We start from the raw sequence: 56,139 nt of genomic DNA, 5'->3' as shown, positions 1-56,139 counted from the left end.
GATTAAGTTCGATGATTTCGATATCGGGGGCGCGGTCAGCAAAAAACTGCCGCACGGACTGCAGACTCATTGGAATCTCCTGATTAAGGCTTGTTAAAAATCTGTCACAAGCTTCGCAAAGTGTAAATATCCTTGATAGATAATCAAGAATCTTTCCAATTTCTGGATCTCCTCCACATTCGCCGCAACCGGTTACTGTAACCGGTTGCGGTTATTCATTTAGATATGAATACTGACAAGGTAACTTCCCTGCTTCACCTATAACAAAAGAGCCGTGGATGAATCGAAAAGTCTTGAGCTGTAGAGGCGGTAGCTTATCCAAACGGATGGGTACTTCGAAGAAGCGCATTCATCACAACGGCAAAATAATCGTTGTTGGGCCTGTTCATCTAGCCTGTCAGGAGGGCTGCCATGTCTGCTAACCATGCTGCATTTAATCTGATATTTCGCTTTGTAGAGAATTACATCAGCCCTGTCGCCGGACGCATCTCGTCCCAGCGTCACGTGATGGCTATTCGTGATGGTTTCATCTCCGCGATGCCGTTTATGATTGTTGGTTCATTTCTTCTGGTATTTGCTTACCCGCCGTTTTCGCCGGATACCACCTGGGGATTTGCTCGCGCCTGGCTGGATCTGGCAAAAGAGTTTGAAGGGCGTATTCTGACGCCGTTCGATATGACGATGGGCATCATGTCTATCTACATCTGCGCCGCGATCGCCTATAACCTCGGAAAGCATTACGAAAAAAGCAATCAGCTCGATCCCTTCATGTGCGCCATGCTGTCGATTATGGCCTTTCTGCTGGTGGCGGCGCCAAAAACGAACGGTAACCTGCCGGTAGATAGCCTGGGCGGAACGGGGATTTTTACCGCGATTCTGGTTGCCGTTTACTGCGTTGAGATGATGCGCTTTCTTAAAGCACATAATATTGGTATTCGCCTGCCGGATCAGGTGCCGCCGATGATCAAAAACTCTTTTGATCTGTTGATCCCGGTACTGGTGGTCGTCCTGACGCTTTATCCTTTGAGTCTGCTTATCCAGCATCATTTCGATATGCTGATCCCCCAGGCCATTATGGCTATTTTTAAACCGCTGGTTTCCGCAGCGGATTCGCTGCCGGCGATTTTATTGGCGGTACTGGTGGGGCACCTGCTATGGTTTGCGGGGATCCACGGTGCCGCTATTGTTTCCGGTATGCTGCAGATGTTCTGGCTGACTAACCTTGGAATGAACCAGCAGGCTCTGGCTCAGGGGGCTCCGCTGCCGCATATTTTTATGGAGGCGTTCTGGACATTCTTCATTGTAATTGGCGGTTCCGGGGCGACGATGGGGTTAGTATTCTGCTATTTGCGTAGCCGCTCGGCGCATCTGCGTTCAATTGGTCGTCTTAGCGTGGTGCCAAGCCTTTTCAATATCAACGAACCGGTTATCTTTGGCACCCCTATCGTGATGAACCCGGTGTTCTTTATTCCCTTTCTGCTGGCGCCGATGGTTAACGCCGTACTGGCGTGGGCGGCAATGAAGCTGGATCTTATCGGCCGGGTGATTTCGGTTGTTCCGTGGACGGCTCCGGCGCCGATCGGCGGCGCGTGGGCGCTGGGATGGGATTTCCGGGCGGCGATTCTGGTCGTCGTTCTCGCCTGCGTTTCCGCGATTATCTACTTCCCGTTCTTCAAGGTGTATGAGAAACAGCTGCTGGCGCAGGAGGCCGAAGAGGCACAGCGCATGGCGGAAGAGAGTCAACAAACGGCATAAAAAAACGGGCGGCTAAAATAGCCGCCCGTTTTTAACAATTGTTTATTTCAACGTGCAGTCCCCGCACTGCTGAACATCCGGCAGGCGATAGCGCTGGCAGCAGGTTCGACGGACGAGCTGCCCTTCCCGCAAAACGACCGTACGCCAGAGCGGATTATCCTGGCCATCAGAAAACTGTTTTTCGAAGAAGCAGTGCTGACGCAGAGCGGCAATTTTTTCATCTCCGAGCAGGGTTTTCATTTCACCCAGATACCAGTTGATCAGGTAACCCGTATTGCTCCAGATAAGTTTGCCATTGATATCACCCGTGGCTTCAAGCGCCTGAACGACAGGTTGGAGAGCCGTAGCGATCAGCTTTTCCATCCTTGATTGCGCAGATTGTTCCGGCGAGGCGCCCGCCGAATGTACCTCAATCCAGAAACGGGCCGCACGGCCGGTTTCGTGAAACTCGACGCGAAAATGCTCCGGCGCCAGGCTAAGGGCGCGCTCTTCACTCAACAGCGCCAGCATTAATGGCGGAACCAGCAAACCGATGTACCACTGTGCCCACAGGGAAAGCAGCGGTTTCTGCTCACGGGGTTTCCCCGGCTGGTTACGATAAATATGGTCGGACCAGGTCGCCAACAGGGAACTTAGCATTGCGGGCTGCGACCACTCTGTAAGCGTCAGCGCATGATGGGGGGCTTCTTCATTTAGTCTCAGAAAATCAAGCAGATGGGGACGTAGCGCAGCGATCTTGTCATGTAATGCATTCGCCAGTTCGCGCTCAGCCGAAGGCAGCGGGGCCCGCCAGATGAGGTCATTATTGAATGCAAGTGAACGGTAAGCCATTGCGCGCCAGATACAAATCTAAATGATAATGATTTCCGATGTTAATGCCGGGGCGCCAGCTTGGCAAGCGATTTGTCCGCCTGATGACACCCTGCTGCGCGATACAGGGGTTAGCTGGCGAGAATAATGTTTCGCCCCATATTTTTGGCTTCATAGAGCGCGTTATCCGCTCGTTTCAGGGCGCTATCGATATCGGCATCTACGAGCGGCGTCATGCCGATACTAATGGTGACATTGGTCGCGACGCTTTCATTGAACATATGCGGGATTTTCAGATCGTAGACCCGCTGCCTGATTCGCTCCGCGGCCTGAAGGGCGTTTTCCGCACTACTGCTGGTCAAGAGCACCATAAACTCTTCGCCGCCAAAGCGGGCCACAATATCGCGCGAGCGCACGGCGTTACGAATGGCTGCGGAGACCTGAATTAAGGCCTGGTCGCCCATCATATGCCCATAGTGGTCGTTATAGGCTTTGAAATGATCAATATCCAGCAGCAGGACGTAATGCTCGCTACTATCCAAAGAAAGAATGGTGTCCAGACGATTTTGTAAGCCCCGACGGTTATACAAGCCGGTGAGAGGATCCAACATGCTGAGATCGTTAAGGGTATTACGTTCTTTCAACAGTTTATCCATGAGGCCCTGGGTGAAAACATCGCTGCGTTTTTGCATCAGGCTTTGCAGGGCGATCCCTGCAATCGGCAACACAAAGCACCAGGACATGCGCAACCACTGTTCGCCTCCGCCGAGAAACAGGCAGGTCACGTAGGTGGGTAACGAGTGCAACGTAAAGGCAATGATATTGCTGGAAAAAGCAATGGTGCCGATAAATAGCACGCTTAATAACGCGATGACCAGGTAGTTAAAATGTGGGGGGCCCATCACCATTGCTTTTAGGGCTACATGCCATGCCCACAGCAGACCAAATATCAGTGAAATAAGCGGAATATTTATTTTGTGCTGGGCGAATTTCCAGTGCCATAGCAGCAGAACCGCGCTGCAGGCCACGATCAAAAAGCAAGGTGGGGTAAATGTAATGACGGTAAAGAGCGGGCTGACCAGAGATAAAAAGGATGAAACCAAATTAAGCAGTAAAAATAGCCGTAAGGAATACTGATATTTCTGTTCGTAATGGGATCGCCAGGATTGTGCAGTCATGTCGGAGTTGTCATTATTAATCGTTAAAATTCAAAGTGATGTGAGGTTGGAATGAATAATAAAAAACAGTGTGTAAAATAAGGTTTTTACGAAATAATCAGACAATTTAATATATAAATTATTTTGTTTAATTTATCACCTTCATGAATGTATGTCATTACCGCAAACGTAAAGAATAAGGATGCGCTATTTTCCCTGGATGACAAATGATAAAAATTATCATATGGTATTGGTTATCATTATCGTTGTGAGAGGCGAAATCATGTTGCAGCGAACTTTAGGGAGTGGATGGGGCGTGTTGATCCCTGGCGTAGTGCTTGCCGCCCTCGGGTTTGCCGATTTGTCGGTAGATGCCTGGCGTGGATTGGTCACTTTGGGAATGCTGATGTCAGCGATGATGATTTGGCACCGGCAGCTACGGCATTTTGTTTTGCTGCCATCATGCGTGGCGCTGATCGGTGGAATAATGCTGATATTGCTGAATTTGAGGCTGATGGGATAAAGCAGAAGGGTAAGAATATTGGTGCGAGGGGGGGGACTTGAACCCCCACGTCCGTAAGGACACTAACACCTGAAGCTAGCGCGTCTACCAATTCCGCCACCTTCGCACAGTATTCTTAATTTTTGATATCGCCTCGTTGGTGCGAGGGGGGGGACTTGAACCCCCACGTCCGTAAGGACACTAACACCTGAAGCTAGCGCGTCTACCAATTCCGCCACCTTCGCCCAGTGCGAGCAATATCAACGTGGATTATGGTGCGAGGGGGGGGACTTGAACCCCCACGTCCGTAAGGACACTAACACCTGAAGCTAGCGCGTCTACCAATTCCGCCACCTTCGCATACCATCGACACTATAAAAGTATCGTTACCACGGAGGCGCATTCTAGTGGTTTTCAGCTATTCGTCAATAGTTAATTGTATCAGTTGGATTGATTGTTGCAAAAATGGGCGACTTAGAGGGTAAAGTTCGGCGACGAGCGTCTGCTGTCGCCGAAAAAACGCGGGACTATTTCCTGGCCTGACGCGTCATCACCGTCCGGTAAACCTTAAAGCGGCCCGTCTGGGCAATCACTTCATGGAAGCCGAAGATCTCATCCAGCACATTCGGATAGGGCAAGAAGGCGTTGGCGACGATGCGTAGCTCTCCGCCGCTGTTCAAATGCCGAACGGCGCCGCGAATCAGGGTCTGAGCGGCTTCCAGGCTGGTCTGCAGACCATCGTGGAAAGGCGGATTGGAGATAATCATATCGAAGCGGCCGTTCACTTCAGAAAATACATTGCTGGCGAATACTTCCCCTTCGATACCGTTAGCGGCGAGCGTGGCGCGGCTGGCTTCAACTGCCGGGGCGCTGACGTCGCATAAGGATAAGCGGACTTTAGGCGAGTGGCTGGCCAGCACGGTTGCCAGCACGCCGGCGCCGCAGCCGACGTCCAATATTTTACCTTTGGTGTGCGGCGTCAGGGTTGAAAGCAGCAGCTGGCTACCAATATCCAGGCCATCGCGGCTGAAGACGCCCGGCAGCGTTTTAATCGTCAGATTTTCCAGCGGATACTCGCCCCAGAACTGCTCGGGATCGAAGGCCGGCTGTTTTTCCAGACGACCGTGATAGAGACCACAGCGGCGCGCGCTGTCGACTTTAGTCAGCGGCGCATATTCCGCCAGCATCTGCTCGGCGCTGCGCACGCCGCTGCGGTTTTCGCCAACCACGAAAATATCAATACCGACCGGCATCAGGGAAAGCAGATTCATCAGCTGAAACTGAGCTTCGGGTTTGTTTTTTGGCCAGTAGTAGATCAGCGTATCGCAATCGGCAACATCGCTGGCTTCCGCGACCAGGCTAAAACGGGCGTTTTCAGCCATCTGGCGGCTCAGTACCTGCCAGTGGTGAAACTGCTGGGTATGGGCGCGGCTGGCAGCCGTATCCAGACGAGCGGGCAGGTCATCCTGCAGGTCACCGGCAAACAGAACGCGGGCGGACTCGAAATCATCACTGTGGCGCAGCAAGACTTCACTTGCCGGGGTAAAAGCGGACATGAAACACTCCTTCATTAAGACTGGCGCCGATTATACACGTTATCTTTCAGCCTGCCTCTTTGTTGGCGGCGGGATGCGCGCCGGCCGCCGCGTAGTTTGTTGGCGCAAATACGACGTATTTGCTATATTGCGCGCTTAATTAACAGGAGTGTTTCGCTATGACATCCCGACGAGACTGGCAATTACAGCAGCTGGGTATTACCCAGTGGTCGCTGCGTCGTCCTGGGGCGTTACAGGGTGAAATCGCTATCTCGCTTCCTGGACACATTCGTCTGGTGATGGTGGCGGAAGAACCGCCATCGCTGACCGAACCGCTTATCCGCGATATTCTGCGCACGCTGTCCCTGACGCCGGAGCAGGTAATGCAGTTGACGCCTGAGCGCGTGGCGATGTTGCCTCAGGACGCACGCTGTAATAGCTGGCGGCTGGGTACGGACACGCCGCTGATGCTGGCGGGCGCGCAGCTATCCACGCCCGCTTTCGATGAACTTCAGACCAGTACGCCTGCTCGCATGGCGCTCTGGCAACAGATCTGCTCACATGAACACGATTTCTACCCTCAACGCGGCTGATTTGCCACGGGCCTGGCAAATTGAAACGCGCGCCCACGCTTTCCCCTGGAGCGAGCAGACGTTTGCCAGCAATCAGGGCGATCGCTATCTGAATCTTCAGCTGTCCGTAGACGGGGAGATGGCGGCCTTTGCTATTACGCAAATCGTGCTCGACGAGGCGACGCTGTTTAATATCGCCGTCGATCCCGCTTTTCAGCGTCGTGGTCTGGGCAGAGCGCTGCTGGAGCAGGTGATTGATGAAGTAGAAAAACGCGGCGTCGTCACGCTGTGGCTGGAGGTGCGCGCGTCTAACGTCGCCGCCATCGCGCTCTATGAAAGCTTAGGCTTTAACGAGGCGACGATTCGCCGCAACTATTACCCCACGGTCGACGGACGTGAGGACGCCATTATTATGGCACTGCCAATCAGTATGTAAGACAAGGTGATACGATGAAGTGGGACTGGATTTTCTTTGATGCCGATGAAACGTTATTTACGTTTGACTCGTTTAGCGGCCTACAGCGGATGTTTCTCGACTATAGCGTGACCTTCTCCGCAGAGGATTTTCAGGACTACCAGGCCGTGAATAAGCCGCTGTGGGTGGATTATCAGAACGGCGCTATCACTTCTCTTCAACTGCAGCATCAGCGCTTTGACGGTTGGGCGGAGCGCCTGAACGTCCCTCCTGGTGAGCTGAACGCCGCGTTTATGAACGCGATGGCGGAGATCTGCTCGCCGCTGCCGGGCGCGGTGTCGCTGCTGGATTCGCTGCAGGGTAAGGTGAAAATGGGCATCATCACCAACGGTTTTACCTCGCTACAGCAGACGCGTCTTGAACGTACCGGGTTACGCGATCATTTTGATTTACTGATTATTTCCGAAGAGGTTGGGGTCGCTAAACCGGATACGCGCATCTTTGATTATGCCCTGGCGCAGGCGGGTAACCCCGATCGTTCACGGGTGCTGATGGTGGGTGATACGGCGGAATCTGATATTCGCGGCGGCGTGAATGCCGGCCTGGCCACCTGCTGGTTTAACCCTCATCAACGCGAGCTGCCTGCCGACCTCCGCGCGGACTGGACGGTCACCTCTTTAAGCGAACTGGAGCAACTCCTGTGTAAACACTGATTGCCTCCCCCCCATTGATGGGTAAAATAGCCGCAATTTTTTCGTATTCAACATGCGCGGCGCATTGCCGCGTTTACTAAGAAGATTGAATTATGACGTTGTCTCCTTATTTGCAGGAGGTGGCCAAGCGCCGCACTTTTGCCATTATTTCTCACCCGGATGCCGGTAAAACGACCATTACTGAAAAGGTGCTGTTATTCGGACAGGCTATCCAGACCGCCGGTACGGTAAAAGGCCGCGGCTCCAGTCAGCATGCGAAGTCTGACTGGATGGAAATGGAAAAGCAGCGCGGTATCTCCATTACCACTTCCGTAATGCAGTTCCCGTATCACGACTGTCTGGTCAATCTGCTGGATACTCCGGGGCACGAAGACTTCTCCGAAGATACCTATCGTACGCTGACGGCGGTGGACTGCTGTCTGATGGTTATCGATGCCGCGAAAGGCGTCGAGGATCGTACCCGTAAGCTGATGGAAGTCACCCGTCTGCGCGATACGCCGATCCTGACGTTTATGAACAAACTTGACCGTGACATCCGCGACCCGATGGAGCTGCTGGATGAAGTGGAAAACGAGCTGAAAATCGGCTGCGCGCCGATCACCTGGCCCATTGGCTGCGGCAAGCTGTTCAAGGGCGTTTACCACCTCTATAAAGATGAAACCTATCTCTACCAGACCGGTAAAGGTCACACTATCCAGGAAGTGCGCATCGTTAAAGGGTTAAATAACCCGGATCTGGACGCGGCGGTGGGCGAAGACCTGGCGCAGCAGCTGCGCGACGAGCTGGAGCTGGTGCAGGGCGCGTCTAACGAATTTGATAAAGATCTGTTCCTGGCGGGCGAAATTACGCCGGTATTCTTCGGAACCGCGCTGGGTAACTTCGGCGTTGACCATATGCTGGACGGTTTAGTGGAGTGGGCGCCTGCGCCGATGCCGCGTAAAACCGATACCCGCACCGTGGAAGCCTCGGAAGAGAAGTTCACCGGCTTTGTCTTTAAAATTCAGGCCAACATGGACCCGAAACACCGCGACCGCGTGGCCTTTATGCGCGTGGTTTCCGGTAAGTACGAGAAGGGCATGAAGATGCGCCAGGTGCGTATCGGCAAGGATGTGGTGATCTCCGACGCGCTGACCTTCATGGCCGGCGACCGTTCGCATGTGGAAGAAGCGTATCCGGGCGATATCCTGGGTCTGCATAACCACGGCACCATCCAGATTGGCGATACCTTCACCCAGGGTGAAATGATGAAGTTCACCGGTATCCCGAACTTCGCCCCGGAACTGTTCCGCCGCATTCGCCTGAAAGATCCGCTCAAGCAGAAACAGCTGCTGAAGGGTCTGGTTCAGCTTTCTGAAGAAGGCGCGGTGCAGGTGTTCCGTCCGATCGCCAATAACGATCTGATCGTCGGCGCGGTGGGGGTACTGCAGTTTGACGTCGTCGTCGCTCGCCTGAAGAGCGAATACAACGTTGAGGCGATCTACGAGTCGGTCAACGTCGCCACCGCCCGCTGGGTGGAATGCAGCGACGCGAAGAAATTCGAAGAGTTTAAGCGTAAGAACGAAATTCAGCTGGCGCTCGATGGCGGCGATAATCTGACCTACATCGCCCCGACCATGGTTAACCTGAACCTGACGCAGGAGCGTTATCCTGACGTCCAGTTCCGCAAAACTCGCGAGCATTAATCCTCTCCGGAGCGCGGTTTTCGCCGCGCTCCACGTCGTTTTTCTTTCAGAAGCCCCTATCTGGAAAGTTCTTAATTCTTACCGTTTTGCCTGCTTTTTTACCCGTTCATGCCGCACTCTTCCGTGTATCTACTACATTTAATAAGTAATTTTTGGAATCCTGGCTTAATAGACTACTTATTTTGCTTTACCTGCTTAGATATAACGAGGAACGACGATGACAAGACTTAAGAGCGGCAAGACACTCCTGGCCCTCTTCCTGGGCTCAGCAATAATCAGCGCTTCGGCGTATGCAGAAAACTCGACCGTAGACAGCGCAAAATCTGCAGCCAGCAATGCCGGTCAAGCCGTTGATAATTCGATGAACAAAGTCGGAAACTTTATGGACGACAGCACCATCACCGCCAGGGTGAAAGCGGCGCTGATCGATCATAAGGATATTCGCAGCACCGATATCTCGGTGAAAACGGAAAATAAAGTCGTCACGTTAAGCGGTACAGTTGATAGTTCAGAGCAGCATAAACAAGCGCTTAGCGTAGCTAAAGCCGTTGAAGGCGTGAGCTCGGTAAACGACAAGCTTAGCGTGCAGAACGAAAAATCAGCGTCGCTGAAGGGCTACGCGGGCGATACCGCGGTGACCAGCGAGATCAAAGCTAAATTACTGGCTGACGATATCGTCCCGTCGCGTAACGTGAAAGTTGAGACCACCGATGGCGTCGTACATTTATCCGGCACGGTCGAGTCCAGCAAGCAGTCGGAACGTGCGGAAGGCATTGCTAAAGCCGTTTCCGGCGTCAAAAGCGTGAAGAACGATCTTAGCGTTAAATAAATCCATTCATTAAAAGAATTTATTCTGCGGTCTTTCCGCAGGATGTGTAGCACCACAGGGTTGTGTATGCGCGGCCTGAGTGCGCAGAAAATCGACCGTCATTAACTATGGTAAGGAGAGACGTATGTTTAGATGGGGCATTATTTTTCTGGTGATCGCTTTAATTGCCGCCGCTCTGGGTTTTGGTGGCCTGGCAGGTACCGCTGCCTGGGCTGCTAAAATTGTCTTTGTTGTCGGTATTATTCTGTTCCTGGTCAGCCTGTTCACCGGCCGTCGACGTCCCTAGACGTTAATCAGTGAAATACCGTCTTACATAAAGCCAGTCAATGAGACTGGCTTTCTCTGTTTCAGGGCGTTAAAAATTGCGTTACCTTTGTTTTTATAATAAGCCAGACAGGAAAGCAGGGTGGGGCAGCGAATTCCCGTGACGTTGGGCAACATTACGCCGTTATCTGTTAAACCCTTCCAGCCGGGCAGGCTTGCGCTGGTGTGCGAAGGTGGGGGACAGAGGGGCATTTTTACCGCCGGGGTGCTGGACGAATTTATGCGCGCGGGATTTAACCCGTTCGATATGCTGTTTGGCACCTCTGCCGGGGCGCAAAATCTCTCGGCCTATCTGTGCAACCAGCCCGGCTATGCCCGCAAGGTGATCACCCGCTACACCACCGCCCGCGAGTTTTTCGACCCGATGCGTTTTGTCCGCGGAGGCAACCTCATCGATCTCGACTGGCTGGTCGACAGCACCGCCAAAAAAATGCCGCTGGCGATGGCTTATGCTGAAGACCGTTTTGCTCAGGGTAAAGAGTTCTGGATGTGCGCCTGCCGCGGCGATGATTATACGCCCAACTACTTTTCCCCTACCCAGCAAACCTGGCTCGATCTGATTCGCGCCTCCAGCGCGATTCCCGGTTTTTACCGCAGCGGCGTTATGCTGGATGGGGTGAGCTATCTGGACGGCGGCGTCAGCGATGCGATCCCGGTGCAGGAGGCCGCCCGTCGGGGCGCGCAAACAATTGTAGTGATCCGCACCGTGCCTTCGCAGATGTACTACACCCCGCAGTGGTTTAAACGGATGGAGCGCTGGCTTGGCGAAAGTAGCCTGCAGCCGTTTGTGAATCTGGTACAGCACCACGAAACCACCTATCGCTCCACGCAAGAGTTCATTGAGAAGCCGCCGGGTAAGCTGAGAATTCTGGAAATATATCCACAGAAGCCATTGAAAAGTATGGCGTTAGGCAGCCGTCTTCCTGCTTTACTGGAAGACTACAAAACCGGGCGCCAGTGCGGGCGCTATTTCCTCGCTACGGTCGGTAAACTGCTGGCCGACAGGCCTCCTTTGCTGCGTCATGCGCCACGCATTGCGGTACCGAAAACGGTGGTTATCCCGCCGGCGCCCGTGGCCAACGAGATCCCTCAGGTTCCGGTCATCGCGGCTGAGCAGGCCAATGATGCCAGCTTTGATAATGAGGACCTCGCGTGACCTTGCGATTTATTGATACCCACTGTCACTTCGATTTCCCTCCTTTCACCGGCGACGAAACTGCCAGTATTGCCCGAGCGGCTCAGGCTGGCGTGAGGCAAATCATCGTACCGGCGACGGAAGCGGATAACTTTGCCCGCGTATTAGGGCTTGCGGCGCAGTATGCTCCGCTCTACGCGGCCCTGGGGCTTCATCCGATAGTAATTGAGCGGCATGAAGAAGAGAGTCTGGCGCGGCTTGAAGCCTGCCTGGCGAAACGCGATGCTAAGCTGATCGCGGTTGGGGAAATTGGCCTCGATCTCTATCGCGAAGATCCGCAGTTCGAGCGCCAGATTTCTCTCCTGGAGGCGCAGTTGCGTCTGGCGAAACGCTACGACTTGCCGGTCATCCTCCACTCCAGACGCACTCATGACAAGCTGGCGATGCTGCTAAAAAAGCACGCTTTACCGCGTACCGGCGTGGTGCACGGTTTTGCCGGTAGTCTTCAGCAAGCCGAACGTTTTGTCCAGCTGGGCTATAAAATCGGCGTTGGCGGTACCATTACCTACCCGCGCGCCAGCAAGACCCGCGATGTGATGGCGCAGCTACCACTTTCTGCGCTGTTACTGGAGACCGATGCGCCGGATATGCCGTTAAACGGTTTCCAGGGGCAGCCGAACAGGCCTGAGCAAGCGGCTCGCGTCTTCACCGCCTTATGTGAGCTACGCTCTGAGCCTGCTGAAGAGATAGCTAATACCATGTTTTGTAATACAAAAGAGGTTTTTGCTATTTTATAACCTTTTATTGAGTGACTTGTGTCTCATTCCTGCCTTTTTATCTCATTGTTTTGCCTAAAATGTGTGAGCTGTGATGAGCGTGATGGTTCCATGCCGTTATAATCGCGGGGTTTTACGCTGAACTATCAATACACAGGGATTCTGTATGCAAATTATCATGGGACTTATCGGCATGGTGGTGCTGTTAGCCATCGCAGTGCTCCTCTCCAGTAATCGAAAAGCCATCAACCTGCGCACCGTCCTCGGCGCCTGGATTATCCAGGTGGGGATCGGCGCGTTAATTCTCTACGTGCCGGCCGGGCGCACGGCGCTGCTGGCCATGTCTAACGGCGTTGCCAACGTGATTGCTTACGGCAATGAAGGGATCGGCTTTATTTTCGGCGGTCTGGTTTCCGACAAGATGTTTGAGGTCTTCGGCGGCGGCGGGTTTGTTTTTGCCCTGCGCGTCCTGCCGGTCATTGTCTTCTTCTCATCGCTGATCGCCGTGCTTTATTACCTGGGCATTATGCAGTTTGTGATCCGCATACTCGGCGGGGCGCTGCGCGCGGTACTGAAAACCTCGCGCACGGAATCGCTCTCTGCCACGGCGAATATTTTTGTTGGCCAGACCGAAGCGCCGCTGGTCGTGCGTCCTTACATCGCCACCATGACGCGCTCTGAGCTATTTGCGGTGATGTGCGGGGGCCTGGCTTCGGTCGCAGGCTCCGTTCTGGCCGGTTATGCCCAGATGGGCGTACCGTTAGAATATCTGATTGCCGCTTCATTTATGGCGGCACCGGGCGGCCTGCTGTTTGCGAAAATTATCGTGCCGGAAACCGAGCAGCCGCAAGATAGCCCGGCGCTGGAAAAAAATGACGCCGATCCGGAAGCGCCGGCAAACGTACTGGATGCTGCCGCATCCGGGGCAGCTTCGGGGATGCAGCTGGCGCTTAACGTTGGCGCGATGCTGCTGGCGTTTATCGCGCTGATTGCGCTGGTTAACGGGATCCTCTCCGGCGTGGGCGGCTGGTTTAACTACCCGGATCTGTCGCTGCAAATGATTCTCGGCTGGGTCTTCTCGCCGCTGGCGTGGGTGATTGGCGTTCCATGGAGTGAAGCCACCGTGGCCGGCTCATTTATCGGCCAGAAGCTGATCATCAATGAGTTTGTAGCCTATATGAATTTCGGCGAATATCTGAAAGCCGACGCCGAGGTGGCTGCCGCAGGTTTGCAGGTCATTTCAACCCACACTAAGGCCATTATCTCCTTTGCCCTTTGCGGTTTTGCCAACCTGTCATCCATTGCCATTCTGATTGGCGGTTTAGGCGGTATGGCGCCCAATCGCCGCCAGGAAATCGCACAGCTGGGCATGCGGGCGGTGGCGGCGGGTACGCTCTCAAATCTGATGAGCGCCACCATCGCAGGCGTCTTCCTCGCGCTATAACGCGTCCTTCAGCGAGAAAATACCGGTGGCGGCGCTGCCGCCGGTATTTTTATCACAATTGTTAAAATTCCATCATCCTGCAACGCTCTGTTTTTCCATCGTTAGTGCTCTTTTTCGCCGTTGTTCGCACAAAATGACCCTGCTGATATCGAGTTGTCGCGTTCGGATATGTTATAATAATAACATTCCGTCGGGCCGGAGCTTGCTGTTTATGCTTATAAAGTGCTGTACGCTCATGAAGCCCGGGCTTGGCTATTTAGTGTGATTTAAATCACGTCACAGCAATGCAAATTGGCAATTAGTTTTCATTAACTGTGATGTATATCGAAGTGTGGCGGCGAGGCAATGTTACAATAGTAACAGACTCGCAAGGTGAACAAACTTTTAACCGGCAATACGCCGTCGGAGTATGAAATGACTGATTTAACTGCCAGCAGCCTGCGCGCGTTGAAACTGATGGACCTGACCACCCTGAATGATGACGACACTAATGAGAAAGTGATCGCGTTGTGTCATCAGGCCAAAACACCGGTAGGGAATACCGCCGCAGTGTGTATCTACCCGCGCTTTATCCCGATCGCGCGCAAAACGCTGAACGAACAGGGAACCCCGGATATCCGCATTGCGACGGTGACCAACTTCCCGCACGGTAACGATGATATCGATATTGCGCTGGCGGAAACCCGCGCGGCGATTGCCTACGGCGCGGATGAAGTCGACGTCGTCTTCCCTTATCGCGCGCTGATTGCGGGCAACGAACAGGTGGGTTTTGACCTGGTCAAAGCCTGTAAAGAAGCCTGCGCGGCAGCAAACGTGCTGCTGAAAGTCATTATCGAAACCGGCGAGCTGAAAGAAGAAGCGCTGATTCGTAAAGCGTCTGAAATTTCCATCAAAGCCGGCGCTGATTTTATCAAAACGTCGACCGGTAAAGTTCCGGTGAATGCGACCCCGGAAAGCGCGCGCATTATGCTGGAAGTCATCCGCGATATGGGTGTTCAGCAGAGCGTTGGCTTCAAACCGGCAGGCGGCGTGCGCAGCGCGGAAGACGCGCAAAAGTTCCTCGCCATTGCTGATGAGCTGTTCGGGGCCGACTGGGCCGATTCTCGCCACTATCGCTTCGGCGCTTCCAGCCTGCTGGCAAGCCTGCTGAAAGCGTTGGGTCACGGCGATGGTAAGAGCGCCAGCAGCTACTAATACGTAATTTGTCTGACCTTAAGGCCGGATGTCGTCCGGCCTGAGGTTAGTCTTTGACTCTTTCCTCGGGAGGTAATCTTGTTTCTCGCACAAGAAATTATTCGTAAAAAACGTGATGGTCATGCGCTGAGCGATGAAGAAATTCGTTTTTTCATTAACGGTATCCGCGATAACACCATCTCTGAAGGGCAGATCGCCGCGCTGGCGATGACCATTTTTTTCCACGATATGTCTATGCCGGAACGCGTTTCGCTGACCATGGCGATGCGGGATTCAGGAACCGTCCTCGACTGGAAGAGCCTTAATCTTAACGGCCCAATTGTCGATAAACACTCTACCGGCGGCGTAGGCGATGTGACTTCCCTGATGCTGGGGCCGATGGTCGCTGCCTGCGGCGGCTATGTACCGATGATCTCCGGGCGCGGACTCGGTCATACCGGCGGTACGCTGGACAAGCTGGAAGCGATCCCCGGTTTCGATATCTTCCCGGACGATAGCCGCTTCCGTGAAATCATTAAAGATGTCGGCGTCGCGATTATCGGGCAGACCAGCTCTCTGGCACCGGCGGACAAACGTTTTTACGCCACGCGTGATATCACCGCGACGGTGGACTCTATCCCGCTGATCACCGCCTCGATTCTCGCCAAGAAGCTGGCGGAAGGGCTGGACGCGCTGGTGATGGATGTCAAAGTCGGCAGCGGCGCCTTTATGCCCACTTATGAGCTTTCCGCCGCGCTGGCCGAAGCGATCGTCGGCGTTGCTAATGGCGCCGGCGTGCGGACGACAGCCCTGTTGACCGATATGAACCAGGTGCTGGCTTCCAGCGCCGGTAATGCGGTGGAAGTGCGGGAAGCCGTGCAGTTCCTCACCGGCGAGTACCGCAATCCGCGGCTGCTTGAGGTGACGATGGCGCTCTGCGTTGAGATGCTGATTTCCGGCAAGCTGGCGGAGAACGATGCCGATGCGCGGGCTAAGCTTCAGGCGGTGCTTGATAACGGTAAAGCCGCAGAAGTCTTTGGCCGGATGGTGGCGGCGCAAAAAGGCCCTGGCGATTTCGTGGAAAACTACGATAAATACCTGCCGGGCGCGATGCTAAGCAAAGCGGTCTACGCCGAAGGCGAAGGATTTGTTGCCGAAATGGACACTCGCGCGCTGGGCATGGCGGTGGTCTCTATGGGCGGCGGTCGCCGTCAGGCTGCAGATCTAATTGATTACAGCGTCGGCTTCACCGACATGGTTCCCCTCGGCGCGCGCATTGATACGCAGCAGCCGCTGGCGGTTATCCATGCGAAAGATGAGAACAGCTGGCAGGAAGCGGCCAAAGCAGTGAAAGCGGCCATAAAACTTGACGATAAAGCGCCTGAAATTACGCCGACAGTCTATCGTCGTATCACCGAATAGTTATATACTGATCTGATCGCTTTTTTGCAGCGCAAAAGGTACGGAGAATAATATGAAACGTGCATTTATTATGGTGCTGGACTCATTCGGCATCGGTGCGACTGAAGACGCTGAACGCTTTGGCGACGTCGGTTCAGACACCATGGGCCATATTGCAGAAGCTTGTGCCAAAGGCGAGGCTGACAACGGCCGTAAAGGTCCGCTCAATTTGCCTAATCTGACCCGCCTGGGGCTGGTTAAGGCCCATGAAGGTTCTACCGGTAAAGTTGCAGCCGGTATGGACGGCAACGCGGAAGTTATCGGCGCTTACGCATGGGCGCATGAGCTCTCTTCCGGCAAAGACACCCCGTCAGGCCACTGGGAAATCGCCGGCGTGCCGGTTCTGTTTGACTGGGGCTACTTTCCTGAGCATGAAAACAGCTTCCCGCAGGAGCTGCTTGATAAACTGGTTAAGCGCGCAAATCTGCCGGGCTACCTCGGCAACTGCCACTCTTCCGGTACCGTTATCCTCGATCAACTGGGCGAAGAGCATATGAAAACCGGCAAGCCGATTTTCTATACCTCTGCTGACTCGGTGTTCCAGATTGCCTGCCATGAAGAGACCTTTGGTCTCGATAAGCTGTACGAACTGTGCGAAATCGCGCGTGAAGAGCTGACCGAAGGCGGCTACAACATCGGCCGCGTTATTGCGCGTCCGTTTATCGGCGACAAAGCCGGTCACTTCCAGCGCACCGGTAACCGCCACGATCTGGCCGTTGAGCCGCCGGCACCGACGGTGCTACAGAAGCTGGTTGACGAGAAAAAAGGGCAGGTGGTTTCGGTCGGTAAAATCGCCGACATCTATGCCAACTGCGGCATTACTAAAAAAGTGAAGGCGACCGGTCTGGATGCGCTGTTTGACGCCACCATTAAAGAGATGAAAGAAGCGGGGGACGAAACCATCGTCTTCACCAACTTCGTGGACTTCGACTCTTCCTGGGGCCACCGCCGAGATGTTGCTGGCTATGCTGCGGGTCTGGAGCTGTTCGATCGCCGTCTGCCGGAGCTGATGGAACTGGTAGGGGAAGATGACATTCTGATCCTGACCGCTGACCACGGCTGCGACCCGACCTGGACCGGTACTGACCATACCCGCGAACATATTCCGGTACTGATTTATGGCCCGAAAGTGAAGCCGGGTTCGCTGGGTCACCGCGAAACCTTCGCCGATATCGGCCAGACTCTGGCAACGTACTTCGGTACGTCTCCGATGGAATACGGCAAAAACATGCTGTGATTTTTTGCCCGGTGAGTCACGCTCACCGGGCCTTTTTTGTCAGCCTGATTAGGCGTAGCCGCCATCAGGTATAACATTCAGAAGGATTTAACGATGGCTACTCCACACATTAACGCAGAAATGGGCGATTTCGCTGACGTTGTGCTGATGCCTGGCGACCCGCTGCGCGCGAAGCACATTGCCGAAACTTTCCTTGAAGATATCCGTGAAGTAAACAACGTCCGCGGTATGCTGGGCTTCACCGGTACCTATAAAGGCCGCAAAATTTCCGTTATGGGTCACGGTATGGGTATCCCCTCCTGCTCCATTTATGCGAAAGAGCTGATCACCGACTTCGGCGTCAAAAAAATCATTCGCGTAGGCTCCTGCGGCGCGGTGCGTATGGACGTTAAACTGCGCGACGTGGTTATCGGCATGGGCGCCTGCACCGACTCTAAAGTTAACCGTATGCGTTTCAAAGACCACGACTTTGCGGCGATTGCCGACTTTGGCATGGTGCGTAACGCGGTTGACGCGGCAAAAGCGCTGGGCGTTGACGCTCGCGTGGGCAACATCTTCTCTGCTGATCTGTTTTATGCGCCGGACGGCGGTGAGATGTTCGACGTAATGGAAAAATACGGCATTCTGGGCGTGGAAATGGAAGCGGCCGGGATCTACGGCGTCGCGGCGGAATTCGGCGCGAAAGCGCTGACCATCTGCACCGTATCTGACCACATCCGTACCCACGAGCAGACCACGGCTGCTGAACGCCAGACGACCTTCAACGATATGATCAAAATCGCGCTGGAATCCGTTCTGCTGGGCGATAAAGAGTAATCATCTCTTCCTCCCTCTCCCTATGGGAGAGGGGCGACGTGATCTGACCGCACGTTAGCGTACCGCGCCGGCAATCCACGCCGACAGCTCACGCAGCTCTTTCTCCTGCTCCGGGAAATCAACGAATAAAGCCTCGCACTCCTGCTGCAGCATATCCGCGCGGTACGGGCAGCCCTGCAGTCGGGCGGCAAGCGCTTCCAGCGGTGCCGGGTTAAGGCTGTCGGTAAAGACCTGAGTGCGCGTGATATGGCCTTTTTCGACGTCGAAATGGAGCTCTACGCCGCCCCAGGTAAAACGTTTGTCCAGCAGATGGCTGAAAGCCGGTGCCTGGCCAAAGTTCCACTCCCAGCTGCTCTGGCGAGCAAAGGTCGCGGCAAAATTCGGCAGGTCCGGCATTTTCTCCGGGGAGATCACTTCTGCAGTGACGCGTTCGCCGTAATGGGCGAAAAACGCCTCCTGGATCGCCTCGCAGACCTGCTGATGGGTAATGCCCGGTAGCAGCTCGACCAGATTGGCTACGCGCCCGCGTACGGAGGTAATGCCTTTAGCCTGCAGCTTTTTCTTATCGGGATTGAGGTAGTTGGCCAGACGGTTTAAATCGGCGTTCAGCAGCAGCGTTCCGTGGTGAAAGCCGCGATCCATCGTTTCGCGATAGGCGGAGCCGGAGACTTTTCGGTCGCCTTCAGCGGTTTTTACGACCAGATCGTTACGGCCTGAGGCTTCCGCCGTGACGCCCAGCGAATTCAGCGCCGTCAGGACGATATTCGTGGAAACGGTTTTATCGTACTCTGGCTTTCCGGCCATAAAGGTAAAGCAGGTATTGCCCAGATCGTGGAATACCGCGCCGCCGCCGCTGCTGCGACGCGCCAGGCGCACGTTGTCTTCTTCCATACGTCGGGTGTTGCACTCTTTCCACGGGTTTTGTGCGCGGCCAATGACCACCGTATCGGCGTTGCGCCACAGAAACAGCACCCGTTGAGTTGCGGGCATCTGGCGAAAAATGGACTCCTCAACCGCCAGATTGAACCAGGGGTCGTAAGAGTCAGAGAGCAGCAGGCGCAGCGTGGGCATAGCGATTTCCTTATTCTGATTCATCTTTATCTTCATCCTGCACCGGCTTATTGGCGGTAAGCAGGAAAGGCGATTGCTGCCAGCGGGTACGTTTTCCCTGCAGCAGGGTGCGCGTCAGGACGACGCCGATAGCCAGAGATAGCAGCAGCATCAGACGCAGGATATTGGTGGTATTATCGACCTGCTGCGCTTCGGTGGCTAACGTGTGGGTATCCAGCGTCAGGCGCAGGTAGCCGAGCGGCCCGTTTTTACCCTGAACAGGCTCAACGATTTGCTGGTTGAAGTAGCCGCCCGCTTTTTTCCCGTCCAGCGCCAGCCGATCGCGTACCTCGACGCTTTCGCCGGAACGCGCCACCAGGTCACCCTGTTCGTCATACACGCCGGCGTCGAGGATCCGGCTTTTATGGGTAAGCTGGTCCAGCAGCTGGCTAATTCGCTTTTCGTCGGGCGTTTCGCTGTGCATCAGCGGCGCCAGGTTCAGCGTGACCTGCTGGGCGAGCGTGCGGGCCAGTTCTTCCAGCTGCGGATTGCGCTGCTTCTGACTGTTCTGGCTAAACCACGAAGCGCCCTGCATAAGGGCGACGAGGAGTGCGAGACAGATCAGAACTATCACCGCGCGATGCAGCCGGAATTTAAGTTTTGCGCGTACCATATTCCACCTTTGAAAATTTGCAGCTTAATGTTGCCAGAAGCGCTGGTTACAAGGTAGCCTCATGCGTTATTTTCCTCGCCTGAATGAAGTTATGTGGAGCCGTGATGCCAAACAGTTTGACCTGGTGCGACCTGCCTGAAGATGTTTCCCAGTGGCCTGGATTGCCGCTTTCCCTGAGCGGTGATGAGGTTATGCCGTTGGATTATCATGCCGGACGTAGCGGCTGGCTGCTGTATGGTCGCGGTCTCAACAAGCGTCGTCTGACCGAGTGGCAGCGGGAGCTGGGGGCGGCCCTGGTGATTGTTGCCTCCTGGGCGGTTGACGACTATCAGGTGATTCGTCTGGCTGGTTCGTTAACGCTACGAGCGACCCGTCTGGCCCATGAGGCCGGGTTTGACGTCGCGCCGCTGGGGAAAATCCCGCATTTACGCACGCCGGGCCTGCTGGTTATGGATATGGACTCGACGGCGATTCAGATCGAGTGCATTGATGAAATCGCCAAACTGGCCGGTACCGGCGAGCTGGTCTCTGAAGTGACCGAGCGCGCGATGCGCGGCGAACTTGATTTCACCGCCAGCCTGCGTCAGCGGGTAGCGACGCTGAAAGATGCCGATGCCAATATTCTTCTGCAGGTGCGTGAAACGCTGCCGCTGATGCCGGGGCTGACCCAGCTGGTGCTGAAGCTGGAAACGCTCGGCTGGAAGGTGGCGATCGCCTCCGGCGGCTTCACCTTCTTTGCCGAGTATTTGCGCGACAAGCTGCATCTCGACGCGGTGTTCGCCAACGAACTGGAGATCATGGACGGTAAGCTGACCGGCAACGTCATCGGCGATATCGTCGATGCGAAATATAAAGCCAGTACGCTGCGTAAACTGGCGGAAAAGTATGAAATCCCGCCGGCGCAAACCGTCGCTATTGGCGATGGCGCAAACGATCTGCCGATGATTAAAGCGGCAGGACTCGGCATCGCCTATCATGCTAAGCCCAAAGTGAATGAACTGGCGGAAGTGACAATCCGCCACGCTGACCTGATGGGGGTATTCTGTATTCTCTCCGGCAGCATGAATCAAAAGTAAGAGGTTAACGTGGCGAAAGCTCCAAAACGCGCATTTGTCTGTAATGAATGCGGTGCGGATTATCCGCGCTGGCAGGGGCAGTGCAGCGCCTGTCATGCCTGGAATACCATAACCGAGATGCGCATTGCCGCTTCGCCGCAGGTGGCAAGAAACGAACGCCTGTCAGGTTACGCCGGTAATGCCGGCGTATCGAAGGTGCAAAAGCTCTCTGATATCAGCCTCGAAGCGCTGCCGCGCTTTTCGACCGGATTTAAAGAATTTGACCGCGTGCTCGGCGGCGGCGTGGTGCCGGGAAGCGCGATTCTGATCGGCGGTAACCCCGGCGCGGGCAAGTCGACGCTGCTGCTGCAAACCCTGTGTAAGCTCTCCGAAGGCATGAAAACGCTCTACGTCACCGGGGAAGAGTCGCTTCAGCAGGTGGCGATGCGCGCTCACCGCTTAAGTCTGCCCACCGCCAACCTGAATATGCTGTCAGAAACCAGCATTGAGCAGATTTGCCAGATTGCCGACGAAGAAAAGCCGCAGCTGATGGTTATCGACTCCATCCAGGTGATGCATATGGCCGACGTGCAGTCGTCGCCGGGCAGCGTGGCTCAGGTGCGCGAAACGGCGGCCTATTTAACGCGCTTTGCCAAGACGCGCGGCGTGGCGATCGTCATGGTCGGCCACGTGACCAAAGACGGCTCGCTGGCCGGGCCGAAAGTGCTGGAGCACTGTATTGACTGCTCCGTGCTGCTCGACGGCGACGCCGATTCTCGTTTTCGCACCTTGCGCAGCCATAAAAACCGCTTCGGCGCGGTCAACGAGCTGGGCGTATTCGCTATGACCGAGCAGGGGCTACGTGAAGTGAGCAACCCCTCGGCTATCTTCCTGAGCCGCGGTGACGAAGTGACTTCGGGCAGTTCGGTAATGGTGGTCTGGGAAGGTACCCGACCGCTGCTGGTGGAGATCCAGGCGCTGGTCGATCACTCGATGATGTCCAACCCGCGCCGCGTGGCGGTGGGGCTGGAGCAGAACCGTCTGGCGATCCTGCTGGCGGTACTGCATCGTCACGGTGGTCTGCAGATGGCTGACCAGGACGTGTTCGTCAACGTTGTTGGCGGTGTGAAGGTCACAGAAACCAGCGCCGACCTGGCGCTGCTGCTGGCGATGGTTTCCAGCCTGCGCGACCGTCCTCTGCCGCAGGACCTGGTGGTTTTCGGCGAAGTGGGTCTGGCGGGCGAAATTCGCCCGGTGCCGAGCGGCCAGGAGCGTATTTCCGAAGCGGCTAAGCATGGTTTTCGTCGGGCGATTGTTCCGGCCGCGAATGTGCCGAAAAAAGTGCCGGAAGGGATGCAAATCTTTGGCGTGAAAAAGCTTGCGGACGCGCTAAGCGTCTTTGACGACTTATAATAAGTTAAAAGGAGACTCGCCATGTCGTCATTTGACTATTTAAAAAGCGCCATAAAGCAGAAGGGCTGTACGCTACAGCAGGTGGCGGACGCCAGCGGAATGACAAAAGGCTACCTGAGCCAACTGCTGAACGCCAAAATTAAAAGCCCCAGCGCGCAAAAGCTCGAAGCGTTGCACCGGTTTCTCGGGCTGGAGTTTCCACGTCGGCAAAAAAGCGTTGGCGTGGTATTTGGTAAGTTTTACCCGCTGCACACCGGGCACATCTACTTGATTCAGCGCGCCTGTAGCCAGGTCGATGAGCTGCATATCATTATGGGCTACGACGATCCCCGCGATCGCGAGCTGTTTGAAAAGAGCGCGATGTCGCAGCAGCCAACCGTGCCTGACCGCCTGCGCTGGCTGCTGCAAACGTTCAAATATCAAAAAAATATCCGCATCCACGCCTTCAATGAAGAGGGAATGGAGCCTTATCCGCACGGCTGGGACGTCTGGAGCCGCGGGATCCGCGCCTTTATGAGCGAGAAGGGCATTGAGCCTAACTGGATCTACACCTCGGAAGAGGGCGACGCGCCGCAGTATCTGGATCATCTGGGGATTGAAACCGTTCTTATCGATCCTAAACGCACCTTTATGAACATCAGCGGCGGGCAGATTCGTGAGAATCCGTTCCGTTACTGGGAATATATTCCTACCGAAGTGAAGCCCTTTTTCGTACGCACGGTGGCGATCCTCGGCGGTGAGTCGAGCGGGAAGTCGACGCTGGTGAATAAGCTTTCCAATATCTTTAATACCACCAGCGCCTGGGAGTATGGCCGCGACTACGTCTTTTCGCACCTCGGCGGCGATGAGATGGCGCTGCAATATTCCGACTATGACAAAATCGCTCTTGGTCATGCGCAGTATATTGATTTTGCAGTAAAATATGCCAATAAAGTGGCATTTATCGATACTGACTTTGTCAGTACTCAGGCGTTTTGTTTGAAGTATGAAGGGCGGGAACATCCCTTTGTTCAGGCGCTGATCGATGAGTATCGCTTCGACCTGGTCATTCTGCTGGAAAACAACACGCCGTGGGTAGCCGATGGCTTGCGAAGCCTTGGCAGCTCCGTAGACCGCAAAGAGTTCCAGTCGCTGCTGGTGTCGCTGCTCAGGGAGAACGAGATAGATTTTGTGCATGTGAAAGAGGCTGATTACGACGCCCGCTTCCTGCGCTGCGTTGAGCTGGTGAAAGAGATGATGGGCGAGCAGGGATAGGCCTTCTGCGGCCTGATGCCGCATGAATCCCTGGCCCGTCTAAGCGCAGCGTGAGCCGGGGAAATGGCTGAAGCGGTATTGCAGTTGGTTTCCCGGCTGGCGGCATGAATGCCTGAGCCGGGCTACAACACTCTCCCGGCGGGAGAGTGACAAATATTAAAAAGGGCAACCTGCGTTGCCCTTATGCTCTTATTTCGCAATACGTTTGTACTTGATACGCTTCGGCTCCAGCGCATCGGTGCCGAGGGTGCGTTTCTTATACTCTTCGTATTCGGTAAAGTTACCTTCGAAGAACTCCACCTTACCTTCATCCTGGTAGTCCAGAATGTGGGTCGCGATGCGGTCGAGGAACCAGCGGTCGTGCGAGATAACCATCGCGCAGCCCGGGAACTCCAGCAGGGCGTTTTCCAGCGCGCGCAGGGTTTCGATATCCAGGTCGTTGGTCGGTTCATCGAGCAGCAGGACGTTACCGCCAACCTGCAGCAGCTTCGCCAGGTGCAGACGACCGCGCTCACCGCCGGACAGTTCGCCAACGCGCTTGCCCTGGTCAACGCCTTTGAAGTTAAAGCGGCCCACGTAGGCGCGGCTCGGCATCTCGGTGTTGCCGATCTTCATGATATCCAGCCCGCCGGAAACTTCTTCCCACACGGTTTTGCTGTTGTCCATAGCGTCGCGGAACTGATCGACGGAGGCCAGCTTGACGGTTTCACCCAAGGTGATAGAACCGGCGTCAGGCTGTTCCTGACCGGACATCATGCGGAACAGGGTCGATTTACCCGCGCCGTTAGGACCGATGATGCCGACGATAGCGCCCTTCGGTACTGAGAAGCTCAGATCGTCAATCAGCACGCGGTCGCCGTAGGACTTACGCAGATTGCTGACTTCCACGACTTTATCCCCCAGACGCGGGCCTGGCGGAATAAACAGTTCGTTGGTTTCGTTACGTTTCTGATACTCGACGTTGTTAAGCTCTTCAAAGCGCGCCAGACGGGCCTTACCCTTAGACTGACGGCCCTTCGCGCCCTGACGGACCCACTCCAGCTCTTTCTCGATTGACTTACGACGCGCCGCTTCCTGAGAAGCTTCCTGCGCCAGACGCTGGTCTTTCTGCTCCAGCCAGGAGGAGTAGTTACCTTCCCACGGAATACCTTCGCCGCGGTCAAGCTCAAGGATCCAGCCGGCCACGTTGTCGAGGAAGTAACGGTCGTGGGTAATCGCCACCACGGTACCTTCGAAGTCGTGAAGGAAACGTTCCAGCCACGCTACGGATTCCGCATCCAGGTGGTTAGTCGGTTCGTCGAGCAGCAGCATGTCTGGCTTTTCGAGCAGCAGACGGCACAGCGCGACGCGGCGGCGTTCACCCCCGGAGAGATTGGCGATTTTCGCGTCCCAGTCCGGCAGACGCAGGGCATCTGCGGCGCGCTCCAGCTGCACGTTCAGGTTATGGCCGTCGTGCGCCTGGATAATCTCTTCAAACTTGCCCTGCTGAGCGGCGAGCTTGTCGAAGTCGGCATCCGGCTCAGCGTACTTCGCGTACACCTCGTCCAGACCTTTCAGCGCATTGACCACTTCGGCCACCGCCTCTTCAACCGACTCACGTACGGTCTGCTCTGGATTGAGCTGCGGCTCCTGCGGCAGATAGCCGATTTTCAGGCCCGGCTGCGGACGAGCTTCGCCTTCGATATCGGTATCAATGCCGGCCATGATGCGTAGCAGGGTAGACTTACCGGCGCCGTTCAGACCGAGAACACCGATTTTTGCGCCAGGGAAGAAGCTCAGGGAGATATTTTTCAGAATATGACGTTTCGGCGGAACCACTTTGCCGACACGATGCATGGTATAAACGAATTGAGCCACGTTGGACTTCGCCTCTCATTTATAATGATAGATAGTTTTCAAAGGCGAAGTGTAGCCTTTTTCGCGCTTTAATCCCAGCGAGGCGATGGGTTTCACAAAAGAGTAAAAAAATGTCCGGGACGTGGCGCGATTCGCGTTGTCTGATTAGCATATCTACGTAATACCTGAAATTTTTGCCCGCGGCATGATGCTGCTGTGATGTACCTGAATAGAGGAAGAGCTTGTGGAAAAAGCCAAAACTGTGACGTGGCGTCTTCTGGCCGCCGGCGTAAGTCTGCTGACGTTAAGCCAACTGGCGCATGCGGATTCACTGGATGAACAGCGCAGCCGCTATGCTCAAACTAAACAGGCATGGGACAACCGACAGATGGATGTCGTCAATCAGCTGATGCCCACCCTGACGACCTATCCGCTTTATCCTTATCTCCAGTATCGTCAGATAACCGACGATCTGATGAACCAACCGGCGCTGGTGGTCACCAATTTTATCGCCGCTAACCCTACGCTGCCTCCCGCACGATCGCTGAAATCCCGCTTTGTTAACGAACTGGCGCGTCGCGACGACTGGCGAGGCCTGCTGGCGTTTAGCCCGGAGAAACCGACCGGTACCGAAGCGCAGTGTAATTACTACTATGCGAAATGGAACGTCGGCCAGACTCAGGAAGCCTGGGATGGGGCGAAAGCGCTGTGGCTGAGCGGCAAAAGCCAGCCAAACGCCTGCGATCGGCTATTTGGCGCCTGGCGGGCCTCAGGTCAGCAGGATCCGTTGGCCTATCTTGAACGGATCCGTCTGGCGATGAAGGCGGGAAATACCAGCCTGGTAAGGGTTCTGGCCCAGCAGATGCCGTCCGATTATCAAACGATTGCGACGGCGGTTATCGCGCTGGCTAACGATCCGAATAGCGTTATGACCTTTGCCCGTACAACCGGCGCGACGGATTTTACCCGCCAGATGGCGGCGGTCGCCTTTGCCAGCGTTGCGCGGCAGGACGTGGAAAATGCGCGCCTGATGATCCCTTCATTAGCGCAGGCGCAGCAGCTTAATGAAGATCAAATCCAGGAGCTGCGTGACATCGTCGCCTGGCGACTGATGGGCAGCGACGTGACCGAAGAGCAGGCCATCTGGCGCGACGACGCTATCATGCGCTCCCAATCGACTTCGTTGGTGGAGCGCCGGGTACGTATGGCGCTTGGTCTTGGCGATCGTCGCGGCCTGAATACCTGGCTGGCGCGTTTGCCGATGGAAGCGAAAGAGAAGGATGAATGGCGCTACTGGCAGGCCGATCTGCTGCTGGAGCGCGGGCGCGATGATGAAGCGAAAGATATTCTGCGCTCGCTGATGCAGCAGCGCGGTTTCTACCCGATGGTCGCAGCCCAGCGCCTGGGCGAGGAGTACACTTTCCGTATTGATAAAGCTCCCGCTAATCTCGATCCGGCGCTGACCTCCGGGCCGGAAATGGCGCGAGTCCGCGAGCTCATGTACTGGAATATGGACAATACCGCCCGCAGCGAGTGGGCCAATCTGGTCACCAGCAAGACCAAAGATCAGCAGGCACAGCTGGCGCGTTACGCGTTTAATCAGAACTGGTGGGATCTCAGCGTTCAGGCCACGATCGCCGGGAAACTGTGGGATCAACTGGAAGAGCGTTTCCCGCTGGCCTATAACGATCTTTTCAAACGCTACATCAGAGGGAAAGATATTCCGCAAAGCTACGCGATGGCCATTGCGCGTCAGGAGAGCGCCTGGAACCCGAAAGCCGGTTCACCGGTAGGTGCCCGCGGTCTGATGCAGATTATGCCGGGTACGGCGACGCATACGGTGAGCATGTTCAGTATCCCTGGCTATAGCGGTCCATCGCGGCTGCTGGATCCGGAAATGAACATCAACATTGGTACCAGCTATCTGCAGTATGTTTATCAGCAGTTTGGCAATAACCGTATCTTCGCCTCAGCGGCCTATAACGCCGGGCCAGGGCGGGTGCGCACGTGGCGGGGCAACAGCGGCGGCCGTATTGACGCGGTGGCGTTCGTCGAGAGCATTCCGTTCTCTGAAACGCGCGGCTACGTCAAAAACGTTTTGTCCTATGATGCCTACTATCGCTATTTTATGGGCCAGAAAGATGCTCTGCTGAGCGATGCGGAGTGGAAGCTGCGCTACTAGCGCTGTCGTTTTCGGGCAACATAGCAAAAGGCGATGTTGCCCGAAATCCGTAGAGTCCGGACAGAAGTATGTTATGCTTTGTACTCGTTAGTGAGTACATCCGACAGGTGGCGTAACATGACCCAACAATCCCCCTATTCAGCAGCGGTAGCCGAACAGCGTCATCAGGAGTGGCTGCGTTTTGTCGCGCTCTTACAGCAGGCGTACGCCGACGATCTTCATCTGCCGCTTTTACAGCTTATGCTGACCCCCGACGAGCGCGAGGCGCTGGGTACGCGGGTACGTATTATTGAAGAGCTGCTGCGCGGTGAGATGAGCCAGCGCGAGCTAAAAAATGAACTCGGCGCCGGCATCGCGACTATCACCCGCGGTTCGAACAGCCTCAAGTCAGCGCCGCCGGAGCTGCGTTTATGGCTGGAGCAGTCGTTGTTTAACGCTGGCGATAAATAGCGTTATGAAACGGACTTAGCGCCAGCACGACGGCCTGATGATAAACGCTGCTGCGGGTCAGTTTTCCGGCCGTAAATACGCCGATTGCGCCCTCTTTACGGCCAATTTCATCGATGCCGGTATGCTGAGACATCACTGGACCCAGCGCTTCCCCTGCCTGAACTTTTTCAAGAATGACCTGCGGCAGCGGTAGGGTTGCCGAGCGCGCTTCGCCGCGCAGGCTACCGTTATCGATGGTCACCCAGCTAAAAGTGCTGCCCTCGTCGATTCCGGCTTCAATGGCGACCCAAAAGTCCGCATTTGGCTGCGCAAGACGCGCGTTAGCCACGCGATTTCGTGCGCCAGCGCGCGTTTCGTCGCTACCAAAAGGCTGTTCCGGCACGCCGCTCTCGACGGAGACGGACTCAATGTGGCAGGATCCTTCGCCGAAGATCTCGTTGAAAGCCTGCAGAATTGCCTGAATTTTGGCGGGATTAGTGGTAGCTGAGACAACATGGTGCATAATCAAAATAACTCAGAATGACTTAACATCATCGCAGTATACTCCAAACCCTTCTTGTTGCAGGCGGCTATGCTTGAAGCGAGAGGGTTAAGAGCTCATAACGGATAATAAAGCATGTTACAGGTATACCTTGTTCGCCACGGTGAAACGCAGTGGAACGCCGAGCGACGTATTCAGGGCCAGTCCGACAGTCCGCTTACCGCCCACGGTGAGCGTCAGGCCTGGCAGGTAGGCGAGCGCGCCAGAACGCTGGGGATTACGCATATAATTGCCAGCGACTTAGGTCGGACGCGGCGTACCGCAGAAATCATCGCTGAAGCCTGCGGATGCAGCGTCATAACCGATTCACGCTTGCGTGAGCTGGATATGGGCGTGCTGGAAAAGCGCCATATTGACTCGCTAAGCGAAGAAGAAGAGGGCTGGCGTCGCCAGCTGGTCAACGGCACGCCCGATGGGCGTATCCCGCAGGGGGAATCGATGCAGGAGCTGAGCGAGCGTATGCATGCGGCGCTGGCATCTTGCCTGGAACTGCCCGCAGGCAGCCGGCCGCTGTTGGTGAGCCACGGCATGGCGCTGGGATGTCTGGTGAGTACGATTCTTGGTTTGCCGGCATACGCGGAGCGACGTCTGCGTCTGCGCAACTGCTCCATTTCCCGCGTTGACTATCAGCAGAGCCCCTGGCTGGCGTCAGGATGGGTAGTGGAAACCGCGGGGGATGTTTCGCATCTTGATGCCCCCGCGATGGATGAACTACAGCGTTAACGACGAATCGGGATCAGGTATTCGCAGCGTAGCTGAATGGGCGGTTCCTGATTCCGGCTTTCATCTTCCGGAAAGAAACGTTCGATATCCAGACCTTTACGGCGGGTGAGGTTGAGCATCGGCATGCAGGTGCCGTAAACCGTCAGAATAAATTCCTGTAACCCGGTACCCAATCCTTCGTAGGTAAACATCACGTACTCGCCGCCTTCCAGCGTCACCGGATGGGCGTTGTGCAGGTGACCGTTAGCCAGCTCCGGCGTCAGCGCGGTGGTGTAGAACACCTCCTGCTCATCGTCTTTATCCATGCTGGGGCGCGGTTCGTGCAGGCCGTACAGCGTCGGAGGAATTGACGGCGTATTGGCGAGGAATTCACGCCAGAACTGAACGCGCATCTGATTACGGAAATCGGAGATCTCTTCCAGCTTACAGGTATAGCTCTGAGTGACGCCAACCAGCTGAGTGGTGTTCAGCGTGACGAATTCATACTGCGGCATGGTGAACTCGCCCAGACGCAGCGGAGGGCGCATACCGTAAGAACTCCAGTCTGGAGAGCGTCGATAGAGGGCTGGCGTCAGCGAAAACTGCTTTTTGAAAGCACGCGTAAACGTCTGCTGCGAATCAAAACGATACTGCAGCGCGATATCGAGAATCGGACGTGCGGTCAGGCGCAGGGCAACCGCTGACTTAGATAAGCGACGGGCGCGAATATAGGCACCGATGGCGTGGCCGGTGACGTCCTTGAACATTCTTTGCAGATGCCACTTGGAATAACCTGCCTTCGCTGCCACATTGTCCAGTGAGAGTGGCTGATCCAGGTGACCTTCCAGCCAGCTAAGGAGATCGCGAATAATCCCTGCTTGATCCATAAAATATCCCCATCCTTAAACTCAGGTGCCTGATACTAAAGGTAGCGGATAATAGCATTTTTTGATGTTTTAGCATTCAGTGTTTTTTTTGCTTTTAAATGCGATTATTCCACAAGTATCGGTGGTAATTTTGTAAAGCTGTGATCTATAAAACTTTTCTTCATAATGAGTGATAATCACTCAGCTAAATTTTTAAGAATGGTAACAATATGAAATACAAGAAGTTAGTTGCAGGAATGTTTTTACTGGCCGGCTGTCAGGTGGCCCAGGCGGAGCAAATCGGCTCCGTGGATACGGTATTTAAGTTTCTTGGTCCGGATCATAAAATCGTCGTGGAGGCCTTTGACGATCCGGATGTCCAGAACGTGACGTGCTACATCAGTCGCGCGAAAACCGGCGGAATTAAAGGCGGGTTAGGCCTGGCGGAAGATACCTCTGATGCCGCAATTTCCTGTCAGCAGGTGGGGCCCATTGAGCTGACGGATAAAATTAAAAACGGGAAAAAGCAGGGCGATGTGGTATTCCAGAAACGCACCTCGCTGGTTTTTAAAAAGCTGCAGGTCGTGCGTTTTTATGATGCGAAACGCAATGCGCTGGTCTATCTGACCTATTCAGATAAAATCGTTGATGGCTCGCCGAAGAATGCGCTTAGCGCCGTGCCGATTATGCCATGGAATAAATAACAGGGAACGCCGATGCAACAACCGCGGATCTGGTTGGTGGAAGATGAGCTCAGCATTGCCGATACGCTTGTCTACATGCTGCAACAGGAAGGATTTATCGTTACGGCGTTTGAGCGCGGGCTACCCGCTCTGGATGCCGCCCATCATCAAATACCCGACCTGGCGATCCTCGACGTCGGGCTGCCGGATATCAGCGGTTTTGAGCTATGCCGTCGTCTGCTGGCCCGCTATCCGGCGTTGCCGGTGCTGTTCCTGACGGCCCGCAGCGAAGAGGTGGATAAGCTGCTTGGCCTGGAAATCGGCGCCGATGATTATATCGCCAAGCCCTTTTCCCCTCGTGAAGTGTGCGCCAGGGTGCGCACCGTCCTGCGGCGGCTGCAAAAATTTGCCGCGCCTTCACCGCTGCTACGGGTAGGGGAATTTACTTTGCATGACGCTGCGGCTCAGGTTACGTGGTGCGGACAGCCCCTGAATCTGACCCGCTATGAGTTTTTATTATTAAAAACGCTGCTTCACTCTCCCGGCCGCATTTTTTCTCGCCAGCTGCTGATGGAGCAAGTTTGGGGCGACGCGAACGAGAGCTTCGATCGCACCGTGGATACCCATATCAAAACGCTGCGCGCGAAGCTGCGAGAAGTTAACCCCAATATCTCCCCTATTAGTACGCATCGCGGCATGGGATACAGCCTTGGAGGTTAGTGATGCGCATCGGAATGCGGCTGCTGCTGGGCTATTTTTTGATTGTCGCTATCGCGGCCTGGTTTGTGCTTTCCATCTTTGTCCAGGAGATTAAGCCCGGGGTGCGGCGGGCAACGGAAGGTACGCTGATTGATACGGCCACCTTGCTTGCCGAGTTGGCCCGCGAGGATTTACTCTCCGCCGATCCCCAGCATGGGCGGCTGGCCCAGGCTTTCCAGTCGCTTCATCGACAACCGATTAACGCCAATATCGCCGGCATTAATAAAGTGCGTAACGAATATCATATCTATCTGACCGACGCGCAGGGCAAAGTGGTATTTGATTCGGCGGGCAAAGCGCTGGGACAGGACTATTCGCGCTGGAACGATGTCTGGCTCACTTTACGCGGTCAATATGGGGCGCGCAGTACCCGCAGCGACCCGAACGACGACAACAGCTCGGTGATGTATATTGCCGCGCCGGTGAGCGACAATGGCCGGATCATTGGCGTGCTGAGCGTTGGGAAACCCAATCTGGCCATGGCCCCGGTAATCAAACGCAGCGAGCGCCGTATTCTGTGGGCCGGAGGCGCGCTGCTGGGTATCGCGCTACTGATCGGCGCCGGGATGGTGTGGTGGATTAATTTCTCCATCGGCAAGCTGGTTCGCTACGCGGACTCCGTGACCGCCGACCGCCCGGTTCCGTTGCCGGATGTCGGCGGCAGCGAACTGCGTAGGCTGGCGCAGGCGCTGGAGAGTATGCGCCTTAAGCTGGAAGGAAAAAACGCCATTGAAAACTACGTGTATGCCTTGACCCATGAGCTGAAGAGCCCGCTGGCGGCGATTCGCGGCGCAGCAGAAATCCTCCAGGAAGCGCCTCCGCCTGAGATCGCCGCGCGTTTTACCCGTAATATCCTGGCGCAGAATGCGCGTATGCAGTCGCTAGTAGAAAATTTACTCCAGCAGGCCCGGCTGGAGAATCGGCTGGAGATCGCCAGGCGTCCCGTCTCTGTAGCGGCGCTTTTTCGCCGCCTTGCCGAGGAGCGAGAGATCGCGCTGGCGGCGAAAAACCTCAGGCTACGCTGGCAGGAGACAACCCTGACGGTTGAGGGCGATCGCGAACTTTTGGCGCAGGCGTTGGGCAATCTCCTTGATAACGCTATCGATTTCACTCCTGTGGAAGGAGAGATCCTGCTTGGCGCGGAAGAAAACGATGGCGGCGTACTCTTGACCGTAAGCGATACGGGAAGCGGTGTTCCAGACTATGCGCTGGGGCGTATTTTTGAGCGTTTCTACTCACTGCCGCGCGACGATGGACATAAAAGCAGCGGCCTGGGGCTGGCATTTGTGCGTGAGGTTGCGCGCCTGCATCAGGGGGATATTCAGCTGATTAATCGCCCTGAAGGCGGGGCGTGCGCTTTGCTGAGACTTCACGCTCACTTCACATAGCTTCAAACTCTCCCCACATAGCCTCTTTATGGTGAGCGCATCACTAAGGAGAGGGCTATGTTGAAATCACCACTATTCTGGAAAATGAGCACCCTGCTGGGATGTATTTTACTGTTGTCGATCCCGCTGATGATTGTCAGACAGCTGATCGACGAACGCGCGGATTATCGTAGCGACGTCATTGAGGCTCTGGAGAGCAGCACCAGCGGGGCGCAGAAGCTGGCCGGGCCGCTCATCGCCATTCCCGTAACCGAGACGTTGACTCGGGTTGAGGGCAAAAAAACGGTCGAATATCAAAACCATTGGGTGCATTACTGGCTGCCGGAGACGCTGGCGGTTAACGGTAATCAGGACGTTGAATCCCGGCGGGTCGGTATCTATGAAGGGCAAATCTGGCACAATAATCTCAGCATCAAGGCGCATTTTGACCCGGCACGAATCACGGCGCTCAGGAAAAGTACGATTACGCTGGGGAGGCCATTTCTGGTCGTTAGCGTTAGCGATGCGCGCGGGATTGGCGAGATTAAGGCTCCTGAGGTCAACGGCGAGACGCTGTCCGTTGAGCCAGGGCCCGGCACTGGCGAGAGCGGAGAGGGCATTCATATGCCAATGCCGCTGTTGTTACCTGAACAAAAAGCGCTGGATATTGAATTCACACTTAATCTGAATGGTAGCGGCAGCTTCTCGGTGGTACCGCTTGGGCGCAACAGCACGCTACAGCTAACCAGCAACTGGCCGCATCCGGGATTCCTTGGCGATTTTTTACCCGGCAAGCGTGAGGTTAGCCCAACAGGCTATAGCGCACAGTGGCAAAGTACCTGGTTTGCCAACAATATGGCCAGGTTTTTTGTCGATGACCGGGAAATTGAGTGGCGTCAGCTACCTGCATTCAACGTGAATGTCACCACGCCTGCCGATCAATATCAGCTGACCGACAGGGCGACAAAATATGCCATTCTATTGATAGCACTGACATTTATGGCGTTCTTTGTGTTTGAAAGTTTAACCCTTTATCGTATGCACCCCATGCAGTATATGCTGGTGGGGCTGTCGCTGGTTATGTTCTATCTGGTGCTGCTGGCGCTGTCCGAACATATCGGCTTTACGTCATCATGGATTGCCGCCAGTTTGATCGGCGCGCTCATCAATGGCGTGTATCTTCAGGCGGTGCTGAAAGGGTGGCGGAATAGCTTTCTGTTCGTCTGTGCGCTACTGCTGCTGGATGGCATTATGTGGCTGCTGCTGCGTTCGGAAGATAGCGCATTATTGCTGGGTACCGGTGTGCTGCTGCTGGCGTTAAGTGCGCTTATGTTCCTGACTCGCCATGTTGACTGGTACGCGTTATCTCTGCCGAAAGCCAAAGATAATCAGCCAGGCGTTGGCGATGATGTTGGCGATGATGACGATAAGCTCAGGATCTGGAAATAAAAAAAACGGCGCGAATAGCGCCGTTTTTACGTTATGACAGCAAGAAAAACGGAGTTATTCCTGCAGGTCGCCACAGAAGCGGTACCCCTCGCCATGAATGGTGGCGATAATTTCCGGGGTGTCCGGAGTGGACTCAAAATGCTTACGAATGCGACGGATGGTCACGTCCACGGTACGGTCGTGCGGCTTCAGCTCACGGCCGGTCATTTTCTTCAGCAGTTCTGCACGCGACTGGATTTTGCCCGGATTTTCGCAGAAGTGCAGCATGGCGCGGAATTCACTGCGCGGCAGCTTATACTGCTCACCATTTGGGCTTACCAGCGAACGGCTATTGATATCCAGCTCCCAGCCGTTGAACTTATAGCTTTCTACGCTGCGGCGTTCTTCGCTCACGGTACCCAGGTTCATGGTACGGGAGAGGAGGTTGCGAGCGCGGATCGTCAGTTCACGCGGGTTGAACGGTTTAGTGATATAGTCATCGGCGCCGATTTCGAGGCCAAGGATTTTATCCACTTCGTTATCGCGACCGGTGAGGAACATCAGCGCGACGTCCGCCTGCTCACGCAGCTCGCGTGCTAACAGGAGACCATTTTTGCCTGGCAGGTTGATATCCATGATCACCAGGTTGATATCATTTTCAGACAGGATCTGATGCATTTCCGCGCCATCGGTCGCTTCGAATACATCATAACCTTCTGCTTCGAAAATACTTTTTAACGTGTTGCGTGTTACCAACTCGTCTTCAACGATAAGAATGTGCGGGGTCTGCATGTTTGCTACCTAAATTGCCAACTAAATCGAAACAGGAAGTACCAAAGTCCCTGACCTGCCTGGTGCATGTCGCAAATTAACATGCCCGGCGTAACATGACTAAAGTACGTAATTGCGTTCTTGATGCACTTTCCATCAACGTCAACAACATCATTAGCTTGGTCGTGGGTACTTTCCCTCTGGACCCGACGGTGTCAAAAACGGCTGTCATCCTAACCATTTTAACAGCAACATAACAGGCTAAGTGAGGCATGACACCCAATAAAACTACGCTTCGTTGACATATATCAAGTTCAATTGTAGCACGTTAACAGTCATGTGAAATCATTGCATCTAAACCGGATTCACACTCACAATTCATACCCTGCTCAATTAGTTGCAATGAGCAAATAATAAACGTGGTGAATCCAAAGCTTCAAAACGTATTCGGGCATAAATCTCATTGCCAAACATACGGATAAAGCTGTTCTGTTAACATACTCTGTGTCATGGTGCCTTGGGAATAGTTTAGTTTTTTTTATGGGTGATAAAGCTCAAATTTAGTGATTTTTGTTGCAAATTTGTAAATTTACGGCGCGTAAAATGAAGGGGTGAATTGTCATTTCCACGCCTGGAAAAGCAAAAGAGAGAACGAATGCGTTTATCAATAGTATTAGTGTCCCCGGCACGGGCAGAAAACGTGGGTGCGGCAGCCAGGGCAATGAAAACTATGGGGTTTAGCGATATGAGGATCGTCGATAGCGAGGCTCATTTGCAGCCTGCCGCGCGCTGGGTCGCGCACGGCTCTGGCGATATTCTCGATAATATTCAGACTTATGCCACTCTGGAGCAGGCGCTCCACGATGTCGATTTTACCGTCGCCACGACGGCCCGCAGCCGGGCTCGTTTTCACTACTACGCGACGCCGCAGCAGCTTTTACCGCTACTGGAAGAGAAAGCTCAGTGGATGCATCATGCCGCGCTGGTATTTGGCCGTGAAGATTCCGGTCTGACCAATGAAGAGCTGGCGCTTGCCGATGTGCTGACCGGCGTGCCGATGGCGGCAGACTATCCTTCGCTGAATCTGGGGCAGTCGGTGATGGTATATTGCTATCAGCTGACCTCTTTACTGCAAAAAACCACGACCGTAGCCCCAGGCGTCGATGACAATCAGCTGCAGGCGTTACGTCTGCGCACGCTCGATCTGCTCAATCGCCTCGGCGTAGGCGACGATATAAAATTGACCGACTGGCTTCAGCAGCGAATAGGTCTTCTGCAGCAGCGAGACACCGCCATGCTGCATCGTTTACTGCATGATATTGAAAAAAACCTTCCAGAGTAAAGCTCTGCCATGCTGTTTTAACATAGTTTTATGTGCTAAAAAACAACGAAGAAATGCGTAAATACGGATGAAGTATCAGGTTGTTGTGGCGTATTGGCCAGGTGCATAAAAACCGGCTAAAAGTAGAAATTCATTGACTTACGTCGGCAGATACTTTAACCAATATAGGCACAGGACACAGACAGATAAAAATTACAGAGTACACAACATCCATGAATCGCATCGGCATGATCACCACGATTATCACCACCACTATTACCACAGGTAACGGTGCGGGCTGACGCGTACAGGAAACACAGAAAAAAGCCCGCACCTGAACAGTGCGGGCTTTTTTTTCGATAAAAAATCAAGGGGTCATAACCATGCGTGTGTTGAAGTTCGGCGGTACATCAGTGGCAAATGCAGAACGTTTTCTGCGTGTTGCCGATATTCTGGAAAGTAATGCCAGGCAGGGGCAGGTAGCGACCGTACTGTCTGCCCCGGCGAAGATCACTAACCACCTGGTTGCGATGATCGAAAAAACGATCGGCGGGCAGGATGCGTTGACCAATATCGCTGATGCCGAACGCATTTTCGCCGAACTTCTGCAAGGGCTCGCCGATGCTCAGCCGGGCTTTCCACACGCTCAGCTGAAGGTTTTTGTCGAGCAGGAATTTGCGCAAATCAAACACGTTCTGCACGGTATTAGCCTGCTTGGGCAGTGTCCGGATAGCGTTAACGCGTCCCTTATTTGCCGGGGTGAAAAGCTCTCAATCGCCATTATGGCCGGCTTGCTGGAAGCGCGCGGTCATAACGTCACGGTGATTAACCCGGTTGAAAAACTGCTTGCCGTTGGCCATTACCTCGAATCCACCGTAGATATCGCAGAGTCGACTCGTCGCATTGCCGCCAGCCAGATCCCGGCTGACCATATGGTGCTGATGGCGGGCTTTACCGCGGGTAACGAAAAGGGTGAGCTGGTGGTGCTGGGGCGTAACGGCTCTGACTACTCCGCAGCGGTACTGGCAGCCTGCCTGCGCGCCGACTGCTGTGAAATCTGGACCGACGTTGACGGCGTTTATACCTGCGACCCGCGTCAGGTCCCGGATGCGCGTCTGTTGAAGTCGATGTCCTATCAGGAAGCGATGGAGCTTTCCTACTTCGGCGCTAAAGTTTTGCACCCGCGTACTATCGCCCCCATCGCCCAGTTCCAGATCCCCTGTTTAATCAAAAATACCGGTAATCCGCAGGCGCCGGGTACGCTTATCGGCGGCAGCAGCGATGAAGACGATCTGCCGGTGAAAGGTATCTCTAATCTCAACAACATGGCGATGTTCAACGTCTCCGGTCCGGGGATGAAGGGGATGGTTGGCATGGCGGCGCGCGTGTTCGCCACTATGTCCCGCGCGGGAATCTCCGTCGTACTTATCACCCAATCCTCATCCGAATACAGCATCAGCTTCTGCGTGCCGCAGAGCGACTGCGCTCGGGCGAAGCGGGTAATGGAAGATGAATTCTATCTGGAGCTGAAAGAGGGGCTGCTTGAGCCGCTGTCGATCATGGAACGCCTGGCAATTATTTCGGTTGTCGGCGATGGCATGCGGACGCTACGCGGGATTTCCGCCAAATTCTTCGCTGCGCTGGCGCGCGCCAATATCAACATTGTGGCGATTGCACAGGGCTCTTCCGAGCGCTCCATCTCCGTTGTCGTCAGCAACGATGATGCGACCACAGGCGTTCGCGTGACGCACCAGATGCTGTTCAATACCGATCAGGTGATTGAAGTGTTTGTGATTGGCATCGGCGGCGTCGGCGGCGCGTTGATCGAACAGATTAAGCGCCAGCAGGGCTGGTTGAAGAGTAAACATATTGACCTGCGCGTTTGCGGGGTAGCCAACTCTCGCGCTTTACTGACCAACGTACACGGTCTGAACCTGGAACACTGGCGCGATGAGCTAGCGGAAGCCAAAGATGCGTTCAACCTGGGACGACTCATTCGTCTGGTGAAAGAGTACCATCTGCTGAACCCAGTGATTGTCGACTGTACCTCCAGCCAGGCGGTGGCCGATCAGTATGCCGATTTCCTGCGCGAAGGCTTCCACGTGGTGACGCCGAACAAAAAGGCCAATACCTCATCGCTGGATTACTATCATCAACTGCGTCATGCCGCGAGTAGCTCACGACGCAAGTTTCTCTACGACACCAACGTCGGCGCGGGGCTGCCGGTAATCGAAAACCTGCAAAATTTGCTGAATGCCGGTGATGAACTGCTGCACTTCTCCGGTATTCTGTCCGGCTCGCTGTCATTTATCTTCGGCAAGCTGGATGAGGGCGTAAGCTTCTCTGCCGCGACGAAGCTGGCGCGTGAGATGGGCTATACCGAACCGGATCCGCGCGACGATCTTTCTGGCGTTGATGTCGCGCGTAAGCTGCTGATTCTGGCTCGTGAAACCGGGCGAGAGCTGGAGCTGTCTGACATTATCGTAGAGCCGGCGCTGCCGGCGGATTTTGATGCCAGCGGCGATGTTGACAGCTTTATGGCGCGTCTGCCGTCACTGGATGATGAGTTTGCTTCACGGGTCGCTAAAGCGCGCGATGAAGGTAAAGTCTTGCGTTATGTTGGCAATATCGAAGAGGATGGCACCTGCCGCGTGAAAATTGCCGCGGTAGACGGCAACGATCCGCTGTTTAAAGTGAAAAACGGCGAGAATGCGCTGGCGTTTTACAGCCACTATTATCAGCCACTGCCGCTGGTGCTGCGCGGTTATGGCGCGGGGAATGATGTCACCGCGGCTGGCGTTTTTGCCGACCTGCTGCGTACCCTGTCATGGAAGTTAGGAGTTTAAGATGGTCAAAGTATATGCCCCGGCTTCCAGTGCCAACATGAGCGTCGGGTTTGACGTGCTGGGCGCGGCGGTAACGCCGGTCGACGGCACGCTGCTGGGGGACAACGTCTCGGTTGAAGCGGCGGCGAGCTTTAGCCTGCAAAACGTGGGTCGCTTCGCCAGTAAACTGCCGACGGCTGCGCAGGAGAATATCGTCTATCAATGCTGGGAGCGTTTTTGCCAGGAGATTGGCAAACAGGTACCGGTGGCGATGACGCTGGAAAAAAACATGCCGATTGGTTCCGGCCTGGGCTCCAGCGCCTGTTCCGTGGTTGCCGCGCTGGTGGCGATGAATGAATTCTGCGGTAAGCCGCTCAATGAGAGCCGAATGCTGGCGCTGATGGGCGAGATGGAAGGGCGGATTTCCGGCAGCATTCACTATGATAACGTCGCCCCTTGCTATCTGGGCGGGATTCAGCTGATGCTTGAGGAAAATGGCATCATCAGCCAGCAGATACCGGCATTTGATGAATGGCTGTGGGTGCTGGCCTATCCGGGGATTAAAGTCTCAACTGCGGAAGCGCGGGCCATTCTCCCGGCGCAGTATCGCCGTCAGGACTGTATTGCCCACGGTCGCCATCTGGCGGGCTTTATTCACGCCTGCTATAGCCGTCAGCCTCAGCTGGCGGCGAAGTTGATGAAAGATGTCATTGCCGAACCGTATCGTACCAAACTACTGCCGGGCTTCAGCGAAGCGCGTCAGGCAGCAATGGAAATTGGCGCGCAGGCGTGCGGCATTTCCGGTTCCGGTCCAACGTTGTTTGCATTATGCGATAAACCGGAAACCGCGCAGCGCGTCGCCGACTGGCTGGCTACGCACTATCTGCAAAATAAGGAAGGCTTCGTTCATATTTGCCGGCTGGACACGGCGGGCGCTCGAGTAGTGGGATAACCAATGAAACTCTATAACTTAAAAGATCATAACGAACAGGTCAGCTTTGCGCAGGCCGTTACGCAGGGGCTTGGCAAGCATCAGGGGCTGTTCTTCCCGCACGATCTGCCGGAATTCAGCCTGACTGAAATCGACGAAATGCTGCAGCAGGACTTCGTGTCGCGTAGCGCAAAAATTTTGTCGGCATTTATCGGCGATGAGATCCCGCAGGAGGTTCTGCAAGAACGTATCGGCGCCGCCTTTACCTTCCCGGCACCGGTAAGTAAAGTGCAGGACGACGTCGGCTGCCTCGAACTGTTTCACGGTCCGACTCTGGCGTTTAAAGACTTCGGCGGCCGCTTTATGGCGCAAATGCTGACCCATATAGCAGGCGACAAACCGGTCACTATTCTGACGGCCACCTCGGGTGATACCGGCGCGGCGGTTGCGCATGCGTTCTATGGTCTGCCTAACGTCAAAGTCGTCATTCTCTATCCGCGCGGCAAAATCAGCCCGCTGCAGGAAAAGCTGTTCTGCACCCTGGGCGGCAACATTGAAACCGTAGCAATCGACGGTGACTTTGATGCCTGCCAGGCGCTGGTTAAGCAGGCATTTGATGATGAAGAGCTGAAAGCCGCGCTGGGTCTTAACTCGGCTAACTCAATCAATATCAGCCGCCTGCTGGCGCAGATTTGCTACTACTTTGAAGCCGTTGCTCAGCTGCCTCAGGAAGCCCGTAATCAGCTGGTTATCTCGGTACCCAGCGGTAACTTTGGCGATCTGACCGCCGGTCTGCTGGCTAAATCTCTGGGGCTGCCGATCAAGCGTTTTATCGCGGCGACTAACGCCAATGATACCGTGCCGCGCTTCCTGCAGGACGGTAACTGGTCGCCAAAAGCGACTCAGGCCACGCTGTCTAACGCGATGGACGTCAGCCAGCCGAACAACTGGCCGCGTGTGGAAGAGCTGTTCCGTCGTAAAATCTGGCGTCTGAACGAGCTGGGCTACGCGGCGGTGGATGATGAAACCACCAAAAAGACCATGCGTGAGCTGAAAGCCATCGGCTATACCTCTGAACCGCATGCGGCGATTGCCTATCGCGCGCTACGCGACCAGCTGCAGCCTGGCGAATATGGCCTGTTCCTCGGCACGGCGCATCCGGCGAAATTTAAAGAGAGCGTGGAAGAGATTCTGCAGGAGACGCTGCCGCTGCCGAAAGAGCTGGCCGATCGTGCCGATTTGCCGCTGCTGTCGCATGATCTGCCGGCTGATTTTGCCGCGCTGCGTAAGCTGATGATGGGTTAAGCCTGATTCAGCGCTCCCCTCCTGCATTATCCGCAGCAGGGGAGCGTGTTTTTACTGCTCGTGGCGTTTAAAGACCAGTTCTCCGTTATCCGAAGCCTCGGCGTCAAAGAAATAGCCTTCACTATCAAAGCGGGTCAACTGCTCAGGCTTCGTTAAGCGATTCTCAATGATATAACGACTCATCAAGCCGCGCGCTTTTTTAGCGTAGAAGCTGATCACTTTAAACTTGCCGTTTTTCTCATCAAGGAATACCGGCTTAATCAGCTGGCCCTCGAGCCGTTTGGCTTTCACCGACCTGAAGTATTCATCAGAGGCAAGGTTGACCACGATATCGTCGCCCTGGGCTTTCAGTGCCTGATTCAGCTTATCGGTGATGACGTCTCCCCAATAGTGATACAGGTCTTTACCCCTCGCATTCTCAAGCTTAATACCCATTTCCAGGCGATACGGCTGCATCAGATCCAGCGGGCGCAGAACGCCATACAGGCCGGACAGCATCCGCAGATGCTGCTGGGCAAAATCGAAATCAGCTTCGCTAAAGGTCTCTGCCTGCAGGCCGGTATAGACATCGCCCTTAAACGCCAGGATCGCCTGACGGGCATTGTCCGGGGTGAAGTCTGGCTGCCAGTCGTGGAAGCGGGTCGCGTTCAGATCGGCCAGCTTGTCGCTGATGCCCATCAGTTTAGCAATCTGTGGTGCCGACAGCTGGCGGGCAATGCCGATAAGCTCCTGAGAGTGTTCCAGCAGCTCTGGCTGAGTATAACGCGTCGTTGCCAGCGGACTTTGATAATCAAGCGTTTTGGCAGGTGAAATCAGAATGAGCATATCCAGTCCTTACGGGAAATTTTTGACGACTTTAGCAAAAAAACCTCAAGAGAGGATCGATAGCTGCGATTGCCGCGCTATTCGCGCGGCAGGTTATCCCAGGTTCCCGGTACCAGCTGTTGATGGATCTCAGGGTAGCGGGTGACGTCAAATTCCGGCCGCTGGCCCAGCTTGCGCTGCCGCAGGTAATCGCTGGCAATGATGCGCACCGTCGGCGACAGCAGCAGGATAGCCGTCAGGTTAGTTATCGCCATCAGCGCCATGATAATATCCGCCATCTGCCAGACTACCGGCAGGCTGACTACCGCTCCGGTGATGACCATGCACAGCGTCAGCAGACGCAGCAGCCAGATGTTGCGGAGGCTATCCATGCGCAGAAAGATGAGGTTATTTTCGGCATAGATATAGTTTGCGACGATCGAACTGAAGGCGAACAGCAGCACGATACAAGCGACAAAGCTGGCACCCCAGTCGCCGACAAGATTGTTCATCGAGTGCTGGATAGCCTGAATACCGTTTGCCACCCCTTCATTGCCGTCTCTTGGCGCCAGCATAATGATCACGGCGCTGGCGGTACAGATGACGATGGTATCAATAAAGACGCCGATCATTTGTACGATCCCCTGCGCTGCGGGATGAGGTGGCCAGGAGGCAGCGGCGGCGGCAGAATTTGGCGTCGAACCCATACCCGCTTCATTGGAGAACATCCCGCGCTGAAAGCCGCTGGTGAGCGCCTGGCTGATGGTATAGCCCACCGCGCCTGCAGCGGCCTCCTGCCAACCGAAAGCGCAGCGGAAAATAATTTCAAAAATCGTCGGCAGGGCGCTGATATGCCACAAGCCAATGACCAGGCTGGCCATCACCCACAGCAAAGCCATAGCCGGCACGAGCCACTGCATCAACCGCGCTACGCCGCGAATACCGCGAATGATGACCAGCAGGGTCAGGGCCGCAAGCGCGCCGCCGGTGATGACATCAGGTAAACGAAACGCATACTCCATGGCATGGGCAACGGAGTTGGCCTGGACGGTGTTAAAAATAACACCGTAGGCCAGCAGGAGAAGAATAGAGAACAGCACGCCCATCCAGCGCATGCCGAGCCCCCGGGCCATATACCAGGCCGGACCGCCGCGAAAGTGTCCGCGAGAGTCGCGCTCTTTATAAAGCTGCGCCAGAGAGCATTCGGCGAAGCTGCTGGCCATGCCGAGCAGCGCCGAGATCCACATCCAAAAAACGGCGCCCGGGCCGCCAGCGGCAATGGCCAGCGCAACCCCAGCCATATTGCCGCTGCCCACGCGCGCCGCCAGGCTCATGCACAGCGCCTGAAAAGACGTTAAGCCGCCGGGCTGCGGCTGAAGGCTTTTTTTCAGACTTTTACTGAACTGGCGGATATAACGGAACTGAATATATTTTGTTCGCCAGGTAAACCAGACGCCAGCGCCCAGTAACAGGTAGATCATTACCGAGCCCCAAAGTATTTCATTGATAAACGACAGAAAATCAGGCATCAAGCATCCTCTTGCCCATATCGGCGCGCGAGTGTAAGCGCTACCAATCCAGTGACAATCCTTTAGTGTTCAGGTAATTAATTGGCCCAGTTTATCACACTCTGCGCTCATGCATTGTAGGCGGTTGCGCTGCCCCGGCAGCGTGTTATCATCTTGGCAGACCGGTTACATCCCCTTAACTGCTGTTTAAGAGAAACACTATCATGACGGATAAATTGACTTCTCTGCGTCAGTACACCACTGTCGTAGCTGATACCGGAGATATCGCGGCAATGAAGCTGTATCAGCCTCAGGACGCCACGACTAACCCTTCTTTGATTCTCGGCGCGGCTCAGATCCCTGAGTACCGTAAGCTGATTGATGACGCTGTTGCCTGGGCTCGCGGCCAGAGTAGCGATCGCGCGCAGCAGATTATCGATGCTTCCGATAAGCTGGCGGTGAACATTGGTCTCGAAATCCTTAAGCTGATCCCTGGCCGTATTTCCACCGAAGTTGATGCTCGTCTGTCCTATGACACCGATGCATCTATCGCCAAAGCTAAGCGCCTAATCAAGCTGTATAACGATGCCGGCATCAGTAACGATCGCATTCTGATCAAACTGGCTTCTACCTGGCAGGGCATTCGCGCCGCTGAGCAGCTGGAAAAAGAAGGCATCAACTGTAACCTGACTCTGCTGTTCTCCTTCGCTCAGGCGCGTGCTTGTGCGGAAGCGGGCGTATTCCTGATTTCTCCGTTTGTGGGCCGTATCCTCGACTGGTACAAAGCGAACACCGATAAGAAAGAATACGCGCCGGCAGAAGATCCGGGCGTAGTGTCCGTAAGCGAAATCTACGAATACTACAAACAGCACGGCTACGAAACTGTGGTTATGGGCGCAAGCTTCCGTAACCTTGGTGAGATCCTGGAACTGGCCGGCTGCGATCGCCTGACCATCGCTCCGGCCCTGCTGAAAGAGCTGGCTGAAAGCGAAGGCGCGGTTGAGCGTAAACTGTCTTTCAGCGGCGAAGTGAAAGCCCGTCCGGCTCGCATCACCGAATCCGAATTCCTGTGGCAGCACAATCAGGATCCGATGGCGGTAGACAAACTGGCGGAAGGTATCCGTAAGTTTGCGATCGACCAGGAAAAACTGGAAAAAATGATCGGCGATCTGCTGTAATCCCCCATGTGGCCGACGCCCGTCGGCCACATTAAACTGTCTGCCTTGCTCCCCTCGGTGTATTATTCTGGCTATTAATACTGTTTGAACGGAATAATCATGAACACCTTACGAATCGGCTTAGTTTCCATCTCCGATCGCGCCTCCAGCGGCGTCTATCAGGATAAAGGCATCCCGGCGCTCGAAGAGTGGCTGGCCCGTGCGCTATCCACGCCTTTCGAATTGCAAACCCGCTTGATCCCGGATGAACAGGTTATTATCGAGCAAACGCTGTGCGAACTGGTTGATGAAATGGGCTGTCATCTGGTCCTGACTACCGGTGGCACGGGCCCGGCTCGCCGTGACGTGACCCCGGATGCGACGCTGGCGATTGCCGATCGGGTGATGCCAGGCTTTGGCGAGCAAATGCGCCAGGTGAGCCTGCACTTTGTGCCGACGGCCATTCTTTCTCGCCAGGTTGGCGTTATTCGCAAGCAGGCGCTGATCCTTAACCTGCCCGGGCAGCCGAAAGCGATTGAAGAAACCCTGGAAGGCGTAAAAGATGCCGAGGGTAACGTGCTGGTGCACGGAGTTTTTGCAAGTGTACCGTATTGTGTACAGTTGCTTGAGGGGCCATATGTCGAAACAAACGGCAATGTTGTAGCAGCTTTTCGCCCTAAAAGCGCGAGACGTGAAACATTATCCTGAATTTAATGCATTCCTGAAATAACCTGCAACATCAGTGGTGTGTTGTTTTATTTACGATATAGTGTTTTTTACTTTACACACTGCGTAGAATCTCTTCACACCTCTGGATGATTGCTCGTTATGTCACACTATACCCGACCCCTGAACCGACAGGATTATAAAACCCTGACGCTTGCCGCGCTTGGCGGCGCGCTGGAGTTTTATGATTTCATCATCTTTGTTTTCTTTGCCGCCGTTGTCGGCGAGCTGTTTTTCCCGGCGGATATTCCTGAGTGGCTGCGACAGGTACAAACCTTCGGCATTTTTGCGGCAGGCTATTTAGCGCGTCCTCTTGGCGGCATCATTATGGCCCACTTTGGCGATCTGGTTGGGCGTAAGAAAATGTTTACTTTGAGCATTTTACTGATGGCGCTGCCTACGCTGGCGATTGGTCTGCTGCCTACCTACGCATCGATGGGCATCGTGGCGCCGATTTTGCTGTTGCTGATGCGCATTCTTCAGGGCGCAGCAATTGGCGGCGAAGTTCCCGGCGCCTGGGTCTTCGTTGCCGAGCATGTACCGGAAAAAAGAATAGGTATCGCCTGCGGTACGCTGACTGCCGGTCTGACGGTGGGTATTTTACTCGGTTCGGTCGTCGCGACGCTGATTAATACGCACCTCACCCCTCAGGGTATCCACGATGGCGGCTGGCGTATCCCGTTCCTGTTAGGCGGCGCATTTGGCCTCGTCGCCATGTATCTGCGCCGTTGGCTTCAGGAGACGCCGATTTTCCTCGAAATGCAGCAGCGTAAGGCATTAGCGCAGGAGCTGCCGGTTAAAGCCGTCGCGCTGAAGCATCAGAAGGCGGTTGTGGTCTCAATGCTGCTGACCTGGCTGTTATCCGCAGGCGTGGTGGTGGTGATCCTCATGTCTCCGGTCTGGCTACAAAAACACTACGGCTTTGCTCCCGCCATCACCCTGCAGGCTAACAGCATCGCTACCATCATGCTCTGTATCGGCTGCCTGCTGGCAGGCCTGGCCGCCGATCGTTTTGGCGCCAGCCGCACGTTTATTGTCGGCAGCTTATTCCTCGCTGCGGCAAGCTGGGCTTTCTATCATCTTTCCGGTGATAGCCCGCAGCGCCTGTTCCTGCTCTACGGTACGGTGGGGTTATGCGTTGGCGTGGTCGGGGCGGTTCCGTATGTGATGGTGCGCGCGTTCCCGGCGGAGGTCCGATTTACCGGTATTTCGTTCTCTTATAACGTCTCTTACGCCATCTTTGGCGGCCTGACGCCGATTGCGGTGACCATGCTGATGGGCGTTTCGCCGATGGCGCCCGCGTGGTACGTGCTGGCACTGTCGTTTATGGGATTGGGGTTGGGGATCTGGCTGCGTCAGGGACTGGATCAGCAGGTTGCAGCGCCGAAAGCTGAACTGCAGCGTCTGCCTTAAATCAAGGTGACTCATGTCGCCGCTCGTGAACGAGCGGCGACAATGAATTAATGCTTTTCGCCGATTGGCAGAACGGTGCGGCCAAACTGCTCGTTCAGCACTTCACCCATCGCCAGATAGATGGCGCTGCCGCCGCAGACCAGACCCACCCAGCCAGCGATCTTCACAATGCCTTCGTTATCAGCCAGGTGGCCAATCGCCAGCAGAGCGAACAACACGGTCAGGCTGAGGAAAACAAACTGCAGCATACGTGCGGCTTTCAGAGTGCCAAAGAACATGAACAGGGTGAAAACGCCCCACAATCCAAGGTACATACCGAGGAAGTGTGCATCAGGCGCTTCAGCAAGGCCCATTTTCGGCATCAGAAGAATGGCAACCAGCGTCAGCCAAAAAGCGCCGTAAGACGTAAATGCGGTTAAGCCAAAAGTGTTGCCTTTTTTAAATTCCAACAGGCCGGCAAAAATCTGCGCAATGCCGCCATAAAAAATGCCCATCGCCAGGATAGCTACATCAAACGCGAACAGGCCGCTATTTGCCAGGTTAAGCAGAATAGTGGTCATGCCGAAGCCCATAAGGCCCAGCGGTGCCGGATTAGCCAACTTAGTGTTGCCCATAATTCCTCAAAATAATGATTAGAAAGGGAAGCATTCCCCGCCGTCTCTGCGTCGGGGCGCGGCATAATAATTAGGCGTTACGATACTGTCTATGATCTGGCGGGGTATTTTTCGCCAATTTCATTTTTTCCCTGATGAAGTCTGGTCATTTGCCTTAAACAGGCAATATGCAACACGGCTGGAATGGTCACCCGATATGCGCTGCCGCTCACGGCTTTTACCCCATTAAACGCGGCGCCGAGCGGTCCGCCAAGCCCTGCTCCGCGTACCAGCCCGTGGCCGATGACGCTCACCGCGGCGTGGGTGCGGAGGATCTTCGTCAGTCGGGTTTCAAGAAGATGCGAGACTCCCTGCGCTAACTTATTTGTCTGAAGCAGATGGGGAAGCAGCTCTTTCTGCTCTTTGACACGACACTCAACGGCACTAAAGAAGTCGGCTTTTTGCCGCTCATCCATCTTTTTCCAGCTATGCTCCAGAAAGTGTTCCAGGAGATGTTGTTCTATTTCCGGGGTAGAGGCTTGTTTATCGGTTTTGATTTTTAGTCTCTTGCAGACGTCCAGCAAAATTTCGCGATAGAACTTGCCATGACGACGCAGCGTGTTGGCGATGCTATCACCGCCAAAGTGCTGGAGTTCCCCGGCAATGAGCTGCCAGTTGCGGCGATAGCGCTCAGGGTGTCCTTCCATCGCCTGAAAGGTTTCATTACGCAATAGCGTACTTGAAAGCCGGGGTTTTCCATTCTCATTGTGAGTCAGAATTCGAGTGAATGTTTCCAGATGCTCTTCGCTGCAGCGATGCAGAAAAGAGAGGTCTTCATCATCCAGATAATTAATCTTCATAAGCGTTTTGATAATGTGAACCGGAATATTAATCGTCGCCGATAATTTTTAGCGAGGCCATATCGGAAGAGTTAATGGTGTGACCAGAAAAAGCGATTTTTTTAACGCAGCGTTTGTTGTCGTTGTCGCTATTAATATTAATCCAGCCGGTCGTTTCCCCTTCTTTTATAGTTGACGGGACGCTGAGGCTTTGGCTGGTGCTGTTGCTGACTTTGAAGTACACCGTTGCGCCGGACAGCTGGACATCGCCGCGATCGGCAGTCAGCTGGATACGCTTAATTACCCTGCATATCGGTAGCTTCAGGGTGAGATCGTTAGTTTCATTTCGCGGCATGGCGACAACCCCTAAAATTTTATGATCGTTAGCGGACGCCGACGCGACTAACGTTGCGCTCAAAAATAATCCTGCTGATATATGAATCAGTGATTTCATGAGGATTTCCTGATTATTAGATGGGTTATTAGGACGACGCATTTTATCACTGGAACTTTATTGTATTTAGCACGTAATGATTGCGGATTATGTCAATTACAGAGTGAATGTATTTAGGTTTAATTATAATTTTAAATTATGTAATGGGCGTTTTTAGCGCGGCATTTCGCGCGTTTTCGGCTGCCGGGACGTACCCGGCGGCGCGGTCAGAGTAAAAATTTTTTGTATCCCCCCCTTGATGAAGTCGCGGGTGACCCCATCTTGTAGTCAACCGCAGTGAATGAACCTGAAAAAAAATGATGTCTGGGTAGTTGAAACCGCACGTTTCGCCCTTATTACAGGTTCACAACCACATGTTGACTGAATTTTTAGTGGAGACGTTTAGATGGGTAAAATTATTGGTATCGACCTGGGTACTACCAACTCTTGTGTAGCGATTATGGATGGCACTACTGCACGCGTGCTGGAGAACGCCGAAGGCGATCGCACCACGCCTTCTATCATTGCCTATACCCAGGATGGTGAAACTCTGGTTGGTCAGCCGGCTAAACGTCAGGCAGTGACAAACCCGCAAAACACCCTGTTTGCGATTAAACGCCTGATTGGCCGCCGCTTCCAGGACGAAGAAGTCCAGCGTGACGTTTCTATCATGCCGTACAAAATCGTGGCCGCAGATAACGGCGACGCATGGCTTGATGTGAAAGGCACCAAAACCGCACCGCCGCAGATCTCTGCTGAAGTGCTGAAGAAAATGAAGAAAACGGCTGAAGATTACCTGGGCGAACCGGTAACTGAAGCGGTAATCACCGTACCAGCTTACTTCAACGATGCTCAGCGTCAGGCAACCAAAGACGCCGGCCGTATCGCAGGTCTGGAAGTCAAACGTATCATCAACGAACCGACAGCCGCTGCGCTGGCTTACGGTCTGGATAAAGAAGTCGGCAACCGTACTATTGCGGTATACGACCTTGGTGGTGGTACTTTCGATATCTCCATTATCGAAATCGACGAAGTTGACGGTGAAAAAACCTTCGAAGTTCTGGCGACCAACGGTGATACCCACCTGGGCGGCGAAGACTTCGACACCCGTCTGATCAACTACCTCGTTGACGAGTTTAAGAAAGATCAGGGCATCGACCTGCGTAACGACCCGCTGGCGATGCAGCGCCTGAAAGAAGCCGCTGAGAAAGCGAAGATTGAACTCTCTTCTGCTCAGCAGACCGACGTGAATCTGCCGTACATCACCGCAGATGCCACCGGTCCGAAACACATGAACATTAAAGTGACCCGTGCGAAACTGGAAAGCCTGGTAGAAGATCTGGTTAACCGTTCCATCGAGCCGCTGAAAGTTGCTCTGCAGGATGCTGGCCTGTCCGTGTCTGACATCAACGACGTTATTCTCGTTGGCGGCCAGACTCGTATGCCAATGGTGCAGAAGAAAGTTGCTGAGTTCTTTGGTAAAGAGCCGCGTAAAGACGTTAACCCGGACGAAGCCGTGGCCATTGGCGCAGCTGTCCAGGGCGGTGTTCTGACCGGTGAAGTAAAAGACGTACTGCTGCTGGACGTTACCCCGCTTTCTCTGGGTATCGAAACCATGGGCGGCGTGATGACTGCGCTGATCAACAAGAACACCACTATCCCGACTAAGCACAGCCAGGTGTTCTCTACTGCGGAAGACAACCAGTCTGCGGTAACCATCCATGTGCTGCAGGGTGAGCGTAAACGCGCATCTGATAACAAATCTCTGGGTCAGTTCAACCTGGATGGGATTAACCCGGCGCCGCGCGGCATGCCGCAGATCGAAGTCACCTTCGATATTGACGCCGACGGTATCCTACACGTTTCCGCGAAAGACAAAAACAGCGGTAAAGAGCAGAAGATCACCATCAAAGCCTCTTCTGGCCTGAACGAAGAAGAGATCCAGAAAATGGTTCGTGAAGCAGAAGCTAACGCGGAATCTGACCGTAAGTTTGAAGAACTGGTTCAGACCCGTAACCAGGGTGACCATCTGCTGCACAGCACCCGTAAGCAGGTTGAAGAAGCGGGCGATAAACTGCCGGCTGACGATAAAACCGCTATCGAGTCTGCATTGACCGCGCTGGAAACTTCCCTGAAAGGTGAAGATAAAGCCGATATTGAAGCGAAAATGCAGGCGCTGGCCCAGGCTTCCCAGAAGCTGATGGAAATCGCTCAGCAGCAGCACGCCCAGCAGCAGGCTGGCGGCGCTGACGCTTCCGAGAGCAACGCGAAGGACGACGATGTTGTTGACGCTGAGTTCGAAGAAGTGAAAGACAAAAAATAATCGCCCTTTGAACGGGTAAAACACTGGCACGGGCGAAGAGGTTTCCTCTCCGCCCGTGCACGCATGTTAAGGGGCTGAAAAACACCAATGGCAAAGCAAGACTATTACGAGATTTTAGGCGTTTCCAAAACAGCGGAAGAGCGTGAAATCAAAAAGGCGTACAAGCGCCTGGCCATGAAGTATCACCCGGACCGCAACCAGGGCGATAAAGAGGCAGAATCAAAGTTTAAAGAAATCAAAGAAGCGTATGAAATCCTGACTGATGCCCAGAAGCGTGCAGCTTACGATCAGTACGGCCATGCTGCGTTTGAGCAGGGCGGTATGGGCGGCGGCGGCGGTTTTGGCGGCGGCGCGGATTTCAGCGATATCTTTGGCGATGTTTTCGGCGATATTTTCGGCGGCGGACGTGGTCGTCAGCGCGCATCGCGCGGTTCAGACCTGCGCTATAACATGGATCTTACGCTCGAAGAAGCCGTTCGCGGTGTAACGAAAGAGATCCGTATCCCGACTCTGGAAGAGTGCGACGTTTGTCACGGCAGCGGCGCCAAAGCGGGCAGCCAGCCGCAGACCTGTCCGACCTGCCACGGGGCAGGCCAGGTTCAGATGCGCCAGGGCTTCTTCGCCGTTCAGCAGACCTGTCCGCACTGTCAGGGACGCGGTACGCTGATCAAAGATCCGTGCAATAAATGTCACGGTCATGGCCGCGTCGAGAAAACGAAAACGCTGTCGGTTAAAATCCCGGCGGGCGTTGATACCGGCGACCGTATTCGTCTGGCAGGTGAAGGTGAAGCCGGCGAGCATGGCGCACCGGCAGGCGATCTGTATGTTCAGGTTCAGGTTAAGCAGCACGCCATTTTCGAGCGTGAAGGAAATAATCTGTACTGTGAAGTACCGATCAACTTCACTATGGCTGCTCTCGGCGGTGAAATCGAAGTCCCGACGCTGGACGGTCGTGTAAATCTTAAAATACCGGGCGAGACGCAGACAGGTAAGCTGTTCCGGATGCGCGGTAAAGGCGTGAAGTCCGTTCGCGGCGGCGCGCAGGGCGATCTGCTGTGCCGCGTGGTTGTCGAAACGCCGGTTGGTCTGAACGATAAACAAAAGCAGCTGCTGAAAGATCTGCAGGAAAGCTTTGGTGGCCCAACGGGTGAAAAGAATAGCCCGCGCTCCAAAAGTTTCTTCGATGGCGTGAAGAAATTTTTCGATGATTTGACCCGCTAATTGCATTTCATTTTCAGTCTTCCACTAAGCCTGGGCCTTCGCGCTCAGGCTTTTTTCTATCCGCAGCCCCTATCTTTTTAATTAACCTATTATTTATAAGGGCTAAGAATTGATTTATTTTGAGTATTATCTATATTGCTTTTTTCGTTTTTAGAGGCTGACAGCGGATGGGATCGAAAGGTGCCAACAAGGATTTTGATTACAATTTAATCAAGACCCTTGACGCTGTTATTTCAGCTGGAAATGCTGCCAAAGCAGCAAAAAAACTTGGTATCACTCCGGCGGCGGTCTCGTTGGCGCTTCGCCGTTTACAGAGCTATTATCAGGAAGAGTTGTTTATCCGTGGTAAAGATGGCCTGTTACCCACCGCTAAAGCGATCGAGATCCATCAAAATTTCCGTCAGGTTATGGAACTGATAAATAGTACCTTTATTCCCGAGCATAAAGGGAGTCGTGATGCCCGGCTGACTATTTTAGGCGGTGATATCGTTGAGGCTTACTATCTCTCACAGCTTTATGCCGGAGATATCTTTGAACGGGTATTACTCAACCATTATTCATCAAGAAATCTCTCTCGTGAGATGATGACGGAGCTACTGCTTACAGCAGAATGTGATGTTCTGATTGGTACCGAGCCGTTGAACGTCCCCGGGATTGATAATCAACTGATCGATAGCTTCAAAAGCTTTGTCTGCATTTTTGCCAGTAATCATATCTTAAGCACCTTACCTCATCTTTCATTACATCATTTCTATTCCTCCCGTCATGCGATGTATCAGCCGGGCATGCACTCCCCGATGATTATTAATGATAAGGGTCTTTTTAAAGATGATCTTTATTATAAAGGCTCACGTATTATTGGCTATCGTAGCGACTCCCTTAATGGCTTAATGAGTATGATTGAACGTACTTCATTAATAGCCTTAATGCCATTGAAGTTGGCGCTATTCTATAAGAATCAGCGTAAATATGATATTAAGTTTGTGCAACCGCCACCGGAACTTACTTTTAAATCTATACAGATTTATGCATCATGGAACAGAAACAGTAAAAATATATCAGTGATAAATGAAATTGTTTCCATGTTACACACTCTGTCATCATTTCGTCGCTGAGGAGTATCACTTCAAACGATATAGTTAATATGGTTTGGTTTGATGCTCTTTGATTACTGGTAAATAGCTAACCTCTTTACACTTATTGGGTACCATTTTGTACGCCTTCATCAAGGAGTGTTCTATGTCTATTCCAAATCATTTGGCGACAACGGAAGTCGTTTTGCTGGAAGTCGAAATTTTTATCACCATTATTGCTATCGGAGCCTGGGGCGGGTTTGTTAGCTACCTTATCCGGCGTGATAAGCAAGAAGGTGATGATCATTCCCATAAGGGCATCATGCACTGTTTAACCCAGGTTGTGGTTTCCTGTTTTACCAGTTTTTTGCTCAGCGCCGTGGCGATTGAAAAAGAGCTTAGTTTTAATATGGTGTTGCTCGCCGCGGGGCTTGGCGGGGTATTTGCAGGGCCGATTTTGAAAATTCTTGGCGAGAAGATTAAAAAGGCTCTGGAAAATGCAAAAATTCATTAAGTGATGTCCAGTCTATATTTATGCTAATAAAAGTCTCGTCCCTGAGTCTTTTATTAGCTGTATTGCCACGATGATCTTAGGTGATTCTGGCCTTCATCCAGCCATAAATAAACTCTTCATTACCTTTGTTTTTTTCTGTGATATCCAGATAGTAGGCTCCCTGGCTGCAGTTGAGCGCTTTTATCAGCACTTCTTCACCCTGTTTGCCCCTTAAGGCCAGAAAGTGATTGAGAGCGGAGAGGGTCCGAGGGCCAATTTTGCCATCGGTTTTGATACCCTGGTAACTTTTTTCTTCCCGGTTTAGCGCGTTGAGCCAGCGCTGTAGCCAGACGCAAGGATAGTGGGGGCCAATATTGACTGCGGCATCGCAGAGTTCGAAAGAAATGGGCCAGGATATAGTTGAGATCTGCTCAAATCCGGGTTTGATCCAGTAATCCTCTTCGAGGATAGAAAATGCTTCAGCTCGCGTCAGGTTGATCATCTCTCCTGTATAACCATGAGCTCGGGCCGTTGCCTCAGTGATCCCCCAGTTGGTGGCTCCACCTTTATCTTTAGGATTGTTGGTATAGCCGCCTTCCATTACTAAAATACCATCAATAATCGGGTTCATTTTTCATTTCCTTGAATTAATGAATGTGCAGGTACATCACCGTGCCGAGGGTGACAGAAAACATGGTGGTTAATGCTGCCAGCGTCTTTCTGAACACCTGTCGTTTTGTTCCTTTCTTTTCGCTCTCCATGGCTTTAATAGGAATCTCTTTATTAACCTGAATGCCCTGTCTTGGAATGGTGATAAACAGGTCATTTATCCCAAGGGACTTCAGATCTCTTCTGATTAAGTAGAGTATTTGCGTTAAATTTGCGTCATTCACAAAGTGACTACGGCTTCCCCATAATTCTGAAGTTATTTTTTGCCGTTCAATAATATCCATATTTGCATTTTCGATGATGAAGCTCAGGCACTTCGCCCTCATTGCCGTCATTTTAATGACCTGTGAGTTTGAGGTGGTTCTCAGCTCATACTTTCCTTCGTTGTAAACGCAATTATCATTGATGAGATAAGTTTTCATGTTGTCGTCCTTTAGATATAGAGATCCTGATTGCGTGGGTTCAATATATTGTACGAGAATTGGCTTAATCTATTACTTGTCATTCGTATTATTCTAATGTCATTTGATGATGAGAGCTTAATCACATAATCTCATGTAAAGTAAATGATATTTAACCCACTGATAAATGAGATTTAATGTGCTGCTGATGTTTTCGCCATGATTTTGCTGAGATACGTATATCCGCTGATGATTTAAGAATTACCGCCATCATTTTTCTCGCATAAAATAGCGTGAATGAGATGTTGAAAACATGATGTTATGTGATTAGCCATTGTCTCGTAAGCATTGAATTATTGGTCCGGCAGAACGAACTGCGACAATTTTTCAAGCTTAAAAGGAAATTAATAATGGCTACTAGCAAACTGATTCAGGGCGATACGCTGACCGAAACCAGCAACGCCGCAGACGGCTTTAACCCAGCGAAAGAAGTCAGCGCATACAGCTATACTTCTGCTCGCGTCGCGAAGCCGGTATATAACCAGTACAAGTCTTCCACGGCTAAGCCCAAAGTATTCGGCTACTACACCGACTGGTCCCAGTATGATGGTCGCCTGCAGGGAGATGATTCGAAAGATAACCGCGGTCGCGGTTACGATCTGACCAACGTTGCGCCTACCGCTTACGACAAAATCATCGTCGGTTTCGTCGGCGTCACCGGCTTCCATAAAGTGGATG

Annotated in this window: 55 protein-coding genes, 3 tRNA genes, 1 pseudogene and 1 other annotated feature (1 of these 60 only partly in view); of the genes and pseudogenes, 39 read left to right on the top strand and 20 right to left on the bottom strand. The window is 53.9% G+C overall.

Translation table 11 applies throughout. The features are described from left to right. Window positions 1-70, bottom strand: the start of a protein-coding gene (locus tag HMPREF3178_RS24155) for a YbaK/EbsC family protein (RefSeq protein ID WP_004108482.1). 389 nt of this gene lie to the left of the window's left edge; only the first 70 of its 459 coding nucleotides appear in the window; it begins with the start codon at window positions 68-70; its stop codon lies off the left edge, out of view. 341 nt (window positions 71-411) lie between these two features. Between HMPREF3178_RS24155 and HMPREF3178_RS24150 the strand changes: the two genes are divergently transcribed. After that, window positions 412-1,755 (top strand): PTS cellobiose transporter subunit IIC, encoded by a 1,344-nt coding sequence (locus HMPREF3178_RS24150; protein WP_004108481.1) that lies wholly within the window; start codon window positions 412-414, stop codon window positions 1,753-1,755. A 42-nt stretch (window positions 1,756-1,797) separates the two neighbouring features. Here the strand turns inward: HMPREF3178_RS24150 and fhuF are convergent, their stop codons facing one another. Then, window positions 1,798-2,586, bottom strand: coding sequence for a siderophore-iron reductase FhuF (gene fhuF / locus HMPREF3178_RS24145; protein WP_004108480.1), 789 nt, complete (start codon window positions 2,584-2,586; stop codon window positions 1,798-1,800). 110 nt (window positions 2,587-2,696) lie between these two features. Then, window positions 2,697-3,743, bottom strand: coding sequence for a GGDEF domain-containing protein (locus HMPREF3178_RS24140; protein WP_004110370.1), 1,047 nt, complete (start codon window positions 3,741-3,743; stop codon window positions 2,697-2,699). A 262-nt stretch (window positions 3,744-4,005) separates the two neighbouring features. Here HMPREF3178_RS24140 and HMPREF3178_RS24135 point away from each other — a divergent pair, with 262 nt between their 5' ends. Further along, window positions 4,006-4,245, top strand: coding sequence for a DUF1435 domain-containing protein (locus HMPREF3178_RS24135; protein WP_004110371.1), 240 nt, complete (start codon window positions 4,006-4,008; stop codon window positions 4,243-4,245). Between the two features lie 19 nt (window positions 4,246-4,264). Here the strand turns inward: HMPREF3178_RS24135 and HMPREF3178_RS24130 are convergent. The 4 genes from HMPREF3178_RS24130 to rsmC all read right to left on the bottom strand — a co-directional run bounded on the left by HMPREF3178_RS24130 (window position 4,265) and on the right by rsmC (window position 5,780). Then, window positions 4,265-4,351 (bottom strand) — tRNA-Leu (locus HMPREF3178_RS24130). A gap of 31 nt (window positions 4,352-4,382) precedes the next feature. Then, window positions 4,383-4,469 (bottom strand) — tRNA-Leu (locus HMPREF3178_RS24125). Between the two features lie 28 nt (window positions 4,470-4,497). After that, a tRNA-Leu gene (locus HMPREF3178_RS24120) sits at window positions 4,498-4,584 on the bottom strand. Between the two features lie 167 nt (window positions 4,585-4,751). Further along, complete coding sequence (gene rsmC / locus HMPREF3178_RS24115) at window positions 4,752-5,780, bottom strand: 16S rRNA (guanine(1207)-N(2))-methyltransferase RsmC (RefSeq protein WP_017145043.1); 1,029 nt, start codon at window positions 5,778-5,780, stop codon at window positions 4,752-4,754. Window positions 5,781-5,938: 158 nt separating this feature from the next. Between rsmC and HMPREF3178_RS24110 the strand changes: the two genes are divergently transcribed. From HMPREF3178_RS24110 to deoD, 13 genes are all read left to right on the top strand, one after another. Beyond that, entirely contained in the window at window positions 5,939-6,352 is a 414-nt protein-coding gene (locus HMPREF3178_RS24110; RefSeq protein ID WP_017145042.1) for a DNA polymerase III subunit psi, read from the top strand. After that, window positions 6,321-6,767, top strand: a complete 447-nt coding sequence (gene rimI / locus HMPREF3178_RS24105; protein ID WP_004108475.1) for a ribosomal protein S18-alanine N-acetyltransferase — start codon at window positions 6,321-6,323, stop codon at window positions 6,765-6,767. The genes HMPREF3178_RS24110 and rimI overlap by 32 nt, the downstream gene beginning before the upstream one ends. A 14-nt stretch (window positions 6,768-6,781) precedes the next feature. Further along, complete coding sequence (yjjG, locus tag HMPREF3178_RS24100; RefSeq protein WP_017145041.1) at window positions 6,782-7,459, top strand: pyrimidine 5'-nucleotidase; 678 nt, start codon at window positions 6,782-6,784, stop codon at window positions 7,457-7,459. 92 nt (window positions 7,460-7,551) lie between these two features. After that, entirely contained in the window at window positions 7,552-9,141 is a 1,590-nt protein-coding gene (prfC, locus tag HMPREF3178_RS24095) for a peptide chain release factor 3 (RefSeq protein WP_004108474.1), read from the top strand. Window positions 9,142-9,358: 217 nt separating this feature from the next. Then, window positions 9,359-9,970: a molecular chaperone OsmY gene (gene osmY / locus HMPREF3178_RS24090; protein WP_004108473.1), complete on the top strand. Its 612-nt coding sequence runs from the start codon at window positions 9,359-9,361 to the stop codon at window positions 9,968-9,970. Window positions 9,971-10,094: 124 nt separating this feature from the next. Then, entirely contained in the window at window positions 10,095-10,256 is a 162-nt protein-coding gene (locus tag HMPREF3178_RS24085) for a DUF1328 domain-containing protein (RefSeq protein ID WP_003856556.1), read from the top strand. Between the two features lie 120 nt (window positions 10,257-10,376). After that, the gene (locus HMPREF3178_RS24080; RefSeq protein ID WP_004108471.1) at window positions 10,377-11,450 is read left to right on the top strand and encodes a patatin-like phospholipase family protein; all 1,074 of its coding nucleotides are present in this window, start codon (window positions 10,377-10,379) and stop codon (window positions 11,448-11,450) included. Continuing rightward, the gene (locus tag HMPREF3178_RS24075) at window positions 11,447-12,226 is read left to right on the top strand and encodes a metal-dependent hydrolase (RefSeq protein WP_016809137.1); all 780 of its coding nucleotides are present in this window, start codon (window positions 11,447-11,449) and stop codon (window positions 12,224-12,226) included. The genes HMPREF3178_RS24080 and HMPREF3178_RS24075 overlap by 4 nt, the downstream gene beginning before the upstream one ends. 145 nt (window positions 12,227-12,371) lie before the next feature. Beyond that, window positions 12,372-13,649: a NupC/NupG family nucleoside CNT transporter gene (locus HMPREF3178_RS24070; RefSeq protein ID WP_004108467.1), complete on the top strand. Its 1,278-nt coding sequence runs from the start codon at window positions 12,372-12,374 to the stop codon at window positions 13,647-13,649. Between the two features lie 414 nt (window positions 13,650-14,063). Continuing rightward, window positions 14,064-14,843 carry a deoxyribose-phosphate aldolase gene (gene deoC / locus HMPREF3178_RS24065; RefSeq protein ID WP_004098396.1) on the top strand — a complete coding sequence of 260 codons (780 nt, stop codon included), beginning with the start codon at window positions 14,064-14,066 and terminating at the stop codon, window positions 14,841-14,843. Window positions 14,844-14,921: 78 nt separating this feature from the next. Next, window positions 14,922-16,244 carry a thymidine phosphorylase gene (gene deoA / locus HMPREF3178_RS24060; protein WP_004108464.1) on the top strand — a complete coding sequence of 441 codons (1,323 nt, stop codon included), beginning with the start codon at window positions 14,922-14,924 and terminating at the stop codon, window positions 16,242-16,244. 52 nt (window positions 16,245-16,296) lie between these two features. After that, complete coding sequence (gene deoB / locus HMPREF3178_RS24055) at window positions 16,297-17,520, top strand: phosphopentomutase (protein ID WP_004108462.1); 1,224 nt, start codon at window positions 16,297-16,299, stop codon at window positions 17,518-17,520. A 93-nt stretch (window positions 17,521-17,613) separates the two neighbouring features. Next, window positions 17,614-18,336 (top strand): purine-nucleoside phosphorylase, encoded by a 723-nt coding sequence (gene deoD, locus HMPREF3178_RS24050; RefSeq protein ID WP_004108460.1) that lies wholly within the window; start codon window positions 17,614-17,616, stop codon window positions 18,334-18,336. Window positions 18,337-18,390: 54 nt separating this feature from the next. Here the strand turns inward: deoD and lplA are convergent, their stop codons facing one another. Continuing rightward, complete coding sequence (lplA, locus tag HMPREF3178_RS24045; protein WP_029496751.1) at window positions 18,391-19,407, bottom strand: lipoate--protein ligase LplA; 1,017 nt, start codon at window positions 19,405-19,407, stop codon at window positions 18,391-18,393. Window positions 19,408-19,417: 10 nt separating this feature from the next. Beyond that, complete coding sequence (locus HMPREF3178_RS24040; protein WP_004108456.1) at window positions 19,418-20,059, bottom strand: YtjB family periplasmic protein; 642 nt, start codon at window positions 20,057-20,059, stop codon at window positions 19,418-19,420. Window positions 20,060-20,163: 104 nt separating this feature from the next. Here HMPREF3178_RS24040 and serB point away from each other — a divergent pair, with 104 nt between their 5' ends. The 3 genes from serB to nadR are packed head-to-tail and all read left to right on the top strand — an operon-like array spanning window position 20,164 to window position 23,781. Next, window positions 20,164-21,135 carry a phosphoserine phosphatase gene (gene serB, locus HMPREF3178_RS24035; RefSeq protein WP_004108454.1) on the top strand — a complete coding sequence of 324 codons (972 nt, stop codon included), beginning with the start codon at window positions 20,164-20,166 and terminating at the stop codon, window positions 21,133-21,135. Window positions 21,136-21,144: 9 nt separating this feature from the next. Continuing rightward, the gene (radA, locus tag HMPREF3178_RS24030; RefSeq protein ID WP_004108452.1) at window positions 21,145-22,527 is read left to right on the top strand and encodes a DNA repair protein RadA; all 1,383 of its coding nucleotides are present in this window, start codon (window positions 21,145-21,147) and stop codon (window positions 22,525-22,527) included. 21 nt (window positions 22,528-22,548) lie between these two features. Next, a complete protein-coding gene (nadR, locus tag HMPREF3178_RS24025) occupies window positions 22,549-23,781 on the top strand; it encodes a multifunctional transcriptional regulator/nicotinamide-nucleotide adenylyltransferase/ribosylnicotinamide kinase NadR (RefSeq protein ID WP_004108450.1) in 1,233 nt (410 codons plus the stop codon). A 189-nt stretch (window positions 23,782-23,970) separates the two neighbouring features. On the opposite strand, the gene ettA is transcribed toward nadR, so the two are convergent. Then, window positions 23,971-25,638 carry an energy-dependent translational throttle protein EttA gene (ettA, locus tag HMPREF3178_RS24020; RefSeq protein ID WP_017145039.1) on the bottom strand — a complete coding sequence of 556 codons (1,668 nt, stop codon included), beginning with the start codon at window positions 25,636-25,638 and terminating at the stop codon, window positions 23,971-23,973. Between the two features lie 223 nt (window positions 25,639-25,861). Here ettA and sltY point away from each other — a divergent pair, with 223 nt between their 5' ends. Both sltY and trpR read left to right on the top strand, forming a co-directional pair. Further along, the gene (gene sltY / locus HMPREF3178_RS24015; protein ID WP_017145038.1) at window positions 25,862-27,799 is read left to right on the top strand and encodes a murein transglycosylase; all 1,938 of its coding nucleotides are present in this window, start codon (window positions 25,862-25,864) and stop codon (window positions 27,797-27,799) included. A gap of 117 nt (window positions 27,800-27,916) precedes the next feature. Next, window positions 27,917-28,249, top strand: a complete 333-nt coding sequence (gene trpR, locus HMPREF3178_RS24010; protein WP_004108439.1) for a trp operon repressor — start codon at window positions 27,917-27,919, stop codon at window positions 28,247-28,249. On the opposite strand, the gene yjjX is transcribed toward trpR, so the two are convergent. After that, window positions 28,230-28,751 (bottom strand): inosine/xanthosine triphosphatase, encoded by a 522-nt coding sequence (gene yjjX / locus HMPREF3178_RS24005; RefSeq protein ID WP_004110389.1) that lies wholly within the window; start codon window positions 28,749-28,751, stop codon window positions 28,230-28,232. The genes trpR and yjjX overlap by 20 nt on opposite strands. Window positions 28,752-28,865: 114 nt before the next feature. On the opposite strand from yjjX, the gene gpmB reads away from it, so the two are divergent. Further along, the gene (gene gpmB / locus HMPREF3178_RS24000; protein WP_004108435.1) at window positions 28,866-29,513 is read left to right on the top strand and encodes a 2,3-diphosphoglycerate-dependent phosphoglycerate mutase GpmB; all 648 of its coding nucleotides are present in this window, start codon (window positions 28,866-28,868) and stop codon (window positions 29,511-29,513) included. On the opposite strand, the gene robA is transcribed toward gpmB, so the two are convergent. Then, complete coding sequence (gene robA, locus HMPREF3178_RS23995; RefSeq protein WP_004108433.1) at window positions 29,510-30,379, bottom strand: MDR efflux pump AcrAB transcriptional activator RobA; 870 nt, start codon at window positions 30,377-30,379, stop codon at window positions 29,510-29,512. The two genes, gpmB and robA, sit on opposite strands and share 4 nt — an antisense overlap. A gap of 209 nt (window positions 30,380-30,588) precedes the next feature. Between robA and creA the strand changes: the two genes are divergently transcribed. The 4 genes from creA to creD are packed head-to-tail and all read left to right on the top strand — an operon-like array spanning window position 30,589 to window position 34,616. Beyond that, window positions 30,589-31,062, top strand: coding sequence for a protein CreA (creA, locus tag HMPREF3178_RS23990; protein ID WP_004110391.1), 474 nt, complete (start codon window positions 30,589-30,591; stop codon window positions 31,060-31,062). Window positions 31,063-31,074: 12 nt separating this feature from the next. Next, entirely contained in the window at window positions 31,075-31,761 is a 687-nt protein-coding gene (gene creB, locus HMPREF3178_RS23985) for a two-component system response regulator CreB (RefSeq protein ID WP_004108429.1), read from the top strand. A gap of 2 nt (window positions 31,762-31,763) precedes the next feature. Then, window positions 31,764-33,188: a two-component system sensor histidine kinase CreC gene (gene creC / locus HMPREF3178_RS23980; RefSeq protein ID WP_017145037.1), complete on the top strand. Its 1,425-nt coding sequence runs from the start codon at window positions 31,764-31,766 to the stop codon at window positions 33,186-33,188. 57 nt (window positions 33,189-33,245) lie between these two features. Beyond that, window positions 33,246-34,616, top strand: a complete 1,371-nt coding sequence (creD, locus tag HMPREF3178_RS23975; protein ID WP_029496750.1) for a cell envelope integrity protein CreD — start codon at window positions 33,246-33,248, stop codon at window positions 34,614-34,616. Window positions 34,617-34,670: 54 nt separating this feature from the next. On the opposite strand, the gene arcA is transcribed toward creD, so the two are convergent. Further along, the gene (arcA, locus tag HMPREF3178_RS23970; protein WP_002887843.1) at window positions 34,671-35,387 is read right to left on the bottom strand and encodes a two-component system response regulator ArcA; all 717 of its coding nucleotides are present in this window, start codon (window positions 35,385-35,387) and stop codon (window positions 34,671-34,673) included. Between the two features lie 95 nt (window positions 35,388-35,482). Between arcA and yjjY the strand changes: the two genes are divergently transcribed. The 6 genes from yjjY (at window position 35,483) to thrC (ending at window position 41,748) form a co-directional block, all read left to right on the top strand. Next, window positions 35,483-35,623, top strand: a complete 141-nt coding sequence (gene yjjY, locus HMPREF3178_RS31135) for a YjjY family protein (protein ID WP_001541509.1) — start codon at window positions 35,483-35,485, stop codon at window positions 35,621-35,623. Between the two features lie 398 nt (window positions 35,624-36,021). Beyond that, window positions 36,022-36,708 (top strand): tRNA/rRNA methyltransferase, encoded by a 687-nt coding sequence (locus HMPREF3178_RS23965; RefSeq protein WP_017145035.1) that lies wholly within the window; start codon window positions 36,022-36,024, stop codon window positions 36,706-36,708. A 212-nt stretch (window positions 36,709-36,920) separates the two neighbouring features. Continuing rightward, window positions 36,921-36,989: a thr operon leader peptide gene (gene thrL, locus HMPREF3178_RS30395; protein WP_004222578.1), complete on the top strand. Its 69-nt coding sequence runs from the start codon at window positions 36,921-36,923 to the stop codon at window positions 36,987-36,989. Continuing rightward, window positions 36,928-37,045: a sequence feature (Thr leader region), on the top strand. (Overlaps the previous gene by 62 nt.) Before the next feature lie 25 nt (window positions 37,046-37,070). After that, entirely contained in the window at window positions 37,071-39,533 is a 2,463-nt protein-coding gene (thrA, locus tag HMPREF3178_RS23960) for a bifunctional aspartate kinase/homoserine dehydrogenase I (protein WP_017145034.1), read from the top strand. Between the two features lies 1 nt (window position 39,534). Further along, the gene (thrB, locus tag HMPREF3178_RS23955; protein ID WP_004110407.1) at window positions 39,535-40,464 is read left to right on the top strand and encodes a homoserine kinase; all 930 of its coding nucleotides are present in this window, start codon (window positions 39,535-39,537) and stop codon (window positions 40,462-40,464) included. A 3-nt stretch (window positions 40,465-40,467) separates the two neighbouring features. Further along, the gene (gene thrC / locus HMPREF3178_RS23950; protein WP_004108418.1) at window positions 40,468-41,748 is read left to right on the top strand and encodes a threonine synthase; all 1,281 of its coding nucleotides are present in this window, start codon (window positions 40,468-40,470) and stop codon (window positions 41,746-41,748) included. A gap of 51 nt (window positions 41,749-41,799) precedes the next feature. Here the strand turns inward: thrC and yaaA are convergent, their stop codons facing one another. Together yaaA and HMPREF3178_RS23940 are read right to left on the bottom strand one after the other, a co-directional pair. Next, window positions 41,800-42,573, bottom strand: coding sequence for a peroxide stress protein YaaA (gene yaaA, locus HMPREF3178_RS23945; RefSeq protein WP_004108416.1), 774 nt, complete (start codon window positions 42,571-42,573; stop codon window positions 41,800-41,802). Between the two features lie 77 nt (window positions 42,574-42,650). Further along, window positions 42,651-44,081 carry an alanine/glycine:cation symporter family protein gene (locus HMPREF3178_RS23940; protein WP_017145033.1) on the bottom strand — a complete coding sequence of 477 codons (1,431 nt, stop codon included), beginning with the start codon at window positions 44,079-44,081 and terminating at the stop codon, window positions 42,651-42,653. A 203-nt stretch (window positions 44,082-44,284) separates the two neighbouring features. On the opposite strand from HMPREF3178_RS23940, the gene tal reads away from it, so the two are divergent. From tal to HMPREF3178_RS23925, 3 genes are all read left to right on the top strand, one after another. Further along, window positions 44,285-45,238, top strand: coding sequence for a transaldolase (tal, locus tag HMPREF3178_RS23935; RefSeq protein WP_004108412.1), 954 nt, complete (start codon window positions 44,285-44,287; stop codon window positions 45,236-45,238). Window positions 45,239-45,337: 99 nt separating this feature from the next. Beyond that, window positions 45,338-45,925, top strand: a complete 588-nt coding sequence (gene mog, locus HMPREF3178_RS23930) for a molybdopterin adenylyltransferase (protein ID WP_004108410.1) — start codon at window positions 45,338-45,340, stop codon at window positions 45,923-45,925. Window positions 45,926-46,045: 120 nt separating this feature from the next. After that, window positions 46,046-47,356 (top strand): MFS transporter, encoded by a 1,311-nt coding sequence (locus HMPREF3178_RS23925; protein ID WP_004108409.1) that lies wholly within the window; start codon window positions 46,046-46,048, stop codon window positions 47,354-47,356. A 47-nt stretch (window positions 47,357-47,403) separates the two neighbouring features. On the opposite strand, the gene satP is transcribed toward HMPREF3178_RS23925, so the two are convergent. The 3 genes from satP to HMPREF3178_RS23910 all read right to left on the bottom strand — a co-directional run bounded on the left by satP (window position 47,404) and on the right by HMPREF3178_RS23910 (window position 49,242). Further along, window positions 47,404-47,970, bottom strand: a complete 567-nt coding sequence (gene satP, locus HMPREF3178_RS23920; protein WP_004110413.1) for an acetate uptake transporter — start codon at window positions 47,968-47,970, stop codon at window positions 47,404-47,406. An 89-nt stretch (window positions 47,971-48,059) separates the two neighbouring features. Beyond that, the gene (gene msyB / locus HMPREF3178_RS23915; protein ID WP_004108405.1) at window positions 48,060-48,809 is read right to left on the bottom strand and encodes an acidic protein MsyB; all 750 of its coding nucleotides are present in this window, start codon (window positions 48,807-48,809) and stop codon (window positions 48,060-48,062) included. 28 nt (window positions 48,810-48,837) lie between these two features. Then, a complete protein-coding gene (locus HMPREF3178_RS23910; RefSeq protein ID WP_017145032.1) occupies window positions 48,838-49,242 on the bottom strand; it encodes a DUF2541 family protein in 405 nt (134 codons plus the stop codon). A 385-nt stretch (window positions 49,243-49,627) separates the two neighbouring features. On the opposite strand from HMPREF3178_RS23910, the gene dnaK reads away from it, so the two are divergent. From dnaK to HMPREF3178_RS23890, 4 genes are all read left to right on the top strand, one after another. Further along, window positions 49,628-51,544 (top strand): molecular chaperone DnaK, encoded by a 1,917-nt coding sequence (dnaK, locus tag HMPREF3178_RS23905; protein WP_004108401.1) that lies wholly within the window; start codon window positions 49,628-49,630, stop codon window positions 51,542-51,544. 87 nt (window positions 51,545-51,631) lie between these two features. Next, window positions 51,632-52,765: a molecular chaperone DnaJ gene (dnaJ, locus tag HMPREF3178_RS23900; protein ID WP_004108399.1), complete on the top strand. Its 1,134-nt coding sequence runs from the start codon at window positions 51,632-51,634 to the stop codon at window positions 52,763-52,765. 167 nt (window positions 52,766-52,932) lie between these two features. Then, window positions 52,933-53,880: a LysR family transcriptional regulator gene (locus HMPREF3178_RS23895; protein ID WP_004108397.1), complete on the top strand. Its 948-nt coding sequence runs from the start codon at window positions 52,933-52,935 to the stop codon at window positions 53,878-53,880. A 124-nt stretch (window positions 53,881-54,004) separates the two neighbouring features. Continuing rightward, the gene (locus HMPREF3178_RS23890; protein WP_004108395.1) at window positions 54,005-54,352 is read left to right on the top strand and encodes a phage holin family protein; all 348 of its coding nucleotides are present in this window, start codon (window positions 54,005-54,007) and stop codon (window positions 54,350-54,352) included. Window positions 54,353-54,428: 76 nt separating this feature from the next. Here the strand turns inward: HMPREF3178_RS23890 and HMPREF3178_RS23885 are convergent, their stop codons facing one another. Next, window positions 54,429-54,962, bottom strand: coding sequence for a glycoside hydrolase family 108 protein (locus HMPREF3178_RS23885; RefSeq protein ID WP_070585530.1), 534 nt, complete (start codon window positions 54,960-54,962; stop codon window positions 54,429-54,431). Between the two features lie 16 nt (window positions 54,963-54,978). Continuing rightward, window positions 54,979-55,422 carry a winged helix-turn-helix domain-containing protein gene (locus HMPREF3178_RS23880; RefSeq protein WP_017145030.1) on the bottom strand — a complete coding sequence of 148 codons (444 nt, stop codon included), beginning with the start codon at window positions 55,420-55,422 and terminating at the stop codon, window positions 54,979-54,981. Between the two features lie 389 nt (window positions 55,423-55,811). On the opposite strand from HMPREF3178_RS23880, the pseudogene HMPREF3178_RS23875 reads away from it, so the two are divergent. Then, a pseudogene (locus tag HMPREF3178_RS23875) lies at window positions 55,812-56,139 on the top strand (chitinase); the annotation flags it as partial.

The organism is Klebsiella sp. HMSC09D12, assembly GCF_001808475.1.
Lineage (GTDB): Bacteria > Pseudomonadota > Gammaproteobacteria > Enterobacterales > Enterobacteriaceae > Klebsiella > Klebsiella oxytoca.
Note: the sequence above shows the minus strand (reverse complement) of the source record. Positions and strands in the feature narration are given on the sequence as shown.

Excerpts from the sequence above, each read along its gene's own strand:
- gpmB (WP_004108435.1), top strand. The coding sequence starts at position 28,866 with ATGTTACAGGTATACCTTGTTCGCCACGGTGAAACGCAGTGGAACGCC.
- HMPREF3178_RS23940 (WP_017145033.1), bottom strand. The coding sequence starts at position 44,081 with ATGCCTGATTTTCTGTCGTTTATCAATGAAATACTTTGGGGCTCGGTA.
- HMPREF3178_RS24070 (WP_004108467.1), top strand. The coding sequence starts at position 12,372 with ATGCAAATTATCATGGGACTTATCGGCATGGTGGTGCTGTTAGCCATC.
- yjjX (WP_004110389.1), bottom strand. The coding sequence starts at position 28,751 with ATGCACCATGTTGTCTCAGCTACCACTAATCCCGCCAAAATTCAGGCA.
- HMPREF3178_RS23965 (WP_017145035.1), top strand. The coding sequence starts at position 36,022 with ATGCGTTTATCAATAGTATTAGTGTCCCCGGCACGGGCAGAAAACGTG.
- deoB (WP_004108462.1), top strand. The coding sequence starts at position 16,297 with ATGAAACGTGCATTTATTATGGTGCTGGACTCATTCGGCATCGGTGCG.
- trpR (WP_004108439.1), top strand. The coding sequence starts at position 27,917 with ATGACCCAACAATCCCCCTATTCAGCAGCGGTAGCCGAACAGCGTCAT.
- nadR (WP_004108450.1), top strand. The coding sequence starts at position 22,549 with ATGTCGTCATTTGACTATTTAAAAAGCGCCATAAAGCAGAAGGGCTGT.
- arcA (WP_002887843.1), bottom strand. The coding sequence starts at position 35,387 with ATGCAGACCCCGCACATTCTTATCGTTGAAGACGAGTTGGTAACACGC.
- creD (WP_029496750.1), top strand. The coding sequence starts at position 33,246 with ATGTTGAAATCACCACTATTCTGGAAAATGAGCACCCTGCTGGGATGT.
- mog (WP_004108410.1), top strand. The coding sequence starts at position 45,338 with ATGAACACCTTACGAATCGGCTTAGTTTCCATCTCCGATCGCGCCTCC.
- HMPREF3178_RS23895 (WP_004108397.1), top strand. The coding sequence starts at position 52,933 with ATGGGATCGAAAGGTGCCAACAAGGATTTTGATTACAATTTAATCAAG.
- HMPREF3178_RS23885 (WP_070585530.1), bottom strand. The coding sequence starts at position 54,962 with ATGAACCCGATTATTGATGGTATTTTAGTAATGGAAGGCGGCTATACC.
- HMPREF3178_RS24135 (WP_004110371.1), top strand. The coding sequence starts at position 4,006 with ATGTTGCAGCGAACTTTAGGGAGTGGATGGGGCGTGTTGATCCCTGGC.
- HMPREF3178_RS24150 (WP_004108481.1), top strand. The coding sequence starts at position 412 with ATGTCTGCTAACCATGCTGCATTTAATCTGATATTTCGCTTTGTAGAG.
- fhuF (WP_004108480.1), bottom strand. The coding sequence starts at position 2,586 with ATGGCTTACCGTTCACTTGCATTCAATAATGACCTCATCTGGCGGGCC.
- HMPREF3178_RS23910 (WP_017145032.1), bottom strand. The coding sequence starts at position 49,242 with ATGAAATCACTGATTCATATATCAGCAGGATTATTTTTGAGCGCAACG.
- HMPREF3178_RS23880 (WP_017145030.1), bottom strand. The coding sequence starts at position 55,422 with ATGAAAACTTATCTCATCAATGATAATTGCGTTTACAACGAAGGAAAG.
- lplA (WP_029496751.1), bottom strand. The coding sequence starts at position 19,407 with ATGCCCACGCTGCGCCTGCTGCTCTCTGACTCTTACGACCCCTGGTTC.
- serB (WP_004108454.1), top strand. The coding sequence starts at position 20,164 with ATGCCAAACAGTTTGACCTGGTGCGACCTGCCTGAAGATGTTTCCCAG.
- creC (WP_017145037.1), top strand. The coding sequence starts at position 31,764 with ATGCGCATCGGAATGCGGCTGCTGCTGGGCTATTTTTTGATTGTCGCT.
- thrB (WP_004110407.1), top strand. The coding sequence starts at position 39,535 with ATGGTCAAAGTATATGCCCCGGCTTCCAGTGCCAACATGAGCGTCGGG.
- HMPREF3178_RS24140 (WP_004110370.1), bottom strand. The coding sequence starts at position 3,743 with ATGACTGCACAATCCTGGCGATCCCATTACGAACAGAAATATCAGTAT.
- yjjY (WP_001541509.1), top strand. The coding sequence starts at position 35,483 with ATGACTAAAGTACGTAATTGCGTTCTTGATGCACTTTCCATCAACGTC.
- HMPREF3178_RS23925 (WP_004108409.1), top strand. The coding sequence starts at position 46,046 with ATGTCACACTATACCCGACCCCTGAACCGACAGGATTATAAAACCCTG.
- tal (WP_004108412.1), top strand. The coding sequence starts at position 44,285 with ATGACGGATAAATTGACTTCTCTGCGTCAGTACACCACTGTCGTAGCT.
- robA (WP_004108433.1), bottom strand. The coding sequence starts at position 30,379 with ATGGATCAAGCAGGGATTATTCGCGATCTCCTTAGCTGGCTGGAAGGT.
- deoD (WP_004108460.1), top strand. The coding sequence starts at position 17,614 with ATGGCTACTCCACACATTAACGCAGAAATGGGCGATTTCGCTGACGTT.
- osmY (WP_004108473.1), top strand. The coding sequence starts at position 9,359 with ATGACAAGACTTAAGAGCGGCAAGACACTCCTGGCCCTCTTCCTGGGC.
- dnaJ (WP_004108399.1), top strand. The coding sequence starts at position 51,632 with ATGGCAAAGCAAGACTATTACGAGATTTTAGGCGTTTCCAAAACAGCG.
- rsmC (WP_017145043.1), bottom strand. The coding sequence starts at position 5,780 with ATGTCCGCTTTTACCCCGGCAAGTGAAGTCTTGCTGCGCCACAGTGAT.
- satP (WP_004110413.1), bottom strand. The coding sequence starts at position 47,970 with ATGGGCAACACTAAGTTGGCTAATCCGGCACCGCTGGGCCTTATGGGC.
- dnaK (WP_004108401.1), top strand. The coding sequence starts at position 49,628 with ATGGGTAAAATTATTGGTATCGACCTGGGTACTACCAACTCTTGTGTA.
- HMPREF3178_RS24110 (WP_017145042.1), top strand. The coding sequence starts at position 5,939 with ATGACATCCCGACGAGACTGGCAATTACAGCAGCTGGGTATTACCCAG.
- rimI (WP_004108475.1), top strand. The coding sequence starts at position 6,321 with ATGAACACGATTTCTACCCTCAACGCGGCTGATTTGCCACGGGCCTGG.
- HMPREF3178_RS24040 (WP_004108456.1), bottom strand. The coding sequence starts at position 20,059 with ATGGTACGCGCAAAACTTAAATTCCGGCTGCATCGCGCGGTGATAGTT.
- creB (WP_004108429.1), top strand. The coding sequence starts at position 31,075 with ATGCAACAACCGCGGATCTGGTTGGTGGAAGATGAGCTCAGCATTGCC.
- thrC (WP_004108418.1), top strand. The coding sequence starts at position 40,468 with ATGAAACTCTATAACTTAAAAGATCATAACGAACAGGTCAGCTTTGCG.
- HMPREF3178_RS23890 (WP_004108395.1), top strand. The coding sequence starts at position 54,005 with ATGTCTATTCCAAATCATTTGGCGACAACGGAAGTCGTTTTGCTGGAA.
- deoC (WP_004098396.1), top strand. The coding sequence starts at position 14,064 with ATGACTGATTTAACTGCCAGCAGCCTGCGCGCGTTGAAACTGATGGAC.
- creA (WP_004110391.1), top strand. The coding sequence starts at position 30,589 with ATGAAATACAAGAAGTTAGTTGCAGGAATGTTTTTACTGGCCGGCTGT.
- msyB (WP_004108405.1), bottom strand. The coding sequence starts at position 48,809 with ATGAAGATTAATTATCTGGATGATGAAGACCTCTCTTTTCTGCATCGC.
- yjjG (WP_017145041.1), top strand. The coding sequence starts at position 6,782 with ATGAAGTGGGACTGGATTTTCTTTGATGCCGATGAAACGTTATTTACG.
- yaaA (WP_004108416.1), bottom strand. The coding sequence starts at position 42,573 with ATGCTCATTCTGATTTCACCTGCCAAAACGCTTGATTATCAAAGTCCG.
- thrA (WP_017145034.1), top strand. The coding sequence starts at position 37,071 with ATGCGTGTGTTGAAGTTCGGCGGTACATCAGTGGCAAATGCAGAACGT.
- HMPREF3178_RS24085 (WP_003856556.1), top strand. The coding sequence starts at position 10,095 with ATGTTTAGATGGGGCATTATTTTTCTGGTGATCGCTTTAATTGCCGCC.
- prfC (WP_004108474.1), top strand. The coding sequence starts at position 7,552 with ATGACGTTGTCTCCTTATTTGCAGGAGGTGGCCAAGCGCCGCACTTTT.